This is a genomic window from Curtobacterium pusillum, from assembly GCF_013359865.1.
Classification (GTDB): Bacteria; Actinomycetota; Actinomycetes; order Actinomycetales; family Microbacteriaceae; genus Curtobacterium; species Curtobacterium pusillum.
This window is the reverse complement of the sequence record NZ_JABMCE010000080.1, coordinates 1-57,671: the sequence shown is the minus strand read 5'-3', so window position 1 is coordinate 57,671 and position 57,671 is coordinate 1. Positions and strand designations below refer to the sequence as shown.

General features: G+C 71.1%; 53 protein-coding genes and 1 tRNA gene. 19 read left to right on the top strand and 35 right to left on the bottom strand.

Translation table 11 applies throughout. The annotated features are described in order from the left end of the window. The first annotated feature begins 81 nt into the window (after positions 1–81). The 3 genes from HP507_RS11295 to HP507_RS11285 all read left to right on the top strand — a co-directional run bounded on the left by HP507_RS11295 (position 82) and on the right by HP507_RS11285 (position 2,147). A complete protein-coding gene (locus tag HP507_RS11295; RefSeq protein WP_175351887.1) occupies positions 82–543 on the top strand; it encodes a hypothetical protein in 462 nt (153 codons plus the stop codon). 99 nt (positions 544–642) lie between these two features. Beyond that, positions 643–1,278, top strand: coding sequence for an exonuclease domain-containing protein (locus tag HP507_RS11290; RefSeq protein WP_175351886.1), 636 nt, complete (start codon positions 643–645; stop codon positions 1,276–1,278). Positions 1,279–1,388: 110 nt separating this feature from the next. Further along, the gene (locus HP507_RS11285; protein WP_175351885.1) at positions 1,389–2,147 is read left to right on the top strand and encodes a GntR family transcriptional regulator; all 759 of its coding nucleotides are present in this window, start codon (positions 1,389–1,391) and stop codon (positions 2,145–2,147) included. A gap of 3 nt (positions 2,148–2,150) precedes the next feature. Here the strand turns inward: HP507_RS11285 and HP507_RS11280 are convergent, their stop codons facing one another. From HP507_RS11280 to iolC, 10 genes are read right to left on the bottom strand one after another with little or no spacing between them, the layout of a single operon-like run. After that, the gene (locus tag HP507_RS11280; RefSeq protein WP_175351884.1) at positions 2,151–2,558 is read right to left on the bottom strand and encodes a tautomerase family protein; all 408 of its coding nucleotides are present in this window, start codon (positions 2,556–2,558) and stop codon (positions 2,151–2,153) included. A 15-nt stretch (positions 2,559–2,573) separates the two neighbouring features. Then, positions 2,574–3,686: a transaldolase family protein gene (locus HP507_RS11275; protein WP_217508712.1), complete on the bottom strand. Its 1,113-nt coding sequence runs from the start codon at positions 3,684–3,686 to the stop codon at positions 2,574–2,576. Next, positions 3,683–4,552, bottom strand: a complete 870-nt coding sequence (locus HP507_RS11270; protein ID WP_175351883.1) for a sugar phosphate isomerase/epimerase family protein — start codon at positions 4,550–4,552, stop codon at positions 3,683–3,685. The genes HP507_RS11275 and HP507_RS11270 overlap by 4 nt, the downstream gene beginning before the upstream one ends. A 3-nt stretch (positions 4,553–4,555) precedes the next feature. Then, on the bottom strand, positions 4,556–5,611 hold the full coding sequence (locus HP507_RS11265) for a Gfo/Idh/MocA family protein (RefSeq protein WP_175351882.1): 1,056 nt from the start codon (positions 5,609–5,611) through the stop codon (positions 4,556–4,558). Between the two features lie 37 nt (positions 5,612–5,648). After that, positions 5,649–6,602: a sugar phosphate isomerase/epimerase family protein gene (locus HP507_RS11260; protein WP_175351881.1), complete on the bottom strand. Its 954-nt coding sequence runs from the start codon at positions 6,600–6,602 to the stop codon at positions 5,649–5,651. A gap of 30 nt (positions 6,603–6,632) precedes the next feature. After that, positions 6,633–8,531 (bottom strand): 3D-(3,5/4)-trihydroxycyclohexane-1,2-dione acylhydrolase (decyclizing), encoded by a 1,899-nt coding sequence (gene iolD / locus HP507_RS11255; RefSeq protein WP_175351880.1) that lies wholly within the window; start codon positions 8,529–8,531, stop codon positions 6,633–6,635. Beyond that, entirely contained in the window at positions 8,528–9,439 is a 912-nt protein-coding gene (iolB, locus tag HP507_RS11250; RefSeq protein WP_175351879.1) for a 5-deoxy-glucuronate isomerase, read from the bottom strand. The genes iolD and iolB overlap by 4 nt, the downstream gene beginning before the upstream one ends. 20 nt (positions 9,440–9,459) lie before the next feature. Beyond that, entirely contained in the window at positions 9,460–10,971 is a 1,512-nt protein-coding gene (locus HP507_RS11245) for a CoA-acylating methylmalonate-semialdehyde dehydrogenase (RefSeq protein WP_175351878.1), read from the bottom strand. Next, entirely contained in the window at positions 10,968–11,930 is a 963-nt protein-coding gene (locus HP507_RS11240) for a class I fructose-bisphosphate aldolase (protein ID WP_246328653.1), read from the bottom strand. The genes HP507_RS11245 and HP507_RS11240 overlap by 4 nt, the downstream gene beginning before the upstream one ends. Next, positions 11,923–12,948: a 5-dehydro-2-deoxygluconokinase gene (gene iolC, locus HP507_RS11235; RefSeq protein ID WP_175351877.1), complete on the bottom strand. Its 1,026-nt coding sequence runs from the start codon at positions 12,946–12,948 to the stop codon at positions 11,923–11,925. The genes HP507_RS11240 and iolC overlap by 8 nt, the downstream gene beginning before the upstream one ends. Positions 12,949–13,082: 134 nt before the next feature. Here iolC and HP507_RS11230 point away from each other — a divergent pair, with 134 nt between their 5' ends. Further along, entirely contained in the window at positions 13,083–14,348 is a 1,266-nt protein-coding gene (locus HP507_RS11230; protein ID WP_175351876.1) for a DNA recombination protein RmuC, read from the top strand. A 16-nt stretch (positions 14,349–14,364) separates the two neighbouring features. Here the strand turns inward: HP507_RS11230 and glpX are convergent, their stop codons facing one another. Continuing rightward, positions 14,365–15,354, bottom strand: coding sequence for a class II fructose-bisphosphatase (gene glpX, locus HP507_RS11225; RefSeq protein WP_175351875.1), 990 nt, complete (start codon positions 15,352–15,354; stop codon positions 14,365–14,367). An 89-nt stretch (positions 15,355–15,443) separates the two neighbouring features. Between glpX and fbaA the strand changes: the two genes are divergently transcribed. After that, entirely contained in the window at positions 15,444–16,472 is a 1,029-nt protein-coding gene (gene fbaA / locus HP507_RS11220) for a class II fructose-bisphosphate aldolase (RefSeq protein WP_175351874.1), read from the top strand. A gap of 87 nt (positions 16,473–16,559) precedes the next feature. After that, positions 16,560–17,819 (top strand): M18 family aminopeptidase, encoded by a 1,260-nt coding sequence (locus HP507_RS11215; protein WP_175351873.1) that lies wholly within the window; start codon positions 16,560–16,562, stop codon positions 17,817–17,819. A gap of 22 nt (positions 17,820–17,841) precedes the next feature. Here HP507_RS11215 and HP507_RS11210 read toward each other — a convergent pair whose 3' ends face one another. After that, positions 17,842–18,561 carry a DUF6264 family protein gene (locus tag HP507_RS11210; RefSeq protein WP_175351872.1) on the bottom strand — a complete coding sequence of 240 codons (720 nt, stop codon included), beginning with the start codon at positions 18,559–18,561 and terminating at the stop codon, positions 17,842–17,844. Beyond that, the gene (locus HP507_RS11205; protein ID WP_271207174.1) at positions 18,558–19,622 is read right to left on the bottom strand and encodes a 4-hydroxy-3-methylbut-2-enyl diphosphate reductase; all 1,065 of its coding nucleotides are present in this window, start codon (positions 19,620–19,622) and stop codon (positions 18,558–18,560) included. Before HP507_RS11205 ends, HP507_RS11210 begins: the two co-directional genes overlap by 4 nt. 106 nt (positions 19,623–19,728) lie before the next feature. On the opposite strand from HP507_RS11205, the gene xseA reads away from it, so the two are divergent. From xseA to HP507_RS11180, 5 genes are all read left to right on the top strand, one after another. Next, the gene (gene xseA, locus HP507_RS11200; RefSeq protein WP_175351871.1) at positions 19,729–20,964 is read left to right on the top strand and encodes an exodeoxyribonuclease VII large subunit; all 1,236 of its coding nucleotides are present in this window, start codon (positions 19,729–19,731) and stop codon (positions 20,962–20,964) included. A 62-nt stretch (positions 20,965–21,026) separates the two neighbouring features. Beyond that, positions 21,027–21,272 (top strand): exodeoxyribonuclease VII small subunit, encoded by a 246-nt coding sequence (locus HP507_RS11195; RefSeq protein ID WP_175351870.1) that lies wholly within the window; start codon positions 21,027–21,029, stop codon positions 21,270–21,272. After that, complete coding sequence (locus HP507_RS11190; protein ID WP_175351869.1) at positions 21,269–21,907, top strand: DUF4245 domain-containing protein; 639 nt, start codon at positions 21,269–21,271, stop codon at positions 21,905–21,907. The genes HP507_RS11195 and HP507_RS11190 overlap by 4 nt, the downstream gene beginning before the upstream one ends. Positions 21,908–21,949: 42 nt before the next feature. Next, positions 21,950–22,564 (top strand): carbonic anhydrase, encoded by a 615-nt coding sequence (locus HP507_RS11185; RefSeq protein ID WP_175351868.1) that lies wholly within the window; start codon positions 21,950–21,952, stop codon positions 22,562–22,564. 162 nt (positions 22,565–22,726) lie between these two features. Next, on the top strand, positions 22,727–24,085 hold the full coding sequence (locus HP507_RS11180) for a class II fumarate hydratase (RefSeq protein ID WP_217508728.1): 1,359 nt from the start codon (positions 22,727–22,729) through the stop codon (positions 24,083–24,085). Here the strand turns inward: HP507_RS11180 and HP507_RS11175 are convergent. The 3 genes from HP507_RS11175 to HP507_RS11165 all read right to left on the bottom strand — a co-directional run bounded on the left by HP507_RS11175 (position 24,027) and on the right by HP507_RS11165 (position 27,820). Beyond that, complete coding sequence (locus HP507_RS11175) at positions 24,027–25,421, bottom strand: PhoH family protein (protein ID WP_271207190.1); 1,395 nt, start codon at positions 25,419–25,421, stop codon at positions 24,027–24,029. The two genes, HP507_RS11180 and HP507_RS11175, sit on opposite strands and share 59 nt — an antisense overlap. A 436-nt stretch (positions 25,422–25,857) precedes the next feature. Continuing rightward, positions 25,858–26,967, bottom strand: coding sequence for an aminotransferase class V-fold PLP-dependent enzyme (locus HP507_RS11170; protein WP_175351867.1), 1,110 nt, complete (start codon positions 26,965–26,967; stop codon positions 25,858–25,860). A gap of 67 nt (positions 26,968–27,034) precedes the next feature. Then, entirely contained in the window at positions 27,035–27,820 is a 786-nt protein-coding gene (locus HP507_RS11165; RefSeq protein WP_175351866.1) for an isoprenyl transferase, read from the bottom strand. Between the two features lie 87 nt (positions 27,821–27,907). Here HP507_RS11165 and trhA point away from each other — a divergent pair, with 87 nt between their 5' ends. Beyond that, the gene (gene trhA / locus HP507_RS11160) at positions 27,908–28,627 is read left to right on the top strand and encodes a PAQR family membrane homeostasis protein TrhA (RefSeq protein WP_175351865.1); all 720 of its coding nucleotides are present in this window, start codon (positions 27,908–27,910) and stop codon (positions 28,625–28,627) included. Positions 28,628–28,772: 145 nt separating this feature from the next. Here the strand turns inward: trhA and HP507_RS11155 are convergent, their stop codons facing one another. Both HP507_RS11155 and mca read right to left on the bottom strand, forming a co-directional pair. Then, on the bottom strand, positions 28,773–29,108 hold the full coding sequence (locus HP507_RS11155; RefSeq protein WP_175351864.1) for a hypothetical protein: 336 nt from the start codon (positions 29,106–29,108) through the stop codon (positions 28,773–28,775). Beyond that, on the bottom strand, positions 29,105–29,995 hold the full coding sequence (gene mca / locus HP507_RS11150; protein WP_271207178.1) for a mycothiol conjugate amidase Mca: 891 nt from the start codon (positions 29,993–29,995) through the stop codon (positions 29,105–29,107). The genes HP507_RS11155 and mca overlap by 4 nt, the downstream gene beginning before the upstream one ends. Before the next feature lie 28 nt (positions 29,996–30,023). On the opposite strand from mca, the gene HP507_RS11145 reads away from it, so the two are divergent. Together HP507_RS11145 and greA are read left to right on the top strand one after the other, a co-directional pair. Then, a complete protein-coding gene (locus HP507_RS11145; protein ID WP_271207180.1) occupies positions 30,024–30,551 on the top strand; it encodes a DUF4307 domain-containing protein in 528 nt (175 codons plus the stop codon). 67 nt (positions 30,552–30,618) lie between these two features. Next, positions 30,619–31,107 (top strand): transcription elongation factor GreA, encoded by a 489-nt coding sequence (gene greA / locus HP507_RS11140; RefSeq protein ID WP_175351862.1) that lies wholly within the window; start codon positions 30,619–30,621, stop codon positions 31,105–31,107. Between the two features lie 85 nt (positions 31,108–31,192). Here greA and ilvA read toward each other — a convergent pair whose 3' ends face one another. Continuing rightward, the gene (gene ilvA, locus HP507_RS11135) at positions 31,193–32,437 is read right to left on the bottom strand and encodes a threonine ammonia-lyase (RefSeq protein WP_175351861.1); all 1,245 of its coding nucleotides are present in this window, start codon (positions 32,435–32,437) and stop codon (positions 31,193–31,195) included. 46 nt (positions 32,438–32,483) lie between these two features. Next, complete coding sequence (locus HP507_RS11130) at positions 32,484–33,743, bottom strand: AI-2E family transporter (RefSeq protein WP_217508711.1); 1,260 nt, start codon at positions 33,741–33,743, stop codon at positions 32,484–32,486. 93 nt (positions 33,744–33,836) lie between these two features. On the opposite strand from HP507_RS11130, the gene HP507_RS11125 reads away from it, so the two are divergent. After that, a complete protein-coding gene (locus tag HP507_RS11125; protein ID WP_175351860.1) occupies positions 33,837–35,096 on the top strand; it encodes a winged helix-turn-helix domain-containing protein in 1,260 nt (419 codons plus the stop codon). A gap of 51 nt (positions 35,097–35,147) precedes the next feature. On the opposite strand, the gene HP507_RS11120 is transcribed toward HP507_RS11125, so the two are convergent. Together HP507_RS11120 and HP507_RS11115 are read right to left on the bottom strand one after the other, a co-directional pair. Next, complete coding sequence (locus tag HP507_RS11120) at positions 35,148–36,047, bottom strand: M48 family metalloprotease (RefSeq protein ID WP_175351859.1); 900 nt, start codon at positions 36,045–36,047, stop codon at positions 35,148–35,150. 21 nt (positions 36,048–36,068) lie between these two features. Continuing rightward, complete coding sequence (locus HP507_RS11115; RefSeq protein WP_175351858.1) at positions 36,069–36,650, bottom strand: LemA family protein; 582 nt, start codon at positions 36,648–36,650, stop codon at positions 36,069–36,071. A 230-nt stretch (positions 36,651–36,880) separates the two neighbouring features. On the opposite strand from HP507_RS11115, the gene HP507_RS11110 reads away from it, so the two are divergent. Continuing rightward, entirely contained in the window at positions 36,881–39,217 is a 2,337-nt protein-coding gene (locus HP507_RS11110; protein ID WP_175351857.1) for a hypothetical protein, read from the top strand. A 126-nt stretch (positions 39,218–39,343) separates the two neighbouring features. Beyond that, a complete protein-coding gene (locus HP507_RS11105; protein ID WP_175351856.1) occupies positions 39,344–41,014 on the top strand; it encodes a class I adenylate-forming enzyme family protein in 1,671 nt (556 codons plus the stop codon). Positions 41,015–41,078: 64 nt separating this feature from the next. Here HP507_RS11105 and HP507_RS11100 read toward each other — a convergent pair whose 3' ends face one another. The 8 genes from HP507_RS11100 to HP507_RS11065 form a co-directional block, all read right to left on the bottom strand. Next, complete coding sequence (locus HP507_RS11100) at positions 41,079–42,419, bottom strand: threonine/serine exporter family protein (RefSeq protein ID WP_175351855.1); 1,341 nt, start codon at positions 42,417–42,419, stop codon at positions 41,079–41,081. A 35-nt stretch (positions 42,420–42,454) separates the two neighbouring features. Beyond that, positions 42,455–42,528: transfer RNA gene (locus HP507_RS11095), tRNA-Leu, on the bottom strand. An 82-nt stretch (positions 42,529–42,610) separates the two neighbouring features. After that, complete coding sequence (locus HP507_RS11090) at positions 42,611–44,098, bottom strand: NAD(P)/FAD-dependent oxidoreductase (RefSeq protein ID WP_175351854.1); 1,488 nt, start codon at positions 44,096–44,098, stop codon at positions 42,611–42,613. A 41-nt stretch (positions 44,099–44,139) separates the two neighbouring features. Continuing rightward, complete coding sequence (locus HP507_RS11085; RefSeq protein WP_175351853.1) at positions 44,140–44,688, bottom strand: DUF501 domain-containing protein; 549 nt, start codon at positions 44,686–44,688, stop codon at positions 44,140–44,142. Positions 44,689–44,723: 35 nt separating this feature from the next. Then, a complete protein-coding gene (locus HP507_RS11080) occupies positions 44,724–45,257 on the bottom strand; it encodes an FtsB family cell division protein (protein ID WP_175351852.1) in 534 nt (177 codons plus the stop codon). Between the two features lie 600 nt (positions 45,258–45,857). Beyond that, positions 45,858–47,141 (bottom strand): phosphopyruvate hydratase, encoded by a 1,284-nt coding sequence (gene eno, locus HP507_RS11075; RefSeq protein WP_175351851.1) that lies wholly within the window; start codon positions 47,139–47,141, stop codon positions 45,858–45,860. Positions 47,142–47,239: 98 nt separating this feature from the next. Beyond that, positions 47,240–48,484: a histidine--tRNA ligase gene (gene hisS, locus HP507_RS11070; RefSeq protein WP_175351850.1), complete on the bottom strand. Its 1,245-nt coding sequence runs from the start codon at positions 48,482–48,484 to the stop codon at positions 47,240–47,242. 288 nt (positions 48,485–48,772) lie between these two features. Next, positions 48,773–49,444 (bottom strand): MazG nucleotide pyrophosphohydrolase domain-containing protein, encoded by a 672-nt coding sequence (locus HP507_RS11065; protein WP_175351849.1) that lies wholly within the window; start codon positions 49,442–49,444, stop codon positions 48,773–48,775. 120 nt (positions 49,445–49,564) lie between these two features. On the opposite strand from HP507_RS11065, the gene nhaA reads away from it, so the two are divergent. Beyond that, positions 49,565–50,743, top strand: coding sequence for a Na+/H+ antiporter NhaA (gene nhaA / locus HP507_RS11060; protein ID WP_175351848.1), 1,179 nt, complete (start codon positions 49,565–49,567; stop codon positions 50,741–50,743). Positions 50,744–50,787: 44 nt separating this feature from the next. On the opposite strand, the gene mfd is transcribed toward nhaA, so the two are convergent. The 3 genes from mfd to HP507_RS11045 all read right to left on the bottom strand — a co-directional run bounded on the left by mfd (position 50,788) and on the right by HP507_RS11045 (position 55,770). Further along, positions 50,788–54,399: a transcription-repair coupling factor gene (mfd, locus tag HP507_RS11055; RefSeq protein WP_175351847.1), complete on the bottom strand. Its 3,612-nt coding sequence runs from the start codon at positions 54,397–54,399 to the stop codon at positions 50,788–50,790. Between the two features lie 121 nt (positions 54,400–54,520). Then, positions 54,521–55,105 (bottom strand): aminoacyl-tRNA hydrolase, encoded by a 585-nt coding sequence (gene pth / locus HP507_RS11050; RefSeq protein WP_175351846.1) that lies wholly within the window; start codon positions 55,103–55,105, stop codon positions 54,521–54,523. A gap of 44 nt (positions 55,106–55,149) precedes the next feature. Beyond that, entirely contained in the window at positions 55,150–55,770 is a 621-nt protein-coding gene (locus HP507_RS11045; protein ID WP_175351845.1) for a 50S ribosomal protein L25/general stress protein Ctc, read from the bottom strand. A 267-nt stretch (positions 55,771–56,037) separates the two neighbouring features. Between HP507_RS11045 and HP507_RS11040 the strand changes: the two genes are divergently transcribed. Continuing rightward, positions 56,038–56,451 carry a CBS domain-containing protein gene (locus HP507_RS11040; RefSeq protein WP_175351844.1) on the top strand — a complete coding sequence of 138 codons (414 nt, stop codon included), beginning with the start codon at positions 56,038–56,040 and terminating at the stop codon, positions 56,449–56,451. A gap of 3 nt (positions 56,452–56,454) precedes the next feature. On the opposite strand, the gene HP507_RS11035 is transcribed toward HP507_RS11040, so the two are convergent. Together HP507_RS11035 and HP507_RS11030 are read right to left on the bottom strand one after the other, a co-directional pair. Further along, a complete protein-coding gene (locus HP507_RS11035) occupies positions 56,455–57,387 on the bottom strand; it encodes a hypothetical protein (RefSeq protein WP_175351843.1) in 933 nt (310 codons plus the stop codon). A 17-nt stretch (positions 57,388–57,404) separates the two neighbouring features. Continuing rightward, a partial coding sequence (locus tag HP507_RS11030; RefSeq protein WP_277355489.1) for an enolase C-terminal domain-like protein occupies positions 57,405–57,671 on the bottom strand: 267 nt, incomplete at its 5' end.

The window sequence follows — 57,671 nt, the reverse complement described above, 5'->3', positions numbered from 1 at the left end:
TGGCAGCCTCCCCCCACGCCGGGGGCGCGGAGCACGTCGGCGTGGCAGCGTGGTGGGACGACGACAGATCGGAGGACCGCCATGTGGTTCGAACGCGACCGACGCGGTGTGCACTCGAGAGGCCTCGACGCCCGGGGCCAGCGACGCTACTTCGCGCCGGAGACCCTGACCGCTCTCGAGGGCCTCCCGCCGAGCGAGCTCGAGTCGTTGCACGACGCCCTGGCCGAGCTCGAGGCGGACGTCCTGGTCGAGTACGACCCGGAGGACGAGTCGATCGACCACGACGACGAGGACGCGTTCCGCATGGTGCCCCCGCCGACGACGATCGCGTTCCCGCCGGTCACGTCGGACTTCGCGACCGCGTTCACCGAGCACGTGCAGGGGCTGGACCGCCGATGGCGACTCGATGCGTCGGCGATCGCCTTCGAGGTGGTCGGCACGACGCTCCGGCCGCACTGGGAACGGCAGCGAGCGCGTCGAAGGGCGGCCTGGAGGCTCACCGCACGTCGCCGACACGGCTCGCGTCGCGTACGCCGCCGCTGACACGGCCCGGTGCGGGACCGCGCACCGGTCCGGCCCGGCGACGACGCAACGCCGAGGCGGCTTCGGGGGATGTCGGCGCCGCGTGCGACCATCGGGAACGTGCCGTTGAACTTCACCGCGATCGACTTCGAGACCGCGAACAGCTCGCCCGCCAGCGCCTGCTCGGTCGGACTCGTCAAGGTCCGTGCGGGGAAGGTCGTCGAGCGGGCCTCGTGGTTCATCCGGCCGCCGCTCGGGCACGACGCGTTCCTCGAGTGGAACACCCGCATCCACGGCATCGTCGAGTCGGACGTGCAGCACGCCAAGGGCTGGGCCGAGCAGTACCCGGACATCGTGGCGTTCGCGGACGGCGACGTCCTGGTCGCCCACAACGCCCGCTTCGACATGGGTGTCATCGCCGGCGGGTGCTCGGCGACCGGCGTCGAACTCGCGGAGCACCACTCGATGTGCTCCCTGCAGGTCGCCCGCAAGACGTACACGCTCGACTCGTACCGCCTGCCGATGGCCGCACGGGCTGCCGGCTTCGAGGGGTTCCAGCACCACGACGCCGCCGCCGATGCCGAGGCCTGCGCCGCGATCGTCGTGCACGCCGCAGGTCACCACGGCGCCGAGACGGTCGAGGCGCTCGGCGCGGCGACACGGGTGCACATCGCACCGGTCCGTGCCCGTGCTGAGAAGCCCCGGACGGCGCCGCAGCCCCGGCTGTCGAACCGCCCCATGATCTTCGCCGACTGAGCAGGACGCACCCGGACGCGCCCGGACGGACCGGTGACCCGCAGCCCCGGTGGTATTGTCACGACAATCCCTCGGCGCCGCCGCCGACCCCGCACTCCTGAAGGACCGCGATGACCAACGAAGGCCAGCTGCCGTCCGACCTGTTCATGGACCTGGACCGGTCGGGTCCGATGCCCCTCTACTTCCAGGTCGCCTCACGCATCGAGGAGGCGATCCGCTCCGGCGCGATGCCCCCGGGCGCTCGACTCGAGAACGAGATCGCGCTCGGCGAGCGGCTCGGCCTGTCCCGCCCGACGATCCGCCGAGCGATCCAGGACCTCGTCGACAAGGGCCTGCTCGTCCGTCGCCGTGGGATCGGCACGCAGGTGGTGCACGGCCCGGTCACGCGCAAGGTCGAGCTGACGAGCCTCTACGACGACCTGGCGCAGGGTTCGCAGGCCCCGGCGACGAAGCTCCTCGAGCGGGACGACGTGCCGGCTTCGGACGTCGTCGCCGAGGCGCTCGGCATCGCGACCGGCACGACGGTGGCGCACATCCGCCGCGTCCGGTTCGCCGAGGACGTGCCGATGGCGATCCTCGAGAACTACCTGCCGCCGGAGTTCCTGGAGATCACGGACGAGGACCTCCAGACGCACGGGTTGTACCAGCTGCTCCGGGGCCGGGGCGTGACGATGCGGGTCGCGAAGCAGCGGATCGGCGCGCGGGCCGTCACCGACGAGGAGGCCGGTCTGCTCGAGATCGAGGACGGCGACCCGGTGCTCACGATGAGCCGCACCGCGTACGACGCCTCGGGCCGGGCGGTCGAGTACGGCGTGCACTGCTACCGCCCGGACCGCTACTCGTTCGAGGTCACCCTCGTCGACAAGTAGGCCTCACGCCAGGGACGGGACGCCGAGCTCGCCCGTGACGTACTGCGCCCGACCGAAGCCGAACGACCAGTCCTGCGGGCCGTTCTCGACGTAGCCGATGAAGACGTCCTCCGAGGCGACGCCGATGCCGGCGAGAGCATCGTGGATCGCGGCGTAGAGCGCGGTCTTGGCCTCGTCCGAGCGGCCGCGCTGCGTGAAGACCTGGATGACGAGGACGCCCTCGGTGCGGTCGAACCCGAGGCCGGCGTCCCCGGCGATGATCTGCTGCGCCGGGTGCTCGGTGATGACCTGGAAGCGGTCGCGCACGGGGATCCCGTACACGTCGACGATCGCGGTGTGGATCGCGTCGGCGATGGCGCGGACCTGCTCGGGTGTGCGCCCGGTGGCGAGGTCGATACGGACGAGTGGCATGGTGTCTCCTGCCCGTTACGCGGCCGGGAGGACGATGTCGCGGACGAGCGCGTCGAGCTTGGCGTCGGCGTCGAGGAACTGCCGCAAGGTCGTCACCGTCGCACCGAACCGGTCGAACTCGTCGATCGTCATGCCGTCCTCGTCGTAGCCACGGGCGAACTCCGGAGTGGCCGCACGCAGCGCGTCGAGCACGTGCGCGGGGACCTCGTCGTCGATCGCGTCCGGACGGAACGGGAACGCGTTGTCGTTGATGTCCTTCGACCACTGGAACGGCGGCGAGACGACGAGGTCACCGCCCTGGAACTCGGACCACTGCAGGGCGTTCCGGAACGCCGCGACGAGCACGCGCGACCGGAAGCCGCGCGCCTGGAAGATCCGGTAGGCGTTCTTCACGGCGGCGACACCGGCCCACTCCAGGTACCCGGGATCGATCATCACGTGCTCGCGCTGCACGACGGTCTTGAGCCAGTCGTCGAACCGCCCGGCCATGAGCGTGACGACGTGCCCGAACTCCTGGTCCTCGAGTCCGTCGGCGGCACGACGGTCGAGCGCACGCTCGATGGCCTCCCCGACGGCGACGACCTGCGGCACCGTGAACGACACGGTCGCGTTGATCGAGACACCGCGGTAGGCGGCCTCCTCGATCGCGGCGATGCCGACCTTCGTGGCGGGGATCTTCACGATGACGTTCGGCGCGAGCTGCGAGAACCGCACGGCCTGCTCGACGAGCGCGTCGGCGTCGCGGTGGAAACGGGGGTCTGTCTGCATCGAGAGCCGACCGTTGCGACCACCCGAGGCCTCGAACGCGGGCAGGAGCTGCGCGGCCGCGGCGACGGAGAGCTCCTCGACGGCCTTCCAGCCGATCCAGGACTCCCCCGCGGTCGGGTTCTCGGCCGCGATCTCGCGGATGCGCGGCTCCCAGGTCTCCGGATCCTGCTTGATGCACGTGTACGCGATCACCGGGTTGCAGGTGGCCCCGACCGCGCCGTACTCGTTGATCGCAGTCGAGAGCTCGCGGGGGTCCGCCGAGTCGTTCCACAGCGCGGTGACCGTCTGCGAGGCGGCCTGCAGCGTCACGGGGCGCGTGTCGACGTCGGTGGTCGCCGGTGTCTCGAGGGTGTTCGTCATCGGTGGAGTCCCTTCTTGATCGTGTCGAGCTGGAACCTCGACACCTCGTCGGCGTTCTCGTCCTCGGCGAAGACGCTCGAGACGGCGACGGTGTCCTCGCGGGCGGTGAAGCCCACTCGGTCGAGGGCCGTCCAGAACGCGTCGAAGTCGACGTCGGCCTGACCGACCGGCAGGTGCTGGTGCACGCGCACGGGGTTGCCCGGCGGGTTCGTGATGTAGCGGAGGCCGTGCGAACGACGGTGGTCGTAGGCGTCGGCGACGTGGACGAGCTGCAGCGAGTCGCCCGCCGCGTCGATGATCTCGTCCATGTTGCCGCCGTAGTGGAACGTGTGGCAGGAGACGTAGACGAAGCCGACGCTCTTCGAGTTGAGACCGCGGATGACGCGGAGCGCCTCGAGGCCGTCCTCTACGAAGTCGTCGGGATGCGGGTCGATGAGGACGCGGATCCCGGAGTCCTCGATGATCGGCAGGAGCTCCTCCATCGCCCAGTAGAACTGGTCCTCGGACTCCTCGGCACGCTCGGGGCGGCCGGAGAACTCGGTGTTGATCGTGTCCACGCCGAGGCGCTTCGTGATCTCGATGACGCGCTTCCACTTCTTCACGGCGGCCTCGCGGGCCTCGCGGTCCGGACCCGACCAGCGCAGGACGGGCAGGACCGACGCGACCTGGACGCCCGCCGCCGTGCACGCCGCCGCGAACGCGTCGACGAGCTCGTCGTCGGCCTTGGGGTGACGGTAGAACGGGATGAAGTCCTTGTGCGGGGTGAGCTGCAGGTGCTCGTACCCCAGGTCGGCGACCTTCTTCGGGAACTCGAGCAGCTCCAGGTCGTGGTGGAACGGGGTCGGGTCGAGGGCGATCTTCGGCACGGGCTACGCCTCCGTGAGCGCCGTGTCGTCGGCCGTCGCGTAGAACGCCGGCTTCGCGACCGCGTACTCGATCGTCTCGAGCGCACCGGACTGCTGCGCCCGCACGGCGACCTCGGCGACGACGGACGCCGTGTAGCCGTCCCAGGCGCTCGGGCCGTCGATGCCGCCGAGCCGGGCCGCGTCGACCCAGCGCTGGACCTCCTCGTCGTAGGCGGCGCCGAAGCGCTCCTTGAACGACGGCGTGACGCCCTGCGAGGACCGGCCGGCCGACACGATCGTCTGCGACGTCTCACGCCCGATGTACGCGACGCCGGACTCGAACACGGCGTCGGTCGTGACCTGGTAGCCGAACTGGGCGTTGACGTTGATCTCGACGATCGCCATCGTGCCGGACGTGGTGGTGAACAGGACGAACTGCGGCTCGGGCAGGTCGGCCGGCGCGAGGGAGTTCTTGCGCGGCTTCTTGACCTCGACCTGCGTGATCGCCTCGCCCGTGAGGAACGGGATGATGTCGATCTCGTGGATCACCGAGTCGTGGATGAGCATCGACTCGTTGAAGTTCGGCGGAGTCGTCGGGTTGCGGTGCGCGTGGTGCAGGGCGAGCAGAGCGCCGTTGGCACCGGACTCGCGGAGCGCCTTGAGCTCCTTGTACCCGGCGTCGAAGCGGCGCATGAACCCGACCTGGATCTTCGGACGGTCGGCGTGCTGCTGCTCGAGCTCGACGATGCGGAGCGAGTCCTCGGCGCTGGTGGTGAGCGGCTTCTCGCACAGCACGGTGAGGCCGCGCTCGAGGGCGGTGACGAGGATCGGCTCGTGCAGGAAGCCCGGGGTCGCGATGATGACGCCGTCGATCTCGGTCCGGTCGAGCGCCTCCTCGAAGGACGCGGCGGTGACGGCGCCGGGAGCGAGGGCGGCGGCGGCCTGGGCGCGGGCCTCGTCCGGCTCGACGACGGCGACGACGTCGGCGTTCGAGATCTTGGCGGTGATGCGACGGACGTGGTCGGCGCCCATCATGCCGGCGCCGACGACGGCGACGCGGAGGTTGTCGGTGGTGCTCATGCTCTACTCCTGCTGTGGTGTGGTGGATGGCGCCGCGTCAGGAGGCGCGGGCGGCGGACGTGGACCCGAGGATGTGCCGGAAGGTGCGGTCCGCGATGGGGCCGGGGGCGTCGACCGAGCAGCCGTACATGTCCTGCTCGACGATGCCGAAGACGTCCGGGTTGATCTGCGCGACGGCCTCGATGATCGGTGCGAGCTCCGGCGTGCCGTGCGGCGGCTCCGTCATGATGCCCTGCGACACGGCGGTGGCGAACGGCACGTCGTTCTTCAGCACGTCGAACAGCAGGTCGGTGTCGACCTGCTTGAGGTGCAGGTACCCGATGCGCTCGGGGTGCTCGGCGATCAGCTTGAGGTTGTCGCCGCCGTAGTACGCGAAGTGGCCGGTGTCGAGGCAGAGGTTCGTGTACTCCGGGTTCGTCACCTCGAGGAACCGCACGGTCTCCTTGTAGGTGCCGACGTGGCTGTCGGCGTGCGTGTGGAACTGCTGGTGGACGCCGAACTCCTCGAGCAGCGCCTTGCCGAGCTGGTCGTGGCCCTTCCCGAGCCGGTCCCACTGCTCGTCGGTCAGCGTCCGCGGTTCCAACACCTCGGAGGTGGCGTCCGAGCGCCACAGGTCCGGGATCGTGACGAGGTGCTCGGCGCCGAGCTTCGACGCGAGACCGGCCACCGCCACGGCCTGGTCCCAGGCGCGCTGGAACTGGTCCTCGCCCTTGTGGAACCCGGTGAACACGGTGCCGGCGGACAGCTTGAGCCCGCGGGACTCGAGCTCGTCCTGCAGCTGCGAGGGGTCGGTCGGCAGGTACCCGTACGGCCCGAGCTCGATCCATCGGTACCCGGCGGCCTGCGCTTCGTCGAGGAAGCGCTGCCACGGGACCTGCTTCGGGTCGTCCGGGAACCAGACGCCCCACGAGTCGGGTGCGGTGCCGATGCGGATCGAGGCAGGGGCCGCGTCCGTTGACGGGGCTCCGATGGGGGTGGCGGTGTCGGTCATGACGTCGCTGTCGCTTTCTCTCTCAGGGATTCAACCGAGCAGCGGACGCTGCGCGGCGACCCGCTGCTCGTAGTCGGTGCGTGCCTGCCGGGTGCTCGACAGCGTCGAGGTCTGGGCGACCGGGACGTCCCACCAGCCGTCGCCCTCGGGGGCGTAGACCAGCGGGTCGGAGTTGATGTGCACGAGGGTGGTGTGGTCGTTCGCCTTGGCCTGGCGCACCGCGGCCTTGAGGTCCTCGATGGCGTTCGGTCCGGGTTCGACCTCGATGACGTCGACGCCGTACGAGCGGGCGTTCGCGGCGAGGTCGACGGGCAGCGGGTCGCCGTTCTCGAACGACTGCGTCTCGTCCAGGTACCGGTACCTCGTGCCGTAGCGCTCGGAGCCGACGGTCTCGGACAGGTGCCCGATCGACGCGTACCCGTGGTTCTGGATGAGGACCACGATGATCTTGATGCCCTCGGCCACGGCGGTGACCAGCTCCGTGTGCAGCATCAGGTACGAGCCGTCGCCGACCATGACGATCGCGTCACGGTCCGGCGCGCCGCGGCGGACGCCGATGCCGCCGGCGATCTCGTAGCCCATGCACGAGAACGCGTACTCGACGTGGTAGCCGAGCTCGTCGCGTACCCGCCAGAGCTTGTGCAGGTCGCCGGGCAGCGACCCTGCGGCCTGGATGACGACGTCGCGGGGGTCGGAGACCGACTGCACGGCGCCGATGATCTCGGGCTGGCCCGGCAGTGCGTTGCCGGACGGCGCGAACGCGGCGTCGACCGTCGCGTCCCACTCCTGCTTGCGCGCGGCGATCTCGGTCGCGTAGCCCGCGTCCACCGAGTACGACGCGAGTTCCGTCGCGAACGCGAGCAGCGCCTCCCGTGCGTCCGCGATGAGCGGGAGCTGCGAACCGTGCTTGTACGCGTCGAACGCTGCGACGTTCACGTTGACGAACGTGACGTCCGGGTTCTGGAACGCGGTGCGCGACGCCGTCGTGAAGTCGCTGTACCGCGTGCCGATCCCGATGACGACGTCGGCCTGGGCCGCGATGGCGTTCGCCGCCGCGGTGCCGGTCGCTCCGATGCCGCCGAGGTACTGCGGGTGGTCCCAGGGCAGGGAGCCGCCGCCTGCCTGCGAGGTGCCGACCGGGATCCCGGTGGCCTCGACGAACTCCCGCAGCGCGGTGCTCGCGTCGGAGTACAGCACGCCACCACCGGCGACGATCACCGGGCGCTTCGCGTTCCGGATCGCCGCGACGGCGCGCGCGAGCGGGCCGTGCTCGGGCAGCGGCCGGCGGATGTGCCACTCGCGCGGCTGCAGGAACGCCTCGGGCACGTCGAACTGCTCGGCCTGCACGTCCTCCGGCAGGGCGATCGTCACGGCGCCGGTCTCGGCGGGATCGGTGAGCACCCGCATCGCGGCGAGGGCGATGGAGAAGAGCTGCTCCGGACGCTCGACCCGGTCGAAGTAGCGTGACAGCGGGCGGAACGCGTCGGTCACCTGCAGCGAGGTGTCGTGCGGCAGTTCGATCTGCTGGAGCACCGGGTCGGTGGTGCGGGTCGCGAAGGTGTCCGACGGCAGCAGGAGCGCGGGCAGACGGTTCGTCGTCGCGAGGGCCGCGGCGGTGAGCATGTTCGCGGCACCGGGGCCGACGGACGCCGTCGCGGCGAAGGTGGCGCGGCGGCGGTGCATGCGGGCGAACCCGACGGCCTCGTGCACCATCGCCTGTTCGTTGCGCGCCTGGTGGTACGGCAGCAGCCCGGGCTGCTCGACGTGGAGCTGCTTGATGGCCTGGCCGACACCGGCGACGTTGCCGTGGCCGAAGATGCCGAAGATCCCCGGAACGGTGCGTTCGCGGACGTCGCCGTCGACGGTCCACTGGTTGGCGAGGAACTCGACGAGTGCCTGGCCGACGGTCATCCGACGCGTCGCGCTCATCGGGAGGGCTCCTTCTCGTACGGCAGGCGCGGGTCGAGCTGCTCGCTCGTCCAGGCCTGGCGGACCCAGCCGTGCGCCGGGTCGTCGGTGATGTTCCAGACACGTTCCGGGTCCGGTCCGGCCATCACGTTGAGGTAGTACATGTCGTAGCCGGGCGCGGCGACCGCGGGACCGTGCCAGCCGTGCGGGACGAGCGCGATGTCACCGGTGCGGACCTCACGGAACTCGTCGATCGGCCGGTCGTCCGAGGCGTAGGTGCGGTGCAGCGCGAACGGGTCGGCGACGTCCGGGGCGATGCGCTCGAGACCGCGGGACACCGCGGATTCGTAGTAGTAGATCTCCTCGAGGTTCGACTCCTCGCCGGGCACGTTCGTGTCGTGCTTGTGGGGCGGGTACGACGACCAGTTGCCGGCCGGCGTGATGACCTCGCACACGATGAACTTCACGGCGTCGAGGGCGGCCGGGGTGCCGAAGTTGTGCACCTGGCGGCTCGACTGGCCGGCGCCCCGGAGCTCCACCGGCACGTCCTGCCGCGCCACGTAGGTGGTCGGCTTGACCGTCTCGGTGGGCGCCTCGGCGACCGCCAGCCGACCGGACCCGGTGATCCGGGCCTCCGATCCGGAACCGAGGTAGAGGACGTCCGTGGGTCCTTCGAAGACCCCGCCACGTCCCTCCAGAGCCTGTTCGCCGGTCCCGGCGTCGCCCGCGTAGGCGACGTGGAAGGCCCCGGCGAGCGGCACGACGATGCGTTCCACGGCGTCGCCCTGGAGGCGCAGCTCGCCTCCGTCGGCGAGCGTGCCGGTCCGCAGACCGGTGTGCGCCCACCCCTCGACCCGCCCGTCGACCACGTCCGTCCAGCCGTCCTCCGGACGGCTGCCCGCGCGGATGAACCAGTTGTCGTTCGACATGTCCGTGCTCGCGTCCGCGCTCAGGCGTTCGACGGGAAGCCGAGGTTGATGCCGCCGTGCGACGGGTCGAGCCAGCGGCTCGTGATCGCCTTCTGGCGCGTGAAGAAGCTCACGCCGTCGGCGCCGTACGCCTTGTGGTCGCCGAACAGCGAGTTCTTCCAGCCGCCGAACGAGTAGTACGCGACCGGGACGGGGATGGGCACGTTGATGCCGATCATGCCGACCTGCACGTCGCGCTGGAAGCGACGGGCGGCGCCGCCGTCGTTGGTGAAGATGGCCGTGCCGTTGCCGAACGCGCCGCTGTTGATGAGCTCGAGGCCCTCCTCGTAGCTGGCGACGCGGACCACCGCGAGCACCGGGCCGAAGATCTCCTCGGTGTAGACGCGGCTGGTGGTGGGCACCTTGTCGATCAGCGTCGGGCCCAGCCAGAAGCCGTTCTCGTCGCCGTCGGGTCGGACGGTGCGGCCGTCCACCACAACCACCGCACCGTCCTGCTCGGCGACCTCGATGTACGAGGCGACCTTGTCGCGGTGCTGCTTGGTGACGAGCGGTCCCATGTCGCAGCCGCGGCGTCCGTCACCGATGCGCAGCGTGGCCGCGCGTTCCGTGATCTTCTCGATGAGCTCGTCCGCCACGGGTTCGACGGCGACGACGACCGAGATCGCCATGCAGCGCTCACCGGCGGAGCCGAAGCCCGCGTTGATGGCGTTGTCCGCGACGAGGTCGAGGTCGGCATCGGGCAGGACGAGCATGTGGTTCTTCGCGCCGCCGAGGGCCTGCACGCGCTTGCCGTGCTTCGTGCCGGTCTCGTAGACGTACTGGGCGATCGGGGTGGAGCCGACGAACGAGATCGACTCGACGTCCGGGCTGGTGAGCAGTCCGTCGACGGAGAGCTTGTCGCCGTTCAGCACGTTGAAGACGCCGTCGGGGAGACCTGCCTCCTTGAACTTCTCGGCGAGCCAGATGGCGGCGCTCGGGTCCTTCTCGGAGGGCTTGAGCACCACGGTGTTGCCCGCGGCGATCGCGATCGGCAGGAACCACAGCGGGACCATCGCCGGGAAGTTGAACGGCGAGATGATGCCCACGACGCCGAGGGGCTGCCGGATCGAGTACACGTCGATGCCGGTCGAGACCTGGTCGGAGAACTCGCCCTTCATCAGGCTCGGGATGTTCGTGGCGAGCTCCACCACCTCCTGCCCGCGGGCGATCTCGCCGAGGGCGTCGTCGAGGACCTTGCCGTGCTCGCTCGTGATGATCTCGGCGAGCTCGGCCTTGTCGCGGTTGAGGATCTCGCGGAAGGAGAACAGGATCGCCTGGCGCTTCGCCAGCGACAGGTTGCTCCACTTCGGGAACGCCGCCTTGGCGCTCGCGATCGCGGCCTGGATCTCGTCCTCGTTCGCCAGGGCGACCTGCTTCGTGGCGACGCCGAGCGCGGGGTCGTACACGGGCGCCGTGTTGCCGGACCGCGACGCGACGCGCGCACCGTCGATCCAGTGTCCGACGGTGGTGGTGGCGGTCTCCGTGATGGTCATGCGTTCGTTCCTTCGAGTGTGGTGGTGGACACGTTCTCGTGCGTGGTGTCGGTGGTGGCGCCGGGGGCCGCGCCCGGGTGGACGAGGCCCGAGGCCACGTCCACGGCGGAGGCGACGTCGCCGTCCGGCGGGTAGAGCAGGGTGCGGCCGACGACGAGCCCGCGCACACCGGGGAGCGCGAGGGCGTCGGCCCACTTCGCGTACGTCTCGAGCGGGCGGCTCGACGGGTCGCCGCCGAGCAGCAGCGTCGGCAGCGTGGTCGCCGCCATCACCCGCTCCATGTCGTCGACGACGGGGATCTTCAGCCAGCTGTAGGCGCTCGACTCCCCCAGTCCCGCCGCGATCGCCATCGAGGTGATGACCGCGTCGGCAGTCAGGTCGTTGACGATCTTGTCGTGCTTCCACTCCGACATGAACGGCTCGAGCATGATCGGCAGCCGGTGCTCCGCGGCCTCGGTGACGGCGCGTGCGGTGGCCTCGAGGGTGGGCGCGGTGCCGCCGTCGGCGAGGTTGATCCGGACGAGCAGCTTCGCGAAGTCGAAGCCGGCGTCCGCGATGGCCTTCGCCGAGTACGCGGTGTACCGGTCGTCCATCTCGAAGCTGGCGCCACGGAGCCCCCCGCGGTTCATCGAGCCGACGACGACCTTGCCGTCGAGGGCACCGAGGAGGGCGAGGTCCTCGAGGATGTCCGGCGTGCCGAGCACCCCGTCGACCCCGGGCCGGCCGAGCGCGGTGACGAGGCGCTCGAGCAGGTCGTACCGGTCGGCCATCGCGGACTCGTCGTCGCGGACCGCCAGGGCACCGCGTGCGGGGTGGTCGGCGGCGACGATGAAGAGCTTGCCGTCGTCGGCGAGCAGGTCGCGCTTGCGGCGTGCGTCGAGCGTCTGCTTGACGAGACCGGGCTGCGTGGCGCGGATGTCGCGGAGGCGCTGGAAGTCAGCGGCGCTGATCTCAGGCATCGACCTTCTCCTCGGTGTTCGTTTCGTCTGCGTGGTTCGTCCCCTCGGCCGGGTTCGACCGGATGAACGCCCCGATCTCGTCGCTCGTCGGCATCGCCGTGGAGCACTCGAAGCGGGTGGCGACGATGGCGCCGGCGGCGTTGGCGAAGGCGAGGATGCGCTCGAGCCCCCAGCCCTCCAGCAGACCGTGGGTGAGTGCACCGCCGAAGCCGTCGCCCGAGCCGAGGCCGTTGACGACGTCGATGTGGTGCGGCCGGAACTCGACGAACTCGTCGCGGGTCTTCGCGAGGACGCCCTTGGGGCCCTGCTTCACGATGGCGATCTCAACACCGCGCTCGAGCAGTGCGTCGGCGGCGCGCACGGGGTCGGTCTCACCGACGGCGACCTCGCACTCCTCGCGGTTGCCGACGGCGACGGTGGCGTGCTCGAGGGCGATCGCGACCTCGCGCGTCGCCGCCGCGGGGCTCGACCAGAACATCGAGCGGTAGTCGAGATCCAGGACGGTGTGCTGCTTGGTGGTGCTCGTGGACGCGCTCCGCGCCTCGAACGCGGCGTGGTGCGCCTGGCGGCTCGGCTCCTCGCTCAGACCGGTGACCGTGGTCCAGAAGATCTTCGCCCGCTCGATCTCGTGCAGCGGGAGGGACTTCGCCGTGATCATGAGGTCCGGCGCCTTCGGAGCCCGGTAGAAGTACAGCGGGAAGTCGTCCGGCGGGAAGATCTCGCAGAACGCGACGGGGGTGTTCAGCCCCTCGATGGTCTCGACGAAGGTGTTCGCGACGCCGAACTCCGGCAGGGTGCGGGCGATGTAGCGGCCGAACGGGTCGTTGCCCGTGCGGGTGATGACGGCGGCGTCGGCCCCGTGGCGGGCCGCGGCGATGGCGACGTTCGTGGCGCTGCCGCCGACGGACTTCGAGAAGGTCGAGACGTCTTCCAGCGGACCCGTCTGTTGCGGGTAGATGTCGACGCTCACGCGACCCATGGTGATCACGTCGTAGGCGTGGGGAGCTCGGTTCGTCATGCGACGTGGTGGACCTTCCGTGCGGCTTCATCGGCGGACGATCACGACTGTACACCTTGTTTGCCCTAATGTCATGACATGGATTCGGACGGCCCTGGAGGCGCGGTGTCGGTGGGTCCTGGGAGGGTCACGGCATGCAGATCCTCGCCCTGGTCATCGGAGTCGTGATCGGCGTCGCCGTCGGTGCCGTCGTCGCCTGGTCGCTCGCCCGTTCCCGCGCCGGCGTGGACGCCGCCACGGCGCGGGCGACCGCCGGCGCGCTCCGCGAGCAGCTCGACGGGGTGCGTCGCGACGCCGAGGAACGGCTCGAGGCGCAGGACACGCAGTACCGACGGCAGGTCGACTCACTCGAACGACGAGCCGCCGAACTCGAGCACCTCGTGCAGCGCATGCACGGCGCCGACGCCGCGCGGGTGCAGGGCGAGTCGAAGGTCCTCTCCGCGCTCAGCCCGGTCGCACAGACCCTCGACGTCATGCGCGCCAAGATCGCCGAGCTCGAGCAGTCGCGCAGTGAGCAGTACGGCGCGATCTCCGCGCAGCTCCGGTCGGCCGCCGAATCGGAAGAGCGGCTCCGGGCCACCGCGGACACGCTCGCGAGCGCACTGTCGTCGAACAGCACGCGCGGCGTCTGGGGCGAGACGCAGCTGCGGAACGTCGTTGAGGCAGCCGGCCTCCTCGAGCGGGTGGACTTCGACGTGCAGTCGTCGGTGACCACGTCGGCGGGGGCCGCCCGTCCCGACATGATCGTGCACCTCCCCGGCGGCAAGACCATCGCCGTCGACGCCAAGGTCCCCTTCAGCGCCTACCTGCAGGCAGCAGAGATCCCGGCGAGCGCGACGGGCGCCGAGGGTGCCCGCCGTGACGAACTGATCGCCCAGCACGTCAAGGCGCTCCGGGCGCACGTCGACGCCCTGGCCGCGCGGGAGTACTGGTCCGGGTACGACGCCTCTCCCGAACTCACGGTCGCGTTCATCCCGTCCGAGTCACTCGTCTCGAGCGCCCTCGCCGCCGACCCCGGACTGCTCGACCACGCCTTCCGCAAGCGGGTCGCGCTCGCGTCGCCCGTGACGCTCTGGTCGGTGCTGAAGACCGTGGCGTTCTCGTGGCAGCAGGACGTCCTCACGGCCGAGGCGCGCGAGCTCTTCCGGGTCTCCCGTGAGCTCCACGGGCGACTGTCGACCATGGCCGGGCACGTCGACAAGCTGGGGCGCGCGATCCGCGGCACCGTCGTCGACTACAACCGCTTCGTGGGATCGCTCGAGCGCCAGGTGCTGCCGAGTGCCCGGCGACTGTCACTGCTCGACGAGTCGAAGGTCATCGCGGACCCGTCGTCGATCGAGGACGAACCGCGACTCCTCACCGCGCCGGAGCTCGTCGGCGCCGTCGACCGCGACGACTGACCGCCCGGTCAGCGGATCAGAACCACTTCTCGGCGCGGTGGTCGGCCTGGATCCGACGGATCGTGTTCGACCGGGAGCGGAGCACGAGCGAGTCCGTGTGGATGACGCCGCGCGAACGCCGGACGCCGTCCACGAGCACGCCGTCGGTGACACCCGTCGCGACGAAGAACGTGTTGTCACCCGTGACGAGGTCGTCCTGGTCGAGGACCTTGTCGAGGTCGTGCCCGGCGGCGATCGCCTTCTCGCGTTCCTCGTCGTCCTTCGGCTGCAGCTTGCCGAGGATCACACCGCCGAGCGCCTTGATCGCACACGCCGTGATGATGCCCTCCGGGGTACCGCCGACACCGACGCACATGTCGATCGTCGATCCCGGCAGCGCCGCCGCGATCCCACCGGCGACGTCCCCGTCGAGCAGCAGGCGCGTACCGGCACCCGTGGCACGGATCGCGCGGATCAGTTCGTCGTGACGGGGCCGGTCGAGGACCGCGATCTGCATGTCCTCGAGGTCCTTGCCCTTCGCCTTGGCCAGCGCCCGGATGTTGTCGCCGATCGGCTTCTGGAGGTCCAGGACACCACGACCCTCGGGCCCAGCGGCGATCTTGTCCATGTAGAACACCGCGGACGGGTCGTACATCGAACCCCGGTCGGACACGGCCATCACCGAGATCGCGTTCTGACGGCCCGCAGCGGTCAGGCTGGTGCCGTCGATCGGGTCCACCGCGATGTCGCAGGCCGGCCCGTGCCCGTTGCCGACGTGCTCGCCGTTGTAGAGCATCGGGGCGTTGTCCTTCTCGCCCTCGCCGATCACGACGACACCGTCGAAGTTCACCGTGCCGAGGAACTTCCGCATCGCGTCCACGGCAGCACCGTCCGCGAGGTTCTTCTCACCCCGACCGACCCACGGCTGCGCACGGATCGCCGCGGCCTCCGTCGCACGCACGAGCTCGAGCGCCAGGTTGCGATCGGGCTGGAGGAACAGGCTGCCGGTTTCCGTCGTGGGAGTCACGGCTGTCAGCCTACCGATGGTGGTCGGGTCACACTCCAGTCCGGCTGACTAGGCTCGGCCTGGACACCATCACGTCGAAGGAGATCCCAGTGCCCATCGCAACGCCGGAACAGTACGCCGAGATGATCGAACGAGCGAAGGCCGGCAAGTTCGCGTACCCCGCCGTCAACGTGTCGTCGTCGCAGACGATCAACGCGGTCCTCCAGGGCCTCGCCGAGGCGGGCTCGGACGGCATCCTCCAGGTGACCACGGGCGGCGCCGACTACTTCGCCGGCCACACCGTGAAGAACCGTGCCGCTGGTGCGCTCGCGATGGCGAAGTTCGCCCACGAGGTCGCGAAGAACTACGACATCACGGTCGCGCTCCACACCGATCACTGCCCGAAGGACGCCCTCGACGGCTTCGTCCTGCCGCTCATCGCCGCGAGCGAGGAAGAGGTCCGCGCCGGCCGCAACCCGATCTTCCAGTCGCACATGTGGGACGGCTCGGCCGTGCCGCTCGACGAGAACATCGAGATCGCCAAGACCATGATCGAGAAGACGCGGAACATCAACGCGATCCTCGAGGTCGAGATCGGCGTCGTCGGCGGCGAGGAGGACGGCGTCCAGCACGAGGGCACCAACGACGCGCTCTACACCACCCCCGGCGACGTCGAGAAGGTCGTCGACGCGCTCGGCCTCGGCGACCACGGCCGCTGGATCGCCGCGCTCACCTTCGGCAACGTGCACGGCGTCTACAAGCCCGGCAACGTCAAGCTCCGTCCCGAGCTGCTCGGTGAGATCCAGGCCTCGGTCGCCGCGAAGCACGGCACCGGGGAGAACCCCCTCGACCTCGTCTTCCACGGCGGCTCGGGTTCCACGGACGACGAGATCCACGAGGCCGTCCGCAACGGCGTCATCAAGATGAACATCGACACGGACACGCAGTACGCGTTCACCCGCTCGATCGCCGACTCGATGTTCCGGAACTACGACGGCGTCCTCAAGGTCGACGGCGAGGTCGGCAACAAGAAGCAGTACGACCCGCGCGCCTGGGGCAAGGTCGCGGAGACCGCCATGGCCGCCCGCGTCGTCGAGGCCGCGAAGGTGCTCGGCTCGGCCGGTCACACCCAGGGCTGATTCTCCGGCCTGGAGGAACGGGGCGCGTCCGACAGGACGCGCCCCGTTCTGCGTCTGGTCGCCGTCACCGCGTGCCACGATGGTCGGGTGACCGCCGACGCCATCGCCTCCGAGTTCGCCCAGTACGTCACCGAGTCCCCCACCGCGTTCCACGCGGCGGCCGCGGCACGGGACCGACTCGTCGCGGCGGGCTTCACCGAGCTGTCCGAGCTCGACGCCTGGCCGACGTCCCCCGGTGCGTACGTGGTGGTCCGCGACGGTGCCGTGATCGCGTGGCGGCTGCCCGAGGGGGCAACGGTGACCACACCGTTCCGGATCCTCGGCGCGCACACGGACTCCCCCGGCTTCCGCGTCAAGCCGAACCCGGGCGTGCGGACGGGCGGTTGGGAGCAGCTCAACGTCGAGGTCTACGGCGGAGCGCTCCTCTCCACCTGGTTCGACCGGGACCTCCGGATCGCCGGCCGGGTCGTCGACGCCGACGGTTCGGTCCGCCTGGTGTCGACCGACGCCGTCGCCCGGATCCCGAACCTTGCGATCCACCTGGACCGCGGGGTCAACGACGGCAAGGAGATCGACCGCCAGCGACACACGCTGCCGATCGTCGGCGTGGACGGTGAGGCCGGCGGGTCCGACGTCGTGTCCTGGCTGCGGGCGCGTCTCGGCGAGGACGCCGTGTCGTGGGACCTCTTCCTCGCGGACACGCAGGCGCCGTGCCGGATCGGCATCGACCGCGAGTTCCTCGCCTCGGGGCGGATGGACAACCTGACGAGCGTGCACGCGGGGATCCGCGGGATCGTGGACGCCCCCACCGATGGGGACCACGTCCCGGTGTTCGCCGCCTTCGACCACGAGGAGATCGGGTCGTCGACGCCGTCCGGCGCGGGCGGACCGTTCCTCGAGGACGTCCTCGGCCGCGTGCAGGAGGGTCTCGGCGCGTCCCGTTCCGACGCCGCACGGGCGTTCCGGGCATCGTGGCTGCTGTCGAGCGACGCCGGTCACCTCGTGCACCCGAACCAGCCGGAGAAGCACGACCCGACGAACCGCCCGCGCCCCGGCGGCGGCCCGCTCCTGAAGATCAGCGCGAACCAGCGCTACATGACCGAGGCGAAGGGCGAGGCGGTGTGGTCCGCGGCGTGCGACACCGCGGGCGTGCCGTGGCAGCCCTTCGTCAACGTGAACACGATCCCGGGCGGCTCGACGATCGGCCCGATCGCGGCGACCCGACTCGGGATCCCGACGATCGACATCGGCGTCGGACTGCTGTCGATGCACTCGATCCGGGAGCTCGTGCACGTGGACGACCTCGCCGCTCTGCACGGCGCCGTCGCGGCGTTCCTCGCCGGGTAGGCGGGGTTCGCCGCGGTCGGGATCAGCCCCCGGCCATCCGCTGCAGGTAGGCGGCGAACTGCGGGTCCTGGAAGATGACGACCATCACCGGCACCATGCCGAGCACCGTGGCGACGACCCCGCCGACGAGCGGGACCCAGAACGTCCATCGCCGGGCACGGAGCCGCCGGATCGACCACCAGACGACGAGCACGAACACCACGACGAGCACGACCGCGCGCACGAGCACCGCGGACGACAGCGCCGCGGGGTCCGACAGGTCGGTGTACTGCTGTTCGACGACCGTCCGGATGGTCGATGCCGTCGTGCCCACGGACAGCGACTCGATCACGGACCAGAGCCCGATCACGAGCAGGCCGACGGTCAGCACGAAGTCGAGCGGCGAGGCGCCGAACCGCCCGGCGGCCGGAGCTGCACGCCCCACCCCGGTCGCGCCCGACGGAGCACCGGCACGGTGATCGCGGGGCGCCTCGCGTGCCGCCTGCTCGCGCAGCGCGCGGGAGCGTTCCTCCTGCTCGCGCCGCTCCTGCTCGACGAGCACCGGGTTGACCCAGCCCTCGGGTGCGTACTCGCCGTACCCGGGTGCCGGGCGGCCGTGGACCCGACCGTCCGGGGTGCCGGCGCCCGACGTGGCGGGGGTGCGCCGCGCCTCCAGGCCGTCGGACGGGTCGGCGAGGTGACCCGGATCGCGTGCCGGCACCGCCGACCAGTCGTCCGTCCCGCGCGGTTCGTCGCCACTCATCGGCGACGCCCGCCGAGCGCGCGCGTCGGGTTGCCCGAGGCGTCGGTGCGGAGCTCCTTCGGGAGCGAGAACATGAGGTCCTCGTGCGCGGTCACCACCTCTTCGACGGTGCCGTAGCCGGCGTCAGCGAGCTGGTCGAGGACCTCGGCGACGAGTTCCTCGGGCACGGAGGCGCCGCTCGTGACCCCGACGGTGCGGACGCCGGCGAGCCAGTCCTGCTCGATCTCGGAGGCGTAGTCGACGCGGTGCGCGGCCTTCGCACCGTGCTCGAGCGCGACCTCGACGAGGCGGACGCTGTTCGACGAGTTCGCGGAGCCGACCACGATCACGAGGTCCGCCGCGGGGGCGACCTTCTTGATCGCGACCTGACGGTTCTGGGTGGCGTAGCAGATGTCGTCCGACGGCGGGTTCTCGATCGTGGGGAACTTCTCGCGGAGCAGACGGACGGTCTCCATCGTCTCGTCGACGCTCAGCGTGGTCTGCGACAGCCAGACGAGGTTGTCGGGGTCGGGGACCTCGAGCGCGGCGACGTCCTCCGGACCGTTGACCAGGATCGTGCGCTCGGGCGCGTGGCCCATCGTGCCCTCGACCTCTTCGTGGCCGGCGTGCCCGATGAGGATGATCGTGCGCTCGGCCTTCGCGAAGCGCGTCGCCTCGCGGTGGACCTTCGTGACGAGCGGGCACGTGGCGTCGATGGCGTGCAGGTCGCGGTCCGCGGCGCCGGCGACCACCGCGGGCGACACGCCGTGCGCGCTGAACACCACGTGCGAGCCGCGCGGGACCTCGGCGACGTCGTCGACGAACACCGCTCCCCGCTGCTCGAGCGTCGAGACGACGTGGACGTTGTGGACGATCTGCTTCCGGACGTACACCGGCTCGCCGTACTGCTCGAGCGCCTTCTCGACGGCCACGACTGCGCGGTCGACACCGGCGCAGTAGCCGCGGGGCGCCGCGAGCAGGACCTTCTTCGTGCCGGCGACCGGTTCGTCCCGCAGCCGGCCGCGCGCCGCGAGCAGCCGCGGCGGGGCGAGCGGGACCGTGCGGCCGTTGGTGATCGTCACGTCCCCGATGATAGGTGAGCGGATCCCCCGCGGGCTGGGCGTGCGCGGGGACCGGTGTCGTCGGTGTCCGGCAGGATTGGACGGCACCAGCGCGTGAGGAGCTTGCATGGCGATCGAACAGGGACCCCCGACGGCCGACAACCCGTGGCCGGTGGCGCTGCTCGGCGTCAAGCTGCGGGACTGGATCGACCGGCTCGGCACCGCCTGGGTCGAGGGCGAGATCACCCAGTGGAACGTCGCCGGCGGCAACGTCTACGGCAAGCTCAAGGACGTCGAGATCGACGCGACGGTGTCGTTCTCGATCTGGTCGAGCGTGCGCTCCCGGGTGCCGGCGGACCTCAAGCAGGGTGACCGGGTGGTCGCGGCCGTCAAGCCGAACTACTGGGTCAAGGGCGGCTCGCTGACGATGCAGGTCGTCGAGATGAAGCACGTCGGCCTCGGCGACCTGCTCGAACGGCTCGAGCGGCTCCGGCGAACCCTCGGCGAAGAGGGCCTCTTCGACCCGTCGCGGAAGAAGCGGCTGCCGTTCCTGCCGCACCGCATCGGCCTGATCACCGGCAAGGACTCCGACGCCGAGAAGGACGTCAAACGCAACGCCCAGCTGCGGTGGCCGCAGGTCGAGTTCCGCACGATCCACACCGCGGTCCAGGGCGAACGGACCGTCGGCGAGGTCACGGCCGCGATCCTCGAACTGGACGCCGACCCCTCGGTCGACGTGATCATCGTCGCGCGCGGTGGCGGTGACTTCCAGAACCTGCTCGGTTTCAGCGACGAGGGGCTCGTGCGCGCCGCGGCCGCAGCGTCCACGCCGATCGTCTCGGCCATCGGGCACGAGGCCGACCGTCCGATCCTCGACGAGGTGGCGGACCTCCGCGCCTCCACCCCGACGGACGCCGCGAAGCGCGTGGTGCCCGACGTCGCCGAGGAGCTCGCGAACGTCCGGCAGGCCCGGGCACGCCTCGGTCTCCGGCTGTCGCACACCCTGTCGGTCGAGGCCGACCGGATCGCGGCCCTGCGCTCCCGGCCGGCGCTGGCGTCCACCGCGTGGCTCGTCGACACCCGCGCAGAAGAGGTGGCGCGCGACCTGTCGCGTGCCCGGGAACTCCTCGACCGACGACTCGAACGCTCGCACGCGGACGTCGGGCACCTCACCGCGCGGCTGCGGGCGCTTTCGCCTCGGGACACGCTCCGGCGCGGCTACGCCATCGTGCAGACGACCGACGGCGGGGTCGTCCGGGGCGCGGAGGACCTCTCCGGCGCGACACCGGTGCACGTGACGCTCGGGGCGGGGACGGCGACGGGGACCCTCGAGCCGGACGGGCCGGGGCCGGACGGAGCCTGACGGTTCTCCACAGGTCCCGTCCTGTGGGCCGCACGTCGGTGCGCGCTCGGTAGGATCGAGGGGTGTCATCCCAGCAGGAACCCGAGCAGGCCGACGTCCAGTCGCTGAGCTACGAAGCCGCGCGCGACGAACTCGTGCGCGTCGTCGCCGAGCTCGAGCAGGGTTCCGCGACGCTGGAACGCTCTCTGTCGCTGTGGGAGCGGGGCGAGTCCCTCGCCGCCCGGTGCGAGGAGTGGCTGGTCGGTGCCCGTGCACGGCTCGACGCCGCGCGGGCCGCATCGGCGTCCGAGGACGGTGCCGCCCGATGACCGACGCCGACGGCCGCCCGATCGTCGCCGAGCTCGGTCGCCCCGAGACGCCTGAGGAGACCTGGGCCCGGAAGGACGCCGCCCGCACCGCCCGGCGGCAGCACCAGACGGCGTTCAACCTCGTCATCGCCCTGATCGCGTCGCTCGGCATCGTGCTGTTCCTCGTCGCGGTCGTCGTCCGGCCGAACACCCCGGTGGCCGACCGAACGGTGGACTACCGGCAGGTCGCGTCCCAGGCGAAGGTGCCCGGCGTGACGCTCGCCGCGCCGGCGCTGCCGAAGGGCTACTCGTCGAACCGGGCCGACTACCAGGACAAGACGACCGACGGCGTCAGCGTGTGGACCGTGGGCTTCATCACCCCGGACAAGCAGTACATCGGTCTGCAGCAGGGCATCGAGGCGAACGCGACGTGGGTCTCGAACCAGCTCGACCAGCACGCGGCCACCGGCTCCCGAACCATCGCGGGCACGAAGTGGACCGTGTACGACCGCCGGGCCGAGGGTGACGACGCCGGGAACCAGGCGTACTCCCTGGTGTCGACGTTCGGGAAGAACACCATCGTCCTGTCCGGCACCGCCGACGACTCGTCGTTCCGGACCGTCGCGACCGCCGTCGGCGAACAGCTCGGCTCGTAGTCCGCCCACCGCAGCAGCCCACCCCCGATCACGAGGAACCACATGCCCGATCGCGCCGCCTCCACCCCGTCCGACGCCCTCCGCCTCCTCGTCGAGGGCAACGCCCGCTTCGCCGCGGACAAGCGCCGCACCGGCCGGATCGACCCGGACCGCCGATCGGAGCTCCAGGGGTCCCAGGCGCCGTTCGCCACGGTCCTGGGCTGCTCCGACTCCCGCGTGCCGTTCGAGCACGTCTTCGACGCCGGCATCGGTGACCTCTTCGCGATCCGCAACGCCGGACAGATCGTCGACGACGTCGTGCTCGGGTCGATCGAGTTCGCGGTCGTCGCGCTCGGCACCCCGCTCGTGGTCGTGCTGCGCCACACGAAGTGCGGCGCCGTCGCCGCGGCGCGCTCCGGCGAGCCCGTCCCCGCTCCGCACCTGCAGGCCCTCGTCGACGCCATCGCCCCGAGCGTCGAGCGCGTGCGCACCAGCGACGCCGACGTCCCCCAGGAATCGGTCGGCGCGGCGCACCTCGAAGCCACGCTGCGCCAGGTGATCGAGCGTTCAGGCGCCGTCTCCGACGCGATCGCCGAGGGTAGATTGGCCGTCGTCGGCGCGACCTACGACCTCACCACGGGCGAGGTGGCCATCGACACCGTCGTCGGCCAGGCCTGATCGGCCGACACGACGAGAAGTCCCGGGCACCAGCGGGACATCCCACCAGCCGGTGCGACCGCAGCCGGCGAGCACCCCAGGAAGGACCACGACGACGTGACCGACACCACCCCGACCACCGTGACCGACAGCTCCGGCGAGTACCGCATCGAGCACGACACCATGGGCGAGGTCCGCGTGCCGGTGTCCGCGCTCTACCGGGCGCAGACGCAGCGTGCGGTCGAGAACTTCCCGATCTCGGGCAGTGGGCTCGAGTCGGCGCAGATCGTGGCCCTCGCCCGCATCAAGCGGGCAGCGGCGATCGTCAACGGGGAGCTCGGCATCGTCGACCCCGCCCTGGCCGACGCCGTGGCGAAGGCGGCGGACACGATCATCGCCGGACAGCACCACGACCAGTTCCCGGTCGACGTCTACCAGACCGGCAGCGGCACGTCGTCGAACATGAACATGAACGAGGTGCTCGCGACCCTGGCGTCCGAGATCGCCGACGCCGCGGTGCACCCGAACGACCACGTGAACGCGTCGCAGTCCTCGAACGACGTGTTCCCGACCTCGGTGCACGTCGCCGTGACCGAGGCCCTCATCCGCACGCTCGTCCCCGCGCTCGAGCACCTCGCCGGATCCCTCGAAGCGAAGGCGACGCTGTGGGCCGACGCCGTGAAGTCGGGGCGCACCCACCTGATGGACGCCACCCCGGTCACACTCGGCCAGGAGTTCGGCGGGTACGCGCGTCAGGTCCGGCTCGGCATCGAGCGCGTGAACGCGACGCTCCCCCGCGTGGCCGAGGTCCCGCTCGGCGGCACCGCCGTCGGCACCGGCATCAACACGCCGAAGGGCTTCCCGCAGAAGGTGATCGCCCAGCTCGCGAGCGACACCGGCCTGCCGATCACCGAGGCGCTCGACCACTTCGAGGCGCAGGGCGCGCGTGATGCCCTGGTCGAGGCGTCCGGCGCGCTCAAGGTGATCGCGGTGAGCCTGACGAAGATCAACAACGACCTGCGCTGGATGGGCTCGGGCCCGAACACCGGTCTCGGCGAGCTCCACATCCCCGACCTGCAGCCGGGCTCGTCGATCATGCCGGGCAAGGTGAACCCGGTCATCCCCGAGGCCACCCTGATGGTCGCCGCCCGGGTCATCGGCAACGATGCCACGATCGCGTGGGCCGGAGCCTCGGGTGCCTTCGAGCTCAACGTGGCGATCCCCGTGATGGGTACGGCGCTGCTCGAGTCGATCCGCCTGCTGGCGAACAGCTCGCGGGTGCTGGCCGACAAGACGATCGACGGGCTCGAGGCGAACCTTGACCGTGCCCGCGCGTTCGCGGAGTCGTCGCCGTCGATCGTCACGCCGCTCAACCGTGTGATCGGGTACGAGGCCGCGGCGAAGGTCGCGAAGTTCGCCGTCGCCGAGGGTGTCACCGTGCGCGAGGCCGTGATCGCCCTCGGCCACGTCGAGCGGGGCGAGGTCACCGAGGAGCAGCTCGACAGCGCCCTCGACGTGCTCTCGATGACGCACCCGAACTAGGCGTCACCACACGACGGACGGGAGAGTCCAGCATCTCGGTCACCAGGGCGGCGATCGCCGACCGCTCGGAACGCGTCAGCGTCACGTGCGCGAACAGCGGGTGCCCCTTGAGCCGCTCGATCACCGAGGCGACGCCGTCGTGTCGGCCGACCCGCAGGTTGTCGCGCTGCGCCACGTCGTGGGTGAGCACGACGCGGGAGTTCTGCCCGATGCGGGACAGCATCGTGAGGAGGACGTTGCGTTCGAGGGACTGCGCCTCGTCGACGATCACGAACGCGTCGTGCAGGGAACGCCCGCGGATGTGCGTGAGCGGGAGCACCTCGAGCATGCCGCGCTCGACGACCTCGTCGAGGACGTTGTCGGACACCAGCGCCCCGAGTGTGTCGTAGACGGCCTGCGCCCACGGGTTCATCTTCTCGGCGGCGTCGCCGGGCAGGTAGCCGAGCTCCTGGCCGCCCACCGCGTAGAGCGGCCGGAAGACCATGATCTTCTTGTGCTGCTGTCGTTCGAGCACGGCCTCGAGTCCGGCGCACAGCGCGAGCGCCGACTTGCCGGTACCGGCACTGCCGCCGAGCGACACGATGCCGATCTCCGGGTCGAGCAGGGCGTCGATCGCGAGCCGCTGTTCGGCGGACCGGCCGCGGAGTCCGAAGACCTCCCGGTCGCCGCGGACCAGCGCGACCGAGCCGGGCGAGGTGACGCGGCCGAGCGCCGATCCGCGTTCCGAGTGGATGACGACGCCGGTGTTGACGGGGACGTCGGCGAGGGCGGAGGAACGGATCTCCTCCTTCTCGTACAGGTCGGACATCTGCTCGCCGGACACCTGCAGGTCGGTGACGCCCGTGTAGCCGCTGTCGACCGCGAGTTCGGCGCGGTACTCCTCGGCCGCCATGCCGATCGAGGACGCCTTGACGCGCAGGGGCAGGTCCTTCGACACGACGACGACGTCGAGTCCGTCGTTCTTGAGGTTCGACGCGACGGCGAGGATCCGCGAGTCGTTGTCGCCGAGCTGCAGCCCGGACGGCAGGACGGATTGGTTGGAGTGGTTCAGCTCGACCCGGAACGACCCGCCCTCGCCGATCGCGATCGGGAAGTCGAGTCGTTCGTGCTCGACGCGCAGTTCGTCGAGGAGCCGGAGCGCCTGCCGGGCGAAGTACCCGATCTCCGGGTCGTTGCGCTTGGACTCCAGTTCACTGACGACCACGACGGGCAGGACCACCGCGTGCTCCGCGAAGCGGAACAGTGCCCGCGGATCGCTGAGGAGCACCGAGGTGTCGAGCACGTACGTGCGCTGGGCGACCGATGTGGACGAGTCCGCGGTGTACTGCTGCTGGATTCCGCGAGAGACGTTCTGAGAGGTCACGACCACTCCATCCCCGGGCCGCGCTCGGCCCGGTCCATGTCCTCGAACGCGGCCGTGGAGCGGGTCCCGAAGCACCGACTGTGGCCGCTTCGATCGGGCGCGGTGCCCGATGGGGCCAAGCTACGTCCGACCTCCGACACGACACCAGCGACACGCGGTGGCGGAGGTTACGGTCGCGTGAACGCGAGCGGCTGGCGGACGGGAGGCGCGGTGCCGGCCCGCACCGCGCCTCCAGTCCGTCGTGGCGGAGCCGGCCCCCTCGCGAAAGCGACAGGATCCCGCCTTCGTCGCGCGGGAATCTGTCGCTTTCGCGACACCCACCGAGGCGGGTGCCCGCGGACTGTCGCTTTCGCGGCACGCACCGAGGGGGGGGCTCGCGGCACGCACCGAGGGAGCGGAGTGCGGACCGCTACTGCATCGTGGCGTACGAGAGGCAGGCGTCGCGGAACATGTCAAGCGTCTCGTCCGTGGTGGACGCGAACACCGACACCCGCGCGACCCCGAGCCGCGTCGTCACGGTGACCCCGTGGTTGTGCAGCGCGGCGGACAGCGCCGTGAGACGCCCCTGGGGCGGTCGGAGCACCACGATGCCGGCGCGCTCCCGCGGGTCGCGGCTGGACTCGACGGACAGGCCGAACTCGTCGGCGATGTCGAAGACGCGCTCGACCCGGTCGGCGACACGCTCCTGCACGGCGGCGACCCCGACGGCGGTCAGCCGGTCGAGCGACACCGCCATCCTGGCCTGCGCGACCGGGTCGATGCGCGTCATCTGGAAGCCGGCGGCACCGGGGCGGACCGAGGGGACCTCGGTCGGCCAGCCGGTCGTGCCGTGCGGACCGGACAGGGCCGGACGAAGACGGTTCAGCGCGCGGTCGCTGAAGGCGGTGAACCCGGTCCCCCAGCCGGCGTGCAGCCACTTCTGCCCACCGGTCGCGACGACGTCGGCCACCTGGTACGGGGCGTCCACGACGCCGAAGCCCTGGATGGCGTCGACGATGAGGAGACGTTCGCCGATCACCTCGCGGATGGCGGCGAGGTCGGCGAGGTAACCCGTCTGCCAGTCGACGAGGGAGACGGCGACGGCGGTGACGTCATCGGACAGGCGCGACTCGATCAGCGACGGCGTCATCCAACCGGCGCCGGACTCGATGACGACGGGCTGCACGCGGCCGCCCGTGGCCGACGCGGCGCTGGCGAGGGCGAGCGGCAGCGACGGGTACTCGTCGGCGGAGACGAGCACGCCGCCGGTGAGACCGAACGCGGTGTGCAGCAGACCCGGGGTGGTCGCGGTCTGCGAGACGACCTGGTCCTCGCGCCGGCCGACCAGGCGGGCGGCGACCGTGCGGACGCGGACGTCCTGCTCGTCGAGCGTCTCCATCGCGCCGAAGCGCATGTGCTCCTGGATCGTCCCGAGCACGCGCTGCTCCTCGAGGACGGCGGTCTGCACGGGGCCGAAGGCGGCGTGGTCGAGGTAACCGGGCTCCTCGGCGAAGCCGTCGGCATACTCGGCGATGTTCACAGGGGCAACCTTCCGTGGGACGAAAACCCTGTGAGTCTACTGGGACGCCCCGGCGGGAGCGAAACCGTTATCCGCCGAAGCGCCGGGAGCGCAGTCCGAAGTCGCGGACCGCACGGAGGAAGTCGACCTCGCGCAGGTCCGGGTAGAAGGCCTCGACGAAGTAGAACTCGCTGTGCGCGCTCTGCCACAGCATGAAGTCGGACAGCCGCTGCTCGCCCGAGGTCCGGATCACCAGGTCCGGGTCCGGCTGCCCCTGCGTGTAGAGGTGGTCGCCGATGAGCTCCGGCGTGAGGACCTCGGCGAGGGTGTCGAGCGTGCCGCCGCCCTCGCCGTGCGCCCGCACGATGCTGCGCATGGCGTCCGCGATCTCCCGGCGCCCGCCGTACCCGACGGCGAGGTTGACGTGCAGGCCCGTGTGGTCGGCCGTCCGCTGCTCGGCCTGCGACAGGGCCGTGACGAGCACCTCGGGCAGCCCCTCGTTCGAGCCGACGTGCTGCACGCGCCAGTCCCGGTGATCGGCGAGCGTGCCGGCCAGGTCGGCGATGATCCCGACGAGCTGTTCGAGCTCGTCACCGCCCCGCCCCGTCAGGTTGTCGGACGACAGCAGGTACAGCGTCACGACCTCGATGCCGAGGTCGTCGCACCACGTCAGGAACTCCGGGATCTTCGCCGCACCGGCGCGGTGGCCGTGCGCCGCTGACTCGAGTCCGAGCTGCTTCGCCCAGCGACGGTTGCCGTCCACGATCATGGCGACGTGCTTCGGTACGGCCGCCCCGTCGATCTGGCGGCGGATACGGCTCTGGTACGCGCGGTAGAGGATCCCTCGTCCTGCCCATCCCACCCTGCCGGTCACGCAACGAACATAGTGCACCGCACCTCGGAAGCAGCCGCGTCACGAGGTGTTCGGCATTCGTTCGGCATCGGCCCCTACGGTCGGACCATGCAGGCCGAGCACGACACCGGGACCCTCCCCCACGTCCCCTTCACGGAAGAGGCGGCGAGCACCGGGGACGCACGCGCGCCCGAGCCAAGGCCGGCCTGGCGTGGCTGGATCCACCTCGGTGCGTTCCCCTTCGCCATCGCGATGGGCATCGTGCTCATCGCCCTCGCCGGCTCCCCCGCGGCGAAGGTCGGCAGCGCGGTGTTCATGGCGACGTCGCTCGCGATGTTCGGGGTCTCGGCGACGTACCACCGCTTCCCGTGGGGTCCGACGGTCAAGGCGGTACTGAAGCGCATCGACCACACGAACATCCTGCTGCTCATCGCCGGCACGTACACGCCCGTGGCGATCTGCGCGCTGCCGCACACCCTGATGGTGCTCGTGCTCTGGGTGATGTGGTCCGGTGCCGCGCTCGGCATCGCGTTCCGGGTGCTCTGGATCGGGGCGCCGCGGTGGTTGTACGTGCCGATCTACCTCGTGCTCGGGTGCGCGGCGCTCGGGCTGCTGCCGCAGTTCTTCGACGCGAGCGTCCCGATGACGGTGCTGATCCTGTCCGGTGGGCTCGCGTACGTCCTGGGCGCGCTCGTGTACGGCTTCAAGCGTCCGGACCCGTCACCGACGGTGTTCGGCTTCCACGAGGTGTTCCATGCGCTGACCGTGGTCGCGTTCGCCGCGCAGTGGGTCGGCGTGCTGATCGTGGCGCTCGACCCGGTCCGCTGACAGCACCGGTGTGACGGCCAGGAGGCGCGGGGCGGGCCCGCACCGCGCCTCCCGGCCCACGCGTGGTCGCGTCCACCGCGCTCGGTCGCGTCAGCCGCGCTGGTCGCGTCCACCGCGCTCGGTCGCGCCAGCCGCGCTGGTCGCGTCAGCCGCGCTCGGTGTCGTCCCCGACGTCGGCCCGTCCGTCCTCGGACGCCCGCCGGTCCGGCTCGTCCGTGGCGACCCCGTCGCGCCCGGCGCCGACGGTGCCGTCGGTGCCGCCGGTGCCGTTCGCCTCAGACTCGAGCCGCTCCCGGATCTCCGCCCGGTACCGGGTCCGGCGGATGCGCCGGGTCATGTCGATGACGAGCAGGATCGTCACGACGGCGACGACCGCGATCGCGATGAAGCCCGCGACGCCCGGCGTCACGTCGACGTCGGGGACCGTCGAGGTCGGGCTCGGGCTGGGGGTGGCGGCGAGTGCCGCCGTGATGGTGCTCACGCGGTGGTGTCCTTGTCGGCAGGGATCCCCGCGAACAGGTCGGACTCGGGGAGCTCGGTGGGCACGCGGGCCTCGACGAGCTGGTAGTCCTCGGTCGGCCACACCGTCGCGAGGAGGTCGTTCGGCCAGTAGAAGAAGGCGCTGTCCGGTGGCACCTGGCTCGCGTGCGCGCGCAGTGCGGCGTCCCGGGCGTCGAAGTACTCGTGCACGTCGACGTGGGTGGTGGCGAGGTCGGGTCGGTCGGCGAACCGTTCGACCCATTCGCGGAGCTGCTCGATCGCGGGGCTGTCCGGGTCGCGTTCCTGCAGGGCCTCGAAGATCGTCCGGAACCGCCGGGGGTTCATCGTCCGCTCGTAGTAGAGCTTCGAGATCGTCCACGGCGCACCGGCGTCGGGGTACTTCGCCGGGTCGGCGGCGTCCCGCCAGGCGGCGACGGAGACCTCGTGCGTGCGGATGTGGTCCGGGTGCGGGTACCCGCCGTTCTCGTCGTAGGTGACGAGCACGTGCGGCCGGAACCGCCTGATGACACGGACGAGCGCCTCGGTCGCGTACTCGAGCGGCACCGTGGAGAACGTCCCGGGACGCACGGCCTCGCCCTTCTCGGCGTCCGGCAGGCCGGAGTCGTGGTAGCCGAGCCACACGTGGTCGATGCCCAGCGCTGCCTGCGCGGCGGCCATCTCGGTCCGGCGGTACCCGGCCATGTCGCGGTGCGCCCGGGAGGTGGCGGGCTCGCCGAGCTGCTCGTTGAGGATGTCCCCGGCCTCGCCCCCGGTGCAGGAGACCACGAGGACGTCGTTCCCCTCGGCCGCGTACTTCGCCGCGGTGGCCGCTCCCTTGCTCGACTCGTCGTCGGGATGGGCGTGGACGGCCATCAGGCGGTACGGCACGTGGCGTTCCTCACTGTCGTGAGCGGGGGTGCGGGGTGAGCACGGTGGACGCGGGCGGCGCACAGCAAGGCGTGAACTACCCTGGGATCAGGATAATCACCCCGGGAGCCCCGAACTGTCCGAACCGCAGCACCAACCGGCACCTCAGCCGTCCGCCAGCACCACCGCGACGCTGGACGACCGCTACGGCCGCACCCCCGGTCGCGCACGCCGCACCCGGCTCATCGGGGTCGTCGCCGCCGCCGCCGTCGCCCTCGTGTTCACCGTCTGGGTGATCTGGGCCGGGCCGGGCCAGACCAGCCACGGACTCGACACCGATGACGTCGGGTACGAGGTCGTGTCGGCGCACCGGACGGTCGTGCACACCCAGGTCTCCGTCGACCCGGGCACCACCGCGAAGTGCGCCGTGCAGGTGCTCGACAAGTCGTACACGATCGTCGGTTGGAAGGAGATCCGGGTGCCGGCGTCCGACCAGCGCACCCGGAGCATCACGACGCCTGTGAACACCGTGTCTCGCGGCGTGACCGGCTTGATCCACGACTGCTGGGTTCCCTAGACTGCTGTGATTCGCGGACAAGACCGGCCACTCCGGCCGGTCTTGTTCTTTGCTGAAGGGAATCACCATGAGCAACGACACCCAGGTCACGTGGCTGACGCAAGAGGCGCACGACCGCCTCAAGGCCGAGCTCGAGACGCTGTCCGGTGAAGGTCGCCAGGAGATCGCGAACCGCATCGAAGCCGCTCGCGAAGAGGGTGACCTCAAGGAGAACGGCGGCTACCACGCCGCCAAGGACGAACAGGGCAAGATCGAGGCCCGCATCCGCCAGCTCACCGAACTCCTCAAGCACGCCACCGTGGGCGAGGCGGACTTCGACGGCACCGTCGAGCCCGGCACCGTCGTCACCGCGGTCATCGCCGGCGACGAGTCGACGTTCCTCGTCGGCAACCGCGAGATCGTCGGCGAGGGCTCCGACCTCACCGTCTACAGCCCGGTCAGCCCCGTGGGCGCTGCGATCGTCGGGCTCCGTCCCGGCGACAAGACCACGTACACCGCTCCGAACGGCAAGGAGATCGCCGTCGAGGTGACGAACGTCGAGCGCTACGTCCCGTAGCCACGTGCCGTAGACGCGCTCAGAACCGGACGGGAGGCGCGGTGCCAGCTGGCACCGCGCCTCCCGTCCGGTCTGTGGCTGGGTCTCAGTGCTCCAGCAGCTCCGGCCGGAAGCCCACCTCGCGCAGACGGTGGATGACCTCCTGCGCGTGCTCCGGGCCGCGCGCCTCGATCGAGAGGTCCAGCGCGACCTCGTTGATCACGAGCCCCTGGCCGTGACGGGTGTGCAGCACCTCGACGACGTTCGCGCCGGCGTCCGAGATGACCTGCGAGACGCGGGCGAGCTGACCCGGGCGGTCCGGCAGCATGATCCGGATGCCGATGTAGCGCGACGCCGCGACGAGTCCGCGGGTGATCACACGCTCCATCATCAGCGGGTCGATGTTCCCGCCGCTGAGCAGCACCACGGTGCGCCCGGTGTCGTGGACGGCGCCGGACATGATCGCGGCGACGCCCACCGCGCCGGCGGGCTCGACGACGAGTTTGGCGCGCTCGAGCAGCACCAGCAGCGCGCGGGCGACGTCGTCGTCGGACACGGTGACGATGTCGTCCACGAGGTCGCGGATGATCGGGAAGTTCAGGTCGCCGGGGCGTGCCACGGCGATGCCGTCCGCGATCGTCGGCTTCGTGCTGACCGTGACGGGTTCACCGGCCTCGAGCGAGGTCGGGTAGGCGGCCGCGTTCTCGGCCTGCACCCCGATGACGCGGATCGGCCGTCCGAGGCGCTCGGCCATGCCCTTCACGGCGAGGGCGATGCCGGCGATGACCCCGCCCCCGCCGATCGGCACGACGACGGTGTCGACGTCGGGCACCTGGTCGAGGATCTCGAGGCCGAGGGTCCCCTGGCCGGCGATCACGGCGGGGTGGTCGAACGGCGGGATGAACACCGCACCGGTGCGCGTCGCGAAGTCCTTCGCGGCGCTCAGGGCCTCTTCCACGGAGTGCCCGCGCAGGACGACCTCGGCACCGTAGTGCCGGGTCGCCTGCAGCTTCGGCAGGGCGACCCCGACCGGGGTGAAGATCGTCGCCGGGATCCCGAGCTCGCGGGCGGCGAGGGCGACGCCCTGCGCGTGGTTGCCGGCACTCGCGGCGACCACGCCCGCGACCCGCTGCTCCGGCGTCAGGGTGGACAGGCGGTTGTAGGCGCCGCGGACCTTGTACGCACCGGTGCGCTGCAGGTTCTCGCACTTGAGGTGCACGGGCGAGCCGAGCAGCTCACCGAGGAACTGCGACGTCTCCATCGGGGTGACACGGGCAACCCCGGCGATCGTCACGCGCGCCTTCTCGATCGCGTCGAGGGTGGGGATCAGCGGCGTCGTCGTGTCGGTCACGGTCCCATCATCGTCGGTCCGGCCGCTCCTGACGAAACCCGTGACGCTAGTTCGTGCTGGCGGTGCCCTCGACCGCGGCGGGCTCTTCCCGGCTGCCCGGCGCCGGGACGTCGTCGCCGACCTTGTGCCGCCGGCGCCGCATGAGCTGCAGCTGCCCGTGCTGGCCGTGCTTCGGGGTGGCTTCGAGCACGTGCTCCGAGTCGAGTCCGCGCCAGCGACCGCTCGAGATCGTCGTCACCATGGCGTTCAGCGTGGCGATGATCGGGACGGCGAAGAAGGCGCCGGCGATCCCTGCGAGGCCGGACGCCGCCGTGACGCCGAGCACCACCGCGAGCGGGTGCACCTTGACCGCGTTGCCCATGACCAGCGGCTGGAGGATGTGCCCCTCGATCTGCTGCACGAGCAGCACGACGGCGAGCACGAGGATCGCGGCGAGCGGCCCGTTGAAGATGAGGGCGACGAAGACCGCGAGGAACCCGGTCACGATCGCGCCCACCACCGGGATGAACGCGCCGAGGAAGACGAACGCAGCGATCGGGATCACCAGGGGCATCCCGCCGAAGAACAGTCCGACGATGAACGCGCCGAGGCCGATGCCGACCGCGTCGACGAACGCGACGAAGATCTGCACGCGGATGAAGCTCGTCAGCGTGATCCAGCCCGCGACACCGGCGCCGTCGACCGTGGCGCGGGCCTTCTTCGGGAACAGGCGGACTGCCCAGCGCCAGACGTTCTTGCCGTCGATGAGCAGGAAGATCGTCGTGAACAGGATGATGAACAGCGCCTCGAACACGTGCGTGGCGCCCGAGCCGGCGCTCGCGACACCGGAGAGGATCGACCCGGAGTTGTCCTGCAGCCACTTCGTGCCGTCGTCCAGCCAGCCGTTGACGTCGCTCTGGGTGATGCCGAGACCGGAGTTGAGGACGAGGTCCTTGATGTTCGCGTACTGGTCCACCGTGCGGTCCCGCAGCGAGGGGTAGGACGCGATGATCTGGTCGACGACGAGCCAGATGAGGCCGCCGAGCGCCGCGATCCCGCCGAGCAGGCTGAGCACGACCGCGAGCCACTTCGGCACGTGGTGCCGCTGCATCCAGTTCGAGATCGGCACGAGGAGCGCCGAGATGACGATGCCGACCAGGAACGGGATCAGGATCTCGCTGAAGATCGTCATCAGCCAGATGAAGACCGCGATCACGCCGACGACCACGAGCACCCGCCACGACCACGCCCCCGCGATCCGCATGCCCGTCGGGACGGAATCCTCGACCACGGGATCGGGATGCGTCTGCTTTCTGCCCCATGCCATGCCGCGAGTGTATCGACGCCCCTCCGGGCAGGTGCCAGACACGGCATACGTCGGGGTACAGCAGTGTCGGCGGCACTCGGTAGCGTCGGTGCCATGGTCAGGACCACGCTCTCCTCCGCCGAGGCCCGCCGCGTCGCCCTGGCCGCCCAGGGGTTCGGACAGTCGCCCGCCGACACGGTGTCGACACGGACACTGAACTCCGGGTTCGCGCGGCTCGGCCTGCTGCAGATCGATTCCGTCAACGTCTTCGAGCGCAGCCACTACCTCCCGCTCTTCGCCCGCCTCGGTGCCTACGACCGCTCGACGCTCGACCGGCTGACCCTCTCGAAGCGTGGGCCCTACGCCGAGTACTGGGCGCACGAGGCAGCGTTCATCGACCGTGGTGACCTCCCGCTGTTCCGGTGGCGGATGGACGCGCTCCGCGACCGCGACTCGTGGCCGACGCGGATCGACGGCGTCACACGGACCGAGGGCGTCCGTCGCGAGCTGCGGGCACTGCTCCGAGCCGAGGGCCCGATGCCGGCGAGCGCGGTCGAGCACGAGTCGAACGTCCGCCGAGGGCCCTGGTGGGGCTGGAGCGACGTCAAGCTCGGCCTCGAGCAGATGTTCCGCTGGGGCGACGTCGTGAGCGCCGGTCGCTCCGGTTTCGAACGCGTCTACGCCCTGCCCGAGCAGGTGCTCCCGGCAGGCACGCTCGAGACGGCGCCGTCCCGGTCCTCCGCGGTCCTCGAGCTCGTCCGGCGGGCGTCTCGCGCGCTCGGCGTCGGGACACGTGCCGACATCGCCGACTACTTCCGACTGCGCGCCGACGACACGGCTGCGGCGATCGCCGAACTCGTGGCCGCCGGCGAGCTCGCGCCGGTACGGGTGGAAGGGTGGGACGAGCGCGCGTGGATGCACGCCGATGCCCGGGTCCCGCGGCGGATGTCAGCGGACGCCCTGCTCAGCCCGTTCGACCCGATCGTGTGGTTCCGGCGGCGGGCCGAGCGGATGTACGGCTTCCACTACCGGATCGAGATCTACACGCCGGCGCCGAAGCGGGTGTTCGGGTACTACGTGCTGCCGGTGCTGCAGGGCGACCGGCTCGTCGGGCGCATCGACCTGAAGAGCGACCGGCAGCGCGGTGTCCTGCGGGTGCGGACGGCGTGGCAGGAGCCCGGGGAACGGCTCGAGGCCGACCGGCTGGCGGACACCCTTCGGCGGACGGCGGCGTGGCAGGGACTCGACGAGGTGGAGGTCACCGACCGCGGCACGGCCGCGGCGGCGGTGGCCGGCGCCCTCGGCGTGCCGCTGGTGCCGCACGTCGCAGCGGACGACGCGGACGCGACCGTGGCCCTCGAGCCGGCCGTCTAGTCCCGGAGGCACGGTGCGGGCCCGACCCGCGCCTCCAGGCTGTCGTCGCGCTCAGAAGCGGTCGAGGCTGCCGCGCAGCCGCGCGATCCGGTCCGCCAGCGGCGGGTGCGTCGAGAACAGGCGGTCCATCACGCCCGGGCGCATCGGGTCCGCGATCCAGAGGTGCGCCATCGACGAGTTCTGCGTCCGCATCGGGCGTCCGTACGCGCCGAGCTTCTCGAGCGCACGGGCGAGCCCTTCGGGATGACGGGTCGTCATGGCGCCCGTCGCGTCGGCCAGGTACTCGCGCTGACGGGACACCGCGGCCTGCACGCCCGCTGCAGCGATCGGCGCGACGATGACCGCCACGATGCCGGCGATGAGCAGGACCGGGTTGTTGCCGCCGTTCTCGTTGTTCCGGCCGCGCCCGCCCGCGAAGCCGCCGAAGATCGAGATGCGGAGCAGCACGTCGGCGAGGAGTCCGACGGCGACGACGAGGCCGAACACCATGGTCGAGACCCGGATGTCGTAGTTCCGCACGTGTCCGAGCTCGTGCGCCATCACACCCTGGAGCTCCTGGTCGTCCATGATCGCCAGCAGCCCGGTCGTGGCGGCGACGATGGCGTGCTCGGGATCGCGACCGGTGGCGAACGCGTTCGGGGACGGGTCGTCGATGACGAACACCCGCGGCATCGGCGTGCCCGTGGCGATGGCGAGGTTCTCGACGGTGCGCCAGAGTCGGGGCTCGGAGTTCCGGTCGATCTCGATCCCGCCCGCGATCGCCGTCGCCTGTCGGGCGGCGAGGAAGTACTGCAGCACCGCGTACCCGAGGGCCACGACGAGGACGATGACGCCGATCGACACGTTCCCGGCGAGGTACCCGCCGAGGAACCCGAGGGCGCCGATGATCAGCAGGAAGACCAGGACGATGAGGACGGTGTTGCGCTTGTTCCGCGCGATCGCGCTGTACACGTCAGGCCGACGCTGCGCGGGTCAGAACTGAACGCGCGGTGGTTCCGCGATCGCGGCGGGCTCGGCGGTCTCGAAGAACGGAGCCTCGGAGAAGCCGCGGCTCTTCGCGAACGAGGAGTTCGGGAAGACGCGGATCTTCGTGTTGAGCTCGCGGACGCCGCCGTTGTAGAAGCGTCGGGCCGACTGGATCTTGTCCTCGGTGTCGACGAGCTCGGACTGGAGCTGCAGGAAGTTCTGGCTCGACTGCAGCTGCGGGTACCCCTCCGCCACGGCGAACACGCTCTTGAGGGCCTTCTGCATGTGCCCTTCGGCCACCGAAGCGGTCGAGGCGTCCCCGGCGCTGAGCGTCTCGGCTCTCGCCTTCGTGACGTCCTCGAAGACGGACTTCTCGTGCGTGGCGTAGCCCTTGACCGTCTCGACGATGGTCGGGATGAGGTCCGCCCGGCGCTTGAGCTGGACCGAGATGTCGCTCCATGCCTCGTCGACACGGACCTTCAGCGTGACGAGCGAGTTGTAGGTGACCCAGAGGTAGATCCCGACGATCACGAGGAGGACCACCACCACTCCGACGACGATCAGCGTCGTGATGAGTCCGGTGTCCATGAGGGCGTACTCCTTTGCGCGTCGGGATCGCGGTGGTTCGGGGCCGCCGAGACAGCCGGGATTGATTGTATCCACGGGGCGCGGGTCCTCCCGTCCGGCGGCGCGGTTCACGGGCGATTCCCGAGTCGCACACACCGTGCGTTCGGGCTGACCGGCGTGTCGCCCGCTCCGAGGACATCATCCGTTCGACGTATTGACCGCAGCCGCCCGATCACGTGGGATGGACTCGGATGAACACGCGCGGGGAGAACGTGGACGAGCGGGCCGTCGGGGGCGACGGTCCGGTTCGACGACCCCGGTTCGCCGCGCTGGTCGCCGTGACGGCCGCCCTCGTCGCGACGCTGCTCGGCGCCGCCGCCGCACCCGCGTTCGCAGCCACGGACGGCGCGGGGACCTCCCGCGGTCTCGCGGCCTCGACCCCGGCACCGACGACGACCCCGGGCCCGCAGAACCAGCTCACGCCCCTTCCGGGGACCCCGACGCCGACCCGCCCACCGGTGCGCCCGACGATCACGGACCCGGGCGACATCACCAGCGGGACCGTGCGCTTCAGCGGCACCGGGACACCCGGTCACGCGCTGGTCGTGGCCGGACCGGCGGCGACGGGGTCGACCGGCTGCCAGGCGACCGTGCGCGACGACGGGTCGTGGTCGTGCCTCGCGAGCGTCCGCTCGGGCCCGCAGCAGGTCTTCACGGTGCAGGACCGCACGACCCCCGCGGTCGGGTCCGCGAGCGCCCCCGCGTCGGACGTCGTCGTGCCGCCGATCGTGACGACCTCCCGGCCGACCAACGGTCCGGTCTCCGGCACCGGGTACCCCGGGTCGACGATCACGCTCTCGGTGTCGGGGTCGACGACGGACCGGACGGCGACGGTCGGCAGGGACGGACGGTGGACGGCGTCCTTCGGCAGCGCGACGCCGGGTGCCGGAGGGGACGCACGACTGTCCGTCACCGCGATCCAGACCGCGAGCACGGCCGGCGGCTACCGGTCCGACCTGCGGAGCGCGGCATCGGCCCCGGTCACGATCACCCTCGACCGCACCGCACCGGCCGCTCCACGCATCACCGCGCCGTCGTCCGGGGACCGCGTCCGCACCCAGCCGACGACGGTGTCCGGCACCGGCGAGCCCGGCGCGCTGCTCACCGTGTACGTCGACCGAGCGCCCGTGTGCCGGACGGACGTCCCCGCCTCGGGCCGGTGGTCCTGCTCCACCGCGGGCTCGACGCTCCGTGCGGGCCCGCGAGGCATCACGGCGGCGCAGCAGGACGCGGCCGGCAACTTCTCGACGGTGTCGGCGTCGGTCCGCGTGAGCGTCACGCGGGCGTCCGCGGGGCCGACCGGACCGGCGGGCGATCCCACGAGCGGTTCGGCGGGCAGCAACGCGACCAGCAGTGGTCCGGCGACCCCCGGTGTCCACGACGGCCCCGGGAGCAGTCCCGGCCCGACCGGCGGGGCAGGCACCGGCACCGGCACGACCGGCGGCACCGGCGGCACCGGCAGCACCGGCGACGCCGGCGGAAGCGGCACGAGCGGCGACGGCATCGCGGCCGCCGGCGGACACGGGCGCGGCCTCGACTGGTCCGGTCCCGCCGGCGACTGGACCGCGTCGACCGCGTACGACACCACCATGCCGACGATCCAGTCGGCGTTCTCCTGGCGCACGGTCCTGGTGGCCACCGCCGTCGCGGGCGGGTTCCTCGTGCTCATCGCCGGACCGCTCGCGCTCGTCGCCGGTGCCGCCCGCGGTCGGCTCCGCACCCCGTTCGGCGGGCTCCTCGGCCGGAACCGTCCGCGTGACGAGCGCCGACGCGGCGAGGACGTCCTGCCGACCTGGGCCTCGATCACGGTGGCCGTCCTGGTCGTCGGTCTGTGCACGGTCCTCGGCGTCGGGGTGTCCCTCGAAGCCCGCTACGTCCGCCTGGCGATCGCGATCCTGCTCGGCGCGGCGGTCCTCACGACGGCGATCGTGCTGACCGGTCGCTGGGCTGCCGGCACCGACCGGAGCACGATCGGTTTCCGGGTGTCCCCGTGGCTGGTCCTCGCGGCACTCGTGGCATGCGGCATCACGAGGACGTTCGACCTGTCGCCGGCGCTGATCGTCGGTGTCGTCCTCGTCCCGGTCGGCCGCCCCGACCTCGACACCGCGGCGCTCCGGCTCGGCTCGTCGATCGCGGCGGGCGCCCGCAGCGCGACCTGGCGTTCCGTCGCCCTGCTGGTCGTCGCCGCGGCCGGTTGGGTGCTGCACTCCCTCACCCCCGGCACCGGCTTCTGGGTGTCGTTCGTGTCCGAGTTCGCGATCACCCTGTGCGTCGGCGGCCTCGGCGCCGTGGTCGTGACGCTGCTGCCGTTGCCCGGTTCGGCGGGTCAGGCGCTGCTGGCGCAGTCCCGCGGTCGGTACGTGGCGATCGCCTCGGTCGCGGTCGCGCTGGCGGCGGCCGTGTACTCGGGCGCCGAGGGCAGCCACGTGTCCCCCGTCGCGCTGGCGATCGTCGCCGCCGTCTGCACCGCCGGCGCGGTCGGGGCCCGGCTCTGGCTCCGGAACGCCCGGGCGGAGCCGCAGGCCTGATCCCGTCCCACCCGCGGGCGCACGCGCACGGATCAGCACGTCCGGGCGGAGCCGCCACCGGGCCCGCTGCGGCGGATACGCTGGCGAGCGGTGTGTCAGACACCACGACCGCCTCAGGGAGCGACGATGACCCAGACCCGATCCGACTACGACCCGACCCGGTTCCGCGACGTCTTCGAGTGCAGCTACACGTACGCGAACGGCTTCGCCCGGAACACCCACCGCTTCGCCGACAGACCCGCGCTGCGCGACCCGGACTCCGACCGCTCCTGGACCTACGCGGAGCTCGGCGCCGACGTGGACCGCGTCGCCGGCTGGCTCGTCCGCCATGGTGTCGGCCGGGGTTCGGTCGTGATGGTCGAGCTCTTCAACTCCCCCGAGTTCGCGATCCTCTACCTGGCGGCGCACCGCATCGGCGCGGTCTTCTCCCCCACCAACTTCCGCCTCGCACCCGACGAGGTGGCGTACATCATCGAGGACTCCGCCCCCGTCGTCCTCGTGTACGACGCCGCCCGCACCGCGGACATCGAGGCTGCACTCGCGAGCGCCCCGCACGCGCCCGACCACGTGGTCGTGGTCGGCGAGGCCGCCCGCGACGACATCGCCTTCGCCGACCTCCTCGCCGCCGCGCCCGTCACCGCCGACGAACTCGCCGCGACCGAACCGCGGAGCACGTACGACGAGACCACCCGGCTGTACACCTCCGGCACGACGGGACGACCGAAGCCCGTCCCGCTGCCGAGCCTCGTCGAGGTGCTCAGCGCGCACGACGTGATCATGCACTTCCCGCTCAGCCCGTTCGACAAGACGCTCAACATGTCCCCGCTGTTCCACCGCGGGGGCCTGTACTCCGGTGGTCCGAACCCGGTCTTCTACGTGGGCGCGGAGCTGACCACGCTCCGGCACTTCGACGCCGACCGCGTGCTCGACCTGGTCGAGTCCGAACACCTCACGTTCCTCATCGGTGCGCCGCCGAACCTGGTGCAGCTCGCGAACGCCCAGGAGGCCCGCCCGCGCGACCTCTCCTCCCTGCACGGCATCGTGACCATGGGCGCCCCGCTCGACCGCGCCGCCGCCCTGCGCTACCAGGAACTCCTGTCCCCGCGGATCTTCAACGGCTACGGGACGACCGAGACGTTCTGGAACACGTTCCTCCGGCCGGAGGACTTCCCCGACGGCGCCGGGTCGACCGGCCGCGCGTCGACCGACGACGACGTCGCCGTGGTCCGGGTCTACGAGGACCGCCTGGCGGACCCGAGCGACACCGTCCCGAAGGACGGCTCCGAGATCGGCGAGTTCGCGGTCCGCACGGTGAAGTCCGGCTACTCCTACCGGAACCCCGGGCTCGAGGCCGAGAAGTTCGCGAACGGCTGGTTCTACCCGGGCGACCTCGCCACCTGGGACGAACACGAGCGCGTGACGATCGTGGGCCGCAAGGACGACATGATCATCTCGGGTGGCGAGAACGTGCACCCGGTCCAGGTCGAGGCGTCCCTGCAGGAGCACCCCGGGGTCGCGGACTCGATCGTGGTCGGCGTCCCGGATGAGCGCTGGGGTGAGATCGTGACGGCGTACGTCGTGCGCGCGCCCGGTCGCCTCCCCGAGGACGACACCGAGGCCGCCGCCGTGCTCGAGGAGTGGACCGGCTCCCACCCCGGCCTCGCCCGCTACAAGCGGCCGCGGCGGTACCGGTTCGTCGACGAGCTGCCGTACAACGCGACGGGCAAGAAGGTGCACTACCTCGCCAAGGCGACGGCGGCGGACGACCAGCAGGCCGGTCGCCTCATCGAGCCGTAGCGGTCGACGCGACCGATGGACGGACTGGAGGCGCGGTGCCGGCCCGCACCGCGCCTCCAGTCCGTCACCGGGTCGCGCCGACCCCGCGGTGCGGTGCGTTCCGCGCGAACAACCCCGGCAGCAACCCGCCGATCTTCGTCCCCACGCACAGGCTGACGAACGTCGCGAGCGGCGTCGCCAACGCCACCGGATCGAACGTCGCGATCGCCACCAGCCCGACCGTGCCGGGCACGAGCAGCAGGAACGCCGGGAAGAACGACACCGTCGCCGGGATCACCGGCACGATCCGCTCCAGCAGACGCGTCGCCACGAACAGCAGCGCAGCCGTCGCCCCCGTCGCGACGACGCTGCCCCACAGCGGCGTCGTCCCGCTCAGGAGCGCGTACGCCGTGACCATGACCGCGATCGACACGAGCGTCAGCCGCCAGCCCGACCGGAAGACGAGCCCGAGGCCCACGGCCAGGCCGACCACGGCCACCCACGACACCCAGTAGGCCGGCACGGCTTCCCATCCGCCGCGGTCCGTGCCGACGCCGGCGACCTCGCCGACCAGCGCCGCCGAGGACGGGTCCACATGCAGGCCGGTCAGGGCGCTGCCCGCCGCGATGCCGGCGGCCATGAAGCCGAGCATGATGAGCCCCTGCACGAGGCGCGAGGACCCGGTGACGATGTCCGCCGCGGTGAGCTCGAGCAGGGCGTTCGTGATGAGCGCTCCCGGCACGAACACCGCCACGGGGGCGCACACCGCGAAGAGCGGGACGTGGTCGAACCCGGTGCCGGCGGCGACGAGCCCGACGATCGCGGTCGACACGAAGGCCGCGAGGAACGGGATGATCGCCACGGCCTCGCGGAAGTGCCGGAGCGCGAGGCCGATCACGCCGACGAGCGCACCGACGCCGAGCGCGACGAGGACCGCCCACCAGGGGCAGCGGAACACGACCGCGAGGCCGGCAGAGGTCAGGGCGTTGCCGGCGATCCACGGCAGCGCCGGCGGCGGCACGGTGCCGGCACGGATCGCACGGACACGCGCGGGGATCTCGGCGAGGGCGATGGAGCCGCTCTCCAGGCCGAGCACGAGCCGGTTCGCGCGGGCCGCCTGCCGGAACGACAGCTCGACGCCCTCGGCGTTGACGATGGTGGCGGCACCGGTCGAGGTCTCGCTCACCATGACGAGCGCGGGGAGCACCCCGACGGCGAGCGTCGGCCCGACCCCGGCAGCGTCCCGCGCCTTCTCGAGCGCCGACCGGACGTCGGTGACGGAGCTGCCGGCGTCGAGGAGCAGCGCCCCCAGCGTGCCGAGCAGCATCCCGACGGGGACGGTCTCGCCGTCGACGACCTCGACGTGGGCCTCGGGTCGACCGAGGGCGTTCCGTAGGTTCGCGAGCGCGCTTCCGAGACCGACCACACGGCGATGCTACTGACCGCCGCGCGCCACGTCGGTACCCCCGGAGGGACTCGAACCCTCAACTCGGCGATTTTAAGTCGCATGCCTCTACCGATTGGGCCACGGGGGCGGGCCGCAACAGCCTACCGACGCTCTCGACGACGAAGAGGCGGCCACCCCGTGGGGTGACCGCCTCTCGCACGGTGCAGGACCTACTTGGCGTCGGCCTCGGCCTTCACCGGCTCGGCGTCGTTCGAGACGTCCTTCGCGGGCTCGCCGTAGGCGGGACCGGCGGCACCGGCGGGCTTGCCCTCTTCCGGAGCCGTGGTCGGCTTCGCCGGCTCGGCCGGGGCGACGGGCGCCGAGGCAGCGGGCTTCGGACGGGACGCGAACGCCTCGAACGCCGCGCGGGGGGTCTCGCGGTCGTCGAGCGACGCGATGTCGCGGCCGAGGAAGAAGCCTCCGACCCAGTCGCCGATGACGCGCCACTTGCGCTCCCACGACGGCATCGCGAGGCCGTGGTAACCGCGGTGGGCGCCCCAGGCGAGGAAGCCCTTCATCGCGAACTTGCCGGACTGGAAGACGCCGATGCCGAGACCGAGGCCCGCGACGGCGCCCATGTTCTCGTGCTTGTAGTCGCTCGTCGCCTCGTCACGGATGGTCGCGACGAGGTTCTTCGCGAGCTGCTTCGCCTGGCGCACCGCGTGCTGGGCGTTCGGCACGCAGAAGCCGCCGACGCCGCCGCCGGTGAGGTCCGGGACCGCCGCGACGTCACCACAGGCCCACGCGTCGGCGATCACGCCGTTGTCGTCGACCACGCGGAGGTCGGGCTGCACGCGGATGCGCCCGCGCTGCTCGAGCGGGAAGTCGGTGCCCTTGACCATCGGGTTCGCCATGACGCCGGCGGTCCAGATGATGAGGTCGGACTCGATCGTCTCGATCGCGCCGTCGTTCGTCTTGAGCTCGCAGACGCCGCCGACCGCCGAGGCCAGCTGCGTCTCGAGGTGCACCGTGGCACCGCGCTGCGCGAGGTTCTTGAGGACCCAGTGCGACGTCTCGAGCGAGACCTCGGGCATGATGCGGCCCATCGCCTCGACGAGGTGGAAGTGCGTGTCGTCGAAGGACAGCTGCGGGTAGCTCTTCAGCAGGTCGGTGACGAACGAGCGGAGCTCGGCGAACACCTCGATGCCGGCGAAGCCACCGCCGACGACCACGACGGTCAGCAGACGGTCGCGCTCCGGGCCGGCCGGCAGGTTCGCAGCCTTGTGGAAGTTCGTGAGGATCTTGTCGCGGATCGCCGCGGCTTCCTCGATGGTTTTGAGGCCGATTGCCTCGTCCGCGACGCCCGGGATCGGGAAGGTGCGCGAGACCGCCCCCGCGGTCATGACGATCTGGTCGTAGGACTCCTCCCACGCCTCACCCTCGGCCGGGGTGATCGTCGCCGTCTTGGTGGCGTGGTCGACCTTCGTGACCTTCGCGGTGACGACGCGGGTCTTCTTGAGGTGACGGCGGTGAGCGACGATCGCGTGGCGCGGCTCGATGGAACCGGCTGCGACCTCGGGGAGGAACGGCTGGTACGTCATGTACGGCAGCGGGTCGACCATCACGACCTCTGCTTCGCCCTGGCGAAGGTGCTTCTCGAGCTTCCAGGCGGTGTAGAAGCCGGCGTAACCGCCGCCGACGACGAGGATCTTGGGCACGGGGAATGGTCTCCTTGGATGGGGGTTTGCCGGGAGTCTACTCAGACTTCGCCGCCACCCGCCCCGACTCCAGCGTCTGCACCGCCATCATACGCCCGGCACTCGCACCGGGAGGGCGACCAGCTCGCGCGCTCCAGCGCGAGGTCGCCGATGGGGTTGACACCGGGTCCGGCGGCGAGGGCGTGACCGACGAGCGCGTGCAGGCACTTGACGCGGGTGGGCATGCCACCGGCGGTGATCCCGACGATCTCGTCGACGTGCTCGATCGACTCACGATCGGCGAGGTAGGACTCGTGCGCCGCCCGGTACTGCTCGGCGACGATCGGGTCCTCGAGCAGGGCGGCCAGTTCCGGCATGACCTGGTTCGCCTCGAGGGTGCTGACCGCGGCGGTGGCCGCGGGGTGGCACAGGTAGTAGAGCGTCGGGAACGGGGTGCCGTTCGACAGCCGGGGCCTCGTGGACACGACGGTGGGGTTGCCACAGACGCACCGAGCCGAGATCCCGATGACGTCACGTGCCGGTCGGCCGAGCTGCGCCGACACGACCTGGATGTCGCGTTCGGAGGGCGGGTCGAAGGGAGGGGTCGTCACGGGTACGTGAGCCTACCGGAGTCGCGCGTCGGCACCTACTTGGTGTCACCCGTGCCGGAGACGTCCGGTGCCACGAGCTCCTGCGTCGTCTGCTCGGTGAGCCCGGAGGTCAGCACGGACGACAGCATCGCCTGCACCCAGTCGACCTTCGGGGTCTGCACGGTGGAGCTCACTGGCGTGCCGGAGTCCGTCGTGGGCGTTCCGTCGCCCTTCGAGTCCTCCGCGCCCATGACGAGGTAACTCTCCTCACCGGGGTACACGTAGAGCAGACGGTCACGCGCCTGGGCCTCGATGTACGCCGGGTCGTCCCAGCGCGCGACGTCCTTCTTCTTCTGCGCGACGTCGGCCTTCTGGCTCGCCACCTCGCGCTGCTGCTCGGCGATCTGCTCCTGCTGCTGGATGAGCGTCCGCAGCGACGGCGCGAGCACGACGACGAAGAGCACGATGATCGCCAGCATGAGGAGGCTGAACCCGGAGAACCGGATCGAGCGGTACCACGGCTGCTCGGACGCGCCGCCCTCGGGCAGGGCCACGGGGACGCGGCGGACGCGGGGCTTCTGGCTTGGCACGGTCCGACGATAACCCGGCCGCGGTCGGTGCGTCGGGTCGGCACGCGGGCCGGGGTGCCTCGCCCGGCAGCCTCTCAGCACGGCATGGAGGCGCGGCGCGGCTCCGCCCCGTCCGTCCCCCGGTGCGGTGGCCGCGCCCGGTCCCGTGCGTCCCGTGGGTCGCGCCCGGCTCGCGTGGGTTGCGCCCGGGTGGCCGAGGCCCGCCCAGGTCGCACGACACGCCGCGCGCAGGTCGCCGAGAGCACACGACACGCCGCGCGCAGGTCGCCGAGATCGCACGAAGTGCCGCCCGAGGCCGCCGAGTGTGACAGATCGTGCGACCTCGGCAGGCACAGGCATGCCGAGGTAGCACGGGTCGCGCCCCGGTGGCCGAGGTCGCCGAGGGTGCACAACACGCCGCGCGCAGGTCGCCGAGATCGCACGAAGTGCCGCCCGAGGCCGCCGAGTGCGACAGATCGTGCGACCTCGGCAGGCGCCGCAGGGCATGTTGCGCGACCTCGCCGGGGGCGAACGGCACGTCGCGCGGCACCGCGGGAGGATTCCGGGACGACGAGACGCCGCCCTCCCGTTCGGGAGGACGGCGTCTCGTGAGGAGCGCTGTTACAGAGCAGCCGCGCGCGGGAAGGCCGAGCGACCGGCGTACACCGCGGCATCGCCGAGCTCTTCCTCGATGCGGAGCAGCTGGTTGTACTTCGCGACGCGGTCCGAGCGGGCCGGGGCGCCGGTCTTGATCTGGCCGCCGTCCACCGCGACCGCGATGTCCGCGATCGTGGTGTCCTCGGTCTCGCCGGAGCGGTGCGAGAGGATCGAGGTGAGGCCGTGGCGGTGGGCGAGCGAGACCGCGTCGAGGGTCTCGGTCAGGGTGCCGATCTGGTTCACCTTGACGAGGATTGAGTTCGCGGCCTTCTCGTCGATGCCCCGCTGCAGGCGCTTCGGGTTCGTGACGAACAGGTCGTCGCCGACGATCTGCACCTTGTCGCCGAGCTCGGCGGTGAGGTGGCTCCAGCCGGCCCAGTCGTCCTCGGCCAGCGGGTCCTCGATCGTGACGAGCGGGTAGTTCGCGACGAGGTCGGCGAAGTACGCGGTGAACTCCTCGCTCGACAGCTGCTTGCCCTCGAAGGAGTACTTGCCGTCGTGGAAGAACTCGGTCGACGCGACGTCGAGGCCGACCGCGATGTCCTTGCCCGGGGTGTAGCCGGCCTTCTCGATCGCGGTCAGCAGGAAGTCGAGCGCCGCGCGGTTCGAGGCGAGCTCCGGCGCGAAGCCGCCCTCGTCGCCGAGGCCGGTCGCGAGGCCCTGCTTCTTCAGCTCGCCCTTGAGGGCGTGGTAGGTCTCGACGCCCCAGCGGAGCGCCTCGGAGAAGGACTCGGCGCCGTAGGGCACGAGGAAGAACTCCTGGATGTCGACGTTGGTGTCGGCGTGCGCACCACCGTTGACGACGTTCATCAGCGGCACCGGCAGGGTGTGCGCGTTCGGGCCACCGAGGTAGCGGAACAGCGGCAGGTCGGCCGAGTCGGCAGCGGCACGGGCGACGGCGAGCGAAGCGCCGAGGATCGCGTTGGCGCCGAGGCGGGACTTGTTCTCGGTGCCGTCGAGCTCGATGAGCGCGGCGTCGACGAGGCGCTGGTCGGTGGCGTCGAAGCCCTCGAGCGCCGGGCCGATCTCGTCGAGGACCGCGTCGACGGCCTTCAGGACGCCCTTGCCGCCGTAGCGGGAAGCGTCTCCGTCACGGAGCTCGTACGCCTCGAACGCACCGGTGGAGGCACCGGAGGGGACGAGCGCGCGGGACACGACGCCGTCGTCGAGGAGGACCTCGACCTCGACCGTCGGGTTGCCTCGGGAATCGAGGACTTCGCGTGCTCCTACGGCATCGATCACGGCCACGGGGTACTCCCTACACGTTCGGTTGTGGTGATTGCGGGATCGATCCTAGCGAGGCGCAGGTGAACACGAGACGTGCGTGACGGACCACTGTGGAGAACTCAGGCCAGCGGGCGGAACTCCACACCCTCGAGCGACTCGGTGTCGGCGTGCACCGAGGCGAACGCGTCGAACCCCTGCGCGACGAGTCCGGCGAGCAGGTTCTTCGTGTTCTTCGTGCGTCGCTCGAGCCGAACACGCCGGTGCCCGTCGAGCGCCTCGGCCTTGAGTGCCGCCAGCCGGACCGGGTCGACGTCCTTGTCGTACACGAGCACGACGGCGTCGGACTCGGCGGACTCCGGCAGGGTCACGAGGTCGACGAGCCGCTCGAAGCCGAGCGAGAACCCGACCGCCGGGACGTCCTGGCCGAGGAACCGGCCGATCATGCCGTCGTACCGACCGCCACCTCCGAGGCTGTAGCCGAAGTCCGGGTGCGCGACCTCGAAGATCGTCCCCGTGTAGTACCCCATGCCGCGCACGAGCGTCGGGTCGAAGCGCAGGTCGACCCCGGGAAGCGCCGATCGGAGGCGGAGCAGGTCGTCGAACGCTTCGGCATCGAGCCACACTGCGCCTTCGACGGAGTCCCAGTCGGCGGACTCGAGCGCGCGGATGGTGTCCTCGAGCCCGGGCAGCTCGGCGCCGATCGTGTCGCGGAGTTCCGCCGCCACACCATCGGGTCCGATCTTGTCCAGCTTGTCGATCGTGATGAGTGCCCGATCAGCGGTGGCCGGCTCGGTGATCCCCCACGTGGCGAGGAGCGTCAGCAGGATCCGGCGGTCGTTGATCCGGATGGTCGTGCCGGTGATCCCGAGTGCGTCCAGGGCCGCCGTGGTCGCGCGGATGAGTTCGATCTCGGCGAGCTGCCCGGGTTCGCCGAGGATGTCGATGTCGCACTGCACGAACTGGCGGTAGCGGCCCTTCTGGGGGCGTTCCGCACGCCACACCGGAGCGATCTGCACCGAGCGGAACACCGACGGCAGCTCGGCGCGGTGCGAGGCGTAGAACCGGGCGAGCGGCACCGTGAGGTCGAAACGGAGCCCGAGGTCGGCGAGGTCGAGCGGTGCCTCAGCGCGCTGCAGGTCCTCGGTGGAGAGCCCTCGCTTCATGACCGCGAACGCCAGCTTCTCGTTGTCGCCGCCCAGCCCGGAGTGCAAGCGTGCGGCGTCCTCGACCACCGGGGTCTCGATCTCGTCGAAGCCGTGCCGCGTGTACACGCCGCGGATCACGCCGAGCACGTGCTCGCGCCGGGCCTTGTCGGCCGGGAGGAAGTCACGCATGCCACGGGGAGCCGTCACGGTCGAAGCCATACGACGATTCTGGCAGATCGGCTTCCTCGGCTTGCGCACTCGCCTGTCTGCTGATATTCTGAATCCAGAACCTCGGTCCGGCGGATGCCTGATCCATCCGCCGGACCGATCGCGTGGGCAACGTGCTGCAGTGTGCCCCGCGGTTCGGGCGGGATTCCCTGTCGGCACCTCATCCCTGGTGGTGTCGGCTGCCCGCTCGCGGGCGTCCTCCTTTTTTCGGGTTGGGAGGACGCCCGCATTCTCCGTCCACCCGCACCGCGGCCGGCGCAAGGCCGGACCAGGGGTGACTCACTCGCCCGCGCGACCAGCAGCCTCCAGCCCGGCGACCGCTGCACGAAGACTCGCGATCGGGTCGATGCCCGCCTTCCGCGCCTCCGCGATCGTCGCGAGCACCTCGGTCCCCCACGTCGCGTCGACCGAACCGGACCCGGAACCGGAACCCGAACCCGAACCCGAGACGGCACCGGAGCCGGCAACCACGACCGACGCGACGACCGCGTCGGCGTCCCCACGCTCCTCCAGGCGCTCCAGCAGCTTCACCGCACGCTCGAGCGGCGGCATCGCGTGCGGGACCCCGTCGAAGGCGCTCACCCGCGACGACTTCTCGGCCGCCTTCGCCGCGCGCCAGACCCGCACGACGTCCTCCACCGTGTCCGCCCGCTCGTCGCCGAACACGTGCGGGTGGCGGCGGACCATCTTGTCCCGGGCGTCGGCCGCGACGTCCTCGAGGTCGAACGACTCCGCCAGCCCCGCGTGGAGGACCACCTGGTAGAGCACGTCGCCGAGTTCCTCCCGGAGCTCACCGTCGTCCCCGGAGTCGATCGCGTCGACGAGTTCGTAGGACTCCTCCACCGCGTACCGCGCCAGCGACGCATGGGTCTGCGACCGGTTCCACACGCATCCTCCGGACGGGTCGAGCAGACGGTCGACGACGGCGACGAGGTCCGAGACAGCGGTCATGCGGTCATCGTGCCACGCTCCGCCACCTCGACCGTGGCTGCGCGCGGCCGGTATGCTGGACGTGGCGTGTCGGGAAGTCTGGTCGACGGACCATCAGCCGACCCCGATCGACGGAGTTCCATGTCCGCACTCGTCCGTTCCCCGCGGTTCAGCGCCATCGCCCTGCTGACCGCAGCCGTCCTCGGTCTCGTGGTCGCGAACTCGCCGCTCGGCCCCGGCCTCGAGCACGCCCTGCACGTGCACGCCCCGTGGGGCGCGGTCGGCCTCGACCTCTCGGTGTCGCACTGGATCAGCGACGGCCTGCTCGCGGTGTTCTTCCTGCTCGTCGCGATCGAGCTGAAGCACGAGCTCGTCGCTGGGGAGCTGTCGAACCCGAAGACCGCGGTGATCCCCGCGATCGCGGCGGTCGGCGGCGTCGTCGTCCCGGCCGGCATCTACCTCGCGGTGACCGCCGGCACCGCGTACGGTCACGGCTGGCCGATCCCGACCGCGACGGACATCGCCTTCGCCCTCGGCGTCCTCGCGATGTTCGGCCGCGGTCTGCCCTCGACGCTCCGGGTGTTCCTGCTGGCCCTGGCGGTGCTCGACGACCTCATCGCGATCGTCATCATCGCTGTGGTCTTCGCGCACGGCACGGACTTCCTCGCGCTCGGCGGGGCGACGGTGCTCCTCGTGGTCTTCTGGCTGCTCGGCAGGATGCTCCGCCCCGGGCGCACGGGCCAGGTCTGGATCATCGTCGCGATGGTCGCCGTCGGCCTCCTGACGTGGTGGCTGGTCTACCACTCGGGCGTGCACGCGACCATCGCCGGCGTGGCGCTGGGTCTCGTGCTGCCCCGCCGCCCGGGGCACACCCTGCACGAGAACGTCGAGCCGTGGTCGAACGCGATCGTGCTGCCCGTGTTCGCCTTCGCGTCGGCAGCCGTGGTCGTCCCCAGTGTCGGCATCGGCGAGCTCTCCCCGACGTTCTGGGCGGTCGTCCTCGCGCTGCCGGTCGGCAAGGTGATCGGCATCACGCTGTTCGGGTCGATCGCCACGCGGGTGTTCCGTGCGCCGGGTCGTTCCACGCTGTCGTTCGGGTCGATCGTCACGGTCGGGGTGCTCGGCGGCATCGGGTTCACGGTGTCGCTGCTCATGAACGAGTTGGCGTTCGCGCGGAACGAGGAGATCCTCGACGAGGGAGTCCTGGCGGTCCTGGTCGGCTCCGGCATCGCGATCGTCGCGTCGGCCGTGGTGGTGAGCCTCCGGGCGCACCGGTACCGCGCCCGCCGCGAGCTCTCCGAGGCCGAAGCGACCGAGTAGCCCGGCCGGGCCCCGCGGCATCCCCGCGCGCGCATCCAGCCGCGTCAGGCTGCGGACGTCTCCGCCGGCGCCTTCGACGCCCCGTACACGGCCGTCAGGATGCTCTCCACCCACTGGATGAGCGCCTCGTCCGGCAGCGTCTCGCCGTGCGGCTTGGGCAGCGGGATGCTCGCGGCGTCCTGCTGCGGGAACCACCGCGCGCCCGGGAACATCCGCTTGAGCCGGACCTGCGCCGAGTCCGCGAGCTCCTTGCCCGCGACGCGCAGGTTCGAGCCCATGACCACGACGTCGGAGAGCCCGACCTGCTGCGCCATCCGCCGGAGCCGTGACACCTCGACCAGGGTGAGCACGGCCTGCGGCGGCTGCCCGTACCGGTCGGTGAGCTCGTCGAGGACCATGTCGATGCCCTCGGCCTGCGCCGCCGGGGCCGAGGCCGCCGAGAGCTTCTGGTACGCCTCGAGCCGGAGCCGTTCGGACTCGACGTAGTCCTCGGGGATGTGGGCGTCGACGGGGATCTCGAGCCGGAGTTCGGTCTGCCCCTCGGCGACGTCCCCGCGGAACTGCGAGACGGCTTCGCCGATCATGCGGAGGTACAGGTCGAACCCGACGCCGGCGATGTGCCCGGACTGTTCGCCGCCGAGCAGGTTGCCGGCGCCGCGGAGCTCGAGGTCCTTCATGGCGACCTGCATGCCGGCGCCGAGCTCGTTGTTCGCGGCGATCGTCTCGAGGCGGTCCTGCGCGGTCTCGGACAGCGGCTTGTCGGCGTCGTAGAGGAAGTACGCGTACCCGCGCTCCCGGCCACGACCGACACGTCCGCGCAGCTGGTGCAGCTGCGACAGGCCGTACTTGTCGGCCTTGTCGATGATGAGCGTGTTCGCGTTCGCGATGTCGAGCCCGGTCTCCACGATGGTGGTGGACACGAGGACGTCGAAGCGACGCTCCCAGAAGTCGACCATGACCTGCTCGAGCGTGCCCTCCGACATCTGCCCGTGCGCAACGGCGATCCGTGCATCGGGGACGATCTCGGCCAGGTGCGCCGCGACCGATTGGATGTCTTTGACGCGGTTGTGCACGTAGAACACCTGGCCCTCGCGCAGGAGTTCGCGGCGGATGGCGGCGGCGACCTGCAGGTCGGACTGGGGACCGACGAACGTGAGGATCGGGTGGCGGTCCTCGGGCGGGGTGGCGAGCGTGGACATCTCGCGGATGCCGGTCACCGCCATCTCGAGGGACCGCGGGATCGGCGTCGCGGACATCGCCAGGACGTCGACGTTCGTCTTGAGCTTCTTCAGCTGGTCCTTGTGCTCGACGCCGAACCGCTGTTCCTCGTCGATGATGACGAGCCCGACGTCCTTGAACTGGATGTTCTGCGACAGGATCCGGTGCGTGCCGATGACGATGTCGACGGTGCCGTCGGCGAGTCCGGCGATGGTCTCCTTCGACTCCTTCTCGGTCTGGAACCGGCTCAGGGCGCGGAGGTGCACCGGGAAGCCCGCGAAGCGCTCCTGGAAGGTCTCCATGTGCTGGCGGACGAGCAGGGTCGTGGGCACGAGCACGGCGACCTGCTTGCCGTCCTGCACGGCCTTGAACGCGGCACGGATCGCGACCTCGGTCTTGCCGTAGCCGACGTCGCCGGAGAGCAGGCGGTCCATCGGGATCGGCCGTTCCATGTCGCGCTTGATCTCGTCGATGGTGGTGAGCTGATCGGCGGTCTCGGCGAACGGGAACGCCTCTTCCAGCTCGCGCTGCCACGGGGTGTCCGGGCCGAACGCGTGCCCCTTCGACGCCATCCGCGCCGAGTACAGCTTCACGAGGTCGACGGCGATGTCACGGACGGCCTTGCGCGCCTTCGACTTCGCGGACGCCCAGTCCGAGCCGCCCATCTTCGACAGGGCAGGCGACTCTCCGCCGACGTACCGGGAGAGCTGGTCCAGCTGGTCGGTCGGCACGAAGAGCTTGTCGCCCGGGTACCCGCGCTTCGACGGCGCGTACTCGAGCACGAGGTACTCGCGCTGCGTCTTCACCGCGTTGCGGCCGCCCGAGCTGACCTCGCGCGAGACCAGCTCGACGAACTTGCCGATGCCGTGCGTGGCGTGCACGACGACGTCGCCCGGCTTGAGCTGCAGCGGGTCGACGACGTTCTTCCGCCGGCTCGCGAGCTTCTTCACCGTGCGGGCGCCCTGCTGGACGCTGCGGCCGTAGAACTCGGCCTCGCTGAGGACGGCGATGCGCGGCTCCGGGGTGGCGAAGCCGTGTTCGACGGTCGCGGTGGTCACGACGGCGACGCCGGGTTCGGGAGGCGCGGTGAGGGCTTCGGCACGGGCTGCGACCCCGGCGTCGGCGAGCACCTGCACCGCTCGCTCGACCAGTCCCTGACCCTGGGCGGTCACCACGACGGCCCATCCGTCGTCGGTGAGCTGCTTCACGTGCGCGATCGCCCCGTCCGCGCTGCCGGCGAAACTCGGGATCGCCTCCGCCCGGACGCGGATGTACTCCCCCGCCTCGGCCGCGGCTTCGGCGTCGGTGAGCACGCGCTCCCCGTCGCCCTCGTCGAGCCCGGAGTCGAACGGCGAGACCGTCCACCAGGTGCGCCGCCCCCGGCCGTTCTTCAGCTGCTGCACCGTGAGGAAGTTGCCGGCGTCGAGGTCGATCGGCGCCTGCGCCCCGGCGACCGCTGCACTCCACGCCGCCTGGAGGAACTCGGTGTTCGTCTCGGCGAGGCTGTGCGCGCGGCCGCTCACCCGCTCCGGCGAGAACACCGCGATGATCGAGTCGTCGGGCAGGTAGTTCGTCACCGGCACGAGGTCCTGCACGAGTGCGGGCGCGAGGGACTCCATGCCCTCGACCGGGATGCCCTCGGCGATCTTCGCGAGCATCTGGGACAGGTTCGGGAACTCATGGAGCATCTCCCGCGCCCGCTGCCGGACGTCGTCGCTCAGCAGGAGTTCGCGCGACGCAGTGAGCTCGACCGACCCGAGGTCCTCGTCGGTGGTGCGCTGGTCGGCGACGGAGAAGGCCTTGATCGCCTCGATCTCGTCGCCGAAGAAGTCGACGCGGACGGGGTGGTCGGCGGTCGGCGGGAAGACGTCGAGGATGCCACCGCGGACGGCGAACTCGCCACGGCGGGTGACCAGGTCGACCCGGGCGTACGCCATGTCCACGAGCTGCCCGGCGATGGTCCCGAGGTCGTTACCGCGGGAGTCGGTGCGGAGGGCGATCGGCGCGAGGGACGTGAGGTTGCCGGCGATGGGCTGCAGCGCCGCACGGACGCTCGCCACCACCACGGTCGTGCGGCGCTCGGCGGCGGGGGCGTCCTTCCACGCGGCGAGCTTCCGGAGCGTGGCGATGCGGGTGCCGACCGTCTGCGCGCTCGGGCTGAGGCGCTCGTGCGGCAGGGTCTCCCACGCGGGGAACTCGAGGACCTCGGCATCGGGCAGGTAGCTGCCGATCGAACCGCGGACCGCTTCGGCCTCGCGCCCCGTCGCGGTGATCACGAAGACGCACTGCGGGCCGTTCCGCTCGGCGAGCAGCGCGCCGAGGAGCGGCACGCGGAGACCGTCGACCACGGAGAAGTCGGCGTCCCGAGGTGCGGCACGGAGGACGCGATCGAACGCGGAGGCGCGCCAGAGCGCAGGGATGATGCCCGAGATCGTCACTCAGGACATGGTACCGGCGACGTCCGACAGCGGCTGCGGAGTCCGCGACCCGCGAACGGGACCGGCGGGGCGGGAGCGGGCCGCGCCTCCAGGCCGACGACCATGCGCCGGGCGCGCGCCGTCAGGACGGGGCGTGGATGCGCTGCTGCGCGGCGAGGAGCCCGAGGTCCGCGATCGCCTCGACCGCGTCGGCGCCGTCGGACAGCAGGTTCGGGAGCGTCTTCTTCTCGGTCGGCGAGAAGTCGCGCAGCACGTAGTCGGCGGGGTCCTGACGTCCCGGAGGCCGGCCGATGCCGATGCGCACGCGGGTGAACTCGTTCGTCCCCGTCGCCTTGATGATGTCGCGGAGGCCGTTGTGCCCGCCGTGACCGCCGTTGCCCTTGAGACGGACGGTGTCGAACGGCAGGTCCAGCTCGTCGTGCACGACGACGAGGTCGGCCGGGGTGGCGCCGTAGAACCCGAGCACGCTCGAGACCGGTCCGCCCGAGGTGTTCATGAACGACCCCGGTTTGGCGAGCACCAGGCGGGGTCCCCCGGGTACCAGGCGCCCCTCGGCGACCTGGTTCGGGGTCTTGTGCTTCTTGAACGTCGTGCCCATGCGGGCCGCGAGTTCGTCGAGGACCATCTGGCCGACGTTGTGACGGTTGCCCGCGTAGCCGGGCCCGGGGTTCCCGAGCCCGACCACGACGAGCACGCTGCTGTTCATCAGCACTGCGCCTTCAGCGTCGACCAGATGTCCGCGAAGGAGTGTTACTCGGAGTCGCTCGACTCGGCGCCGGCCTCGGCACCCGCCTCGGCGGAGGCCTCGTCGGCGGCGTCGTCGTCGGCGGTGCCACGCGGGGTGACGATCGAGACGACGAGGGTGTCCCCCTCGGTCTCGAGCTCGGCGCCGGCCGGGAGCTTGACATCGGCGGCGCGGACCTGCGCGCCGTCTTCGAGGCCCTCGACGTTCACGACGACGTGCTCGGGGATGTCGGTCGCCTCGACGAGGAGCGACAGGGTCGACTCGTCCTGGACGTGGATCGTGCCGGAGAACGACTCGCCCTCGACGACGACGGGCACGGAGACCGTGACCTTCTCGCCGCGACGGACGACCACGAGGTCGATGTGCTCGATGACCTGGCGCACCGGGTCGCGCTGGACGTCCTTGACGAGGGCGAGCTGGGCCGCACCCTCGATGTCGAGGTCGACGATCGCGTTCGCGTGACGGACGAGCAGCATGGTCTCGTGGCCCGGGAGGGTGATGTGCTGCGGCTCCGTGCCGTGGCCGTAGACGACCGCGGGGATCTTGTCGTTCGCACGGATCTTGCGGGCAGCGCCCTTGCCGAACTTGGTGCGGACTTCCGCTGCGAGCTTGGTGTAGTCGGCCATGGTGCCTCCTGGTCTCGGGGACGACACCGGGGTGCCGGCATCGTGGGGGTCTGTGGTGTTGCAACTCGAACGCGTGCACGCGTGAGGAACGCTCCCAGGACTGGGCCGGGTCTCCCACTGCGTCGATCACGGCCGCGCGCAGGCGCGGCCCTCGCCGAAGTCAGTCACCGAGTCTAGCAGCACCGGTTCGGGCGTGTCGCACCGTGCTCGTCGTCGAGTTCTCCGGCTCGGCAGGCGCGGAATCCGGACAGGGAGTACACGAGTGCCATGACAACCGCTCGCGAGATCATGTCGGACGACCTGTTCACGGTCCTCCCCACCTCGACCGTCCTCGAGGTCGCACAGCTCCTCAAGGCGCACCGCGTCGGAGCGCTCCCCGTCGTCGACGACCACCAGCGCCTGATCGGGACCGTCACCGATCGCGACCTCGTCGTGTTCGCCATCGCCGCCGGTGCGCAGCCGGACGACCCGATCGAGAAGTACGGGGTGCGGCACGAGGTGTTCACCGTCGCACCGACCGCGACGCTCGAGGACGTCCAGGAGCTCATGGGCGAGAAGCAGGTCCGGCGGTTGCCGGTGGTCGACGGGGAGACCCTGCTCGGAGTGATCAGCCTGGCCGACGTCGCGAAGGCCGCCGATGCGCCCGCGGTCGGCGCGACGACGGAACAGATCTCGCTCTAGCGGTCAGGCACGGCCGCGCCGGGCCTTCCGTGCCGCGGTGAAGGCGTCGCGAGCACGGTCGCTCTCGGCTTCCGCGTCGTCGCGGGCGCGTTCGAGTCGTTCGACGTCCGCGACGGCGACGGCGAGGTCGCGCTCGAGGGCCGCGCGACGCTCCTCGGCGGCCTCGAGGTCGTTCTCCGCGGCGTCGAGCGCCGCGTCGGCCTCGCGGCTGGCCGTGCGTGCATCGGCTTCCGCCTCCCGCGCGGCACGACGTTCGGCGGCGGGGTCGACCTCCGGTTCCGGGGAGCGCTCTCGTCCCGGCTCGCGGGTGCGCTTCGGGGCGCGTTCGGTCCGCGGTCGCCGTTCGGGCGGACTGGAGGCGCGGCTCGCCTTCCGCGCGCGTCTCCCCTCCTCGATGGGGATCGGCGGCGCGTCGGTTCCGGACCAGGCGTCGGGAACCGCATCCGGATCCGCGAGGGCGCCGTCGAGGTCGACGTCGTCGAACCCCGCGCTCTCGAGCGGACGGACGAGGAGCCCCGAGCAGACGGCGGCACCCGCGTGCGGATCCGCCATGGCCGCCTCGATCGTCGCGCGGACCTGGTCGAGCACGGCCGGGGTCGCCGGGTGGCCGGCGTCGGAGGCGAGGTCCGCTCCGGCCTGTGCGAGTGCGTCCACCACACTGGCGCGCTGCTGCCGGAGCTTCCGGATCGCACCAGGGTCGGCGTTCGCCTGTGCCTCGCGGATGGCGGGCCCGAGGTCGACGGCTTCGTCGAGCGCGCCCTCGTTCGCCAGGAGGTCGATGACCCACGCTGCCGGCGCGGGTTTCCGGAGCTTCCCGATCGCCGCCGCGAGGTCCCGGTCGTCCTTCCGCGCGGATCGCTGCCGCGCGGTTCGTTCGGCGACGAAGTCCGCGGGCGCGACGAGGAGCAGTTCCCTCGCCACGTCCGCGAACTCCATGCGGCCCAGCTTGCCCGCTACCAGTCGTGGACGGTGCCGTCGGCGAGTCGGTTGAAGGGCAGGTACGCCTGCTCGTACGGGTACTTGCCCGCCTCGTCGACGTCGAGACTCACCCCGAGGCCGGGCTCATCGCCGGGATGCAAGTACCCGTCCGTGAACGTGAACGACTGCCGGAACACCTGGTTCGTGCGATCCCCGTGCTGCATGTACTCCTGGATCCCGAAGTTGTGGATCGCGAGCCCGAGGTGCATCTGCGCCGCGAGCCCCACCGGCGAGATGTCCGT

Bases quoted from the DNA above. Each gene is read 5' to 3' on its own strand.
- HP507_RS11295 (WP_175351887.1), top strand. From the start codon at position 82: ATGTGGTTCGAACGCGACCGACGCGGTGTGCACTCGAGAGGCCTCGAC.
- HP507_RS11285 (WP_175351885.1), top strand. From the start codon at position 1,389: ATGACCAACGAAGGCCAGCTGCCGTCCGACCTGTTCATGGACCTGGAC.
- HP507_RS11280 (WP_175351884.1), bottom strand. From the start codon at position 2,558: ATGCCACTCGTCCGTATCGACCTCGCCACCGGGCGCACACCCGAGCAG.
- HP507_RS11275 (WP_217508712.1), bottom strand. From the start codon at position 3,686: ATGACGAACACCCTCGAGACACCGGCGACCACCGACGTCGACACGCGC.
- HP507_RS11265 (WP_175351882.1), bottom strand. From the start codon at position 5,611: ATGAGCACCACCGACAACCTCCGCGTCGCCGTCGTCGGCGCCGGCATG.
- HP507_RS11260 (WP_175351881.1), bottom strand. From the start codon at position 6,602: ATGACCGACACCGCCACCCCCATCGGAGCCCCGTCAACGGACGCGGCC.
- iolD (WP_175351880.1), bottom strand. From the start codon at position 8,531: ATGAGCGCGACGCGTCGGATGACCGTCGGCCAGGCACTCGTCGAGTTC.
- iolB (WP_175351879.1), bottom strand. From the start codon at position 9,439: ATGTCGAACGACAACTGGTTCATCCGCGCGGGCAGCCGTCCGGAGGAC.
- HP507_RS11245 (WP_175351878.1), bottom strand. From the start codon at position 10,971: ATGACCATCACGGAGACCGCCACCACCACCGTCGGACACTGGATCGAC.
- HP507_RS11240 (WP_246328653.1), bottom strand. From the start codon at position 11,930: ATGCCTGAGATCAGCGCCGCTGACTTCCAGCGCCTCCGCGACATCCGC.
- iolC (WP_175351877.1), bottom strand. From the start codon at position 12,948: ATGACGAACCGAGCTCCCCACGCCTACGACGTGATCACCATGGGTCGC.
- HP507_RS11230 (WP_175351876.1), top strand. From the start codon at position 13,083: ATGCAGATCCTCGCCCTGGTCATCGGAGTCGTGATCGGCGTCGCCGTC.
- HP507_RS11210 (WP_175351872.1), bottom strand. From the start codon at position 18,561: ATGAGTGGCGACGAACCGCGCGGGACGGACGACTGGTCGGCGGTGCCG.
- xseA (WP_175351871.1), top strand. From the start codon at position 19,729: ATGGCGATCGAACAGGGACCCCCGACGGCCGACAACCCGTGGCCGGTG.
- HP507_RS11190 (WP_175351869.1), top strand. From the start codon at position 21,269: ATGACCGACGCCGACGGCCGCCCGATCGTCGCCGAGCTCGGTCGCCCC.
- HP507_RS11185 (WP_175351868.1), top strand. From the start codon at position 21,950: ATGCCCGATCGCGCCGCCTCCACCCCGTCCGACGCCCTCCGCCTCCTC.
- HP507_RS11180 (WP_217508728.1), top strand. From the start codon at position 22,727: ATGGGCGAGGTCCGCGTGCCGGTGTCCGCGCTCTACCGGGCGCAGACG.
- trhA (WP_175351865.1), top strand. From the start codon at position 27,908: ATGCAGGCCGAGCACGACACCGGGACCCTCCCCCACGTCCCCTTCACG.
- greA (WP_175351862.1), top strand. From the start codon at position 30,619: ATGAGCAACGACACCCAGGTCACGTGGCTGACGCAAGAGGCGCACGAC.
- HP507_RS11130 (WP_217508711.1), bottom strand. From the start codon at position 33,743: ATGGCATGGGGCAGAAAGCAGACGCATCCCGATCCCGTGGTCGAGGAT.
- HP507_RS11125 (WP_175351860.1), top strand. From the start codon at position 33,837: ATGGTCAGGACCACGCTCTCCTCCGCCGAGGCCCGCCGCGTCGCCCTG.
- HP507_RS11115 (WP_175351858.1), bottom strand. From the start codon at position 36,650: ATGGACACCGGACTCATCACGACGCTGATCGTCGTCGGAGTGGTGGTG.
- HP507_RS11110 (WP_175351857.1), top strand. From the start codon at position 36,881: ATGAACACGCGCGGGGAGAACGTGGACGAGCGGGCCGTCGGGGGCGAC.
- HP507_RS11105 (WP_175351856.1), top strand. From the start codon at position 39,344: ATGACCCAGACCCGATCCGACTACGACCCGACCCGGTTCCGCGACGTC.
- hisS (WP_175351850.1), bottom strand. From the start codon at position 48,484: ATGGCTTCGACCGTGACGGCTCCCCGTGGCATGCGTGACTTCCTCCCG.
- HP507_RS11065 (WP_175351849.1), bottom strand. From the start codon at position 49,444: ATGACCGCTGTCTCGGACCTCGTCGCCGTCGTCGACCGTCTGCTCGAC.
- nhaA (WP_175351848.1), top strand. From the start codon at position 49,565: ATGTCCGCACTCGTCCGTTCCCCGCGGTTCAGCGCCATCGCCCTGCTG.
- pth (WP_175351846.1), bottom strand. From the start codon at position 55,105: ATGAACAGCAGCGTGCTCGTCGTGGTCGGGCTCGGGAACCCCGGGCCC.
- HP507_RS11045 (WP_175351845.1), bottom strand. From the start codon at position 55,770: ATGGCCGACTACACCAAGCTCGCAGCGGAAGTCCGCACCAAGTTCGGC.
- HP507_RS11040 (WP_175351844.1), top strand. From the start codon at position 56,038: ATGACAACCGCTCGCGAGATCATGTCGGACGACCTGTTCACGGTCCTC.
- HP507_RS11035 (WP_175351843.1), bottom strand. From the start codon at position 57,387: ATGGAGTTCGCGGACGTGGCGAGGGAACTGCTCCTCGTCGCGCCCGCG.